The 51,755-nt window shown below is 66.5% G+C and carries 55 protein-coding genes and 1 tRNA gene (1 of these 56 cut by a window edge); 34 read left to right on the top strand and 22 right to left on the bottom strand.

The window, feature by feature from the left end:
• The 3 genes from NX778_RS20940 to NX778_RS20930 form a co-directional block, all read right to left on the bottom strand.
• Positions 1-204: hypothetical protein (locus NX778_RS20940; RefSeq protein ID WP_258813729.1), on the bottom strand; the 204-nt coding region annotated here is incomplete at its 3' end.
• Between the two features lie 195 nt (positions 205-399).
• A complete protein-coding gene (locus NX778_RS20935) occupies positions 400-1,020 on the bottom strand; it encodes a hypothetical protein (RefSeq protein WP_258813728.1) in 621 nt (206 codons plus the stop codon).
• Positions 1,021-1,040: 20 nt separating this feature from the next.
• Entirely contained in the window at positions 1,041-1,637 is a 597-nt protein-coding gene (locus NX778_RS20930) for a hypothetical protein (protein WP_258813727.1), read from the bottom strand.
• 202 nt (positions 1,638-1,839) lie between these two features.
• On the opposite strand from NX778_RS20930, the gene NX778_RS20925 reads away from it, so the two are divergent.
• The 5 genes from NX778_RS20925 to NX778_RS20905 all read left to right on the top strand — a co-directional run bounded on the left by NX778_RS20925 (position 1,840) and on the right by NX778_RS20905 (position 5,413).
• Positions 1,840-2,553, top strand: coding sequence for an HAD family hydrolase (locus NX778_RS20925; protein WP_258813726.1), 714 nt, complete (start codon positions 1,840-1,842; stop codon positions 2,551-2,553).
• 60 nt (positions 2,554-2,613) lie between these two features.
• On the top strand, positions 2,614-3,630 hold the full coding sequence (gene hrcA, locus NX778_RS20920; protein ID WP_258813725.1) for a heat-inducible transcriptional repressor HrcA: 1,017 nt from the start codon (positions 2,614-2,616) through the stop codon (positions 3,628-3,630).
• Positions 3,631-3,708: 78 nt separating this feature from the next.
• Positions 3,709-4,404 (top strand): RNA polymerase sigma factor, encoded by a 696-nt coding sequence (locus tag NX778_RS20915; RefSeq protein WP_258813724.1) that lies wholly within the window; start codon positions 3,709-3,711, stop codon positions 4,402-4,404.
• Between the two features lie 44 nt (positions 4,405-4,448).
• Positions 4,449-5,024 carry a ferritin-like domain-containing protein gene (locus NX778_RS20910; RefSeq protein WP_258813723.1) on the top strand — a complete coding sequence of 192 codons (576 nt, stop codon included), beginning with the start codon at positions 4,449-4,451 and terminating at the stop codon, positions 5,022-5,024.
• Positions 5,021-5,413, top strand: a complete 393-nt coding sequence (locus tag NX778_RS20905) for a c-type cytochrome (protein WP_370661358.1) — start codon at positions 5,021-5,023, stop codon at positions 5,411-5,413. The genes NX778_RS20910 and NX778_RS20905 overlap by 4 nt, the downstream gene beginning before the upstream one ends.
• A 93-nt stretch (positions 5,414-5,506) precedes the next feature.
• On the opposite strand, the gene fur is transcribed toward NX778_RS20905, so the two are convergent.
• A complete protein-coding gene (fur, locus tag NX778_RS20900) occupies positions 5,507-5,935 on the bottom strand; it encodes a ferric iron uptake transcriptional regulator (protein WP_258813721.1) in 429 nt (142 codons plus the stop codon).
• Between the two features lie 98 nt (positions 5,936-6,033).
• On the opposite strand from fur, the gene NX778_RS20895 reads away from it, so the two are divergent.
• From NX778_RS20895 to NX778_RS20885, 3 genes are read left to right on the top strand one after another with little or no spacing between them, the layout of a single operon-like run.
• Positions 6,034-6,612, top strand: coding sequence for an outer membrane protein assembly factor BamE (locus tag NX778_RS20895; protein WP_258813719.1), 579 nt, complete (start codon positions 6,034-6,036; stop codon positions 6,610-6,612).
• A gap of 12 nt (positions 6,613-6,624) precedes the next feature.
• Complete coding sequence (dapB, locus tag NX778_RS20890; RefSeq protein WP_258813718.1) at positions 6,625-7,431, top strand: 4-hydroxy-tetrahydrodipicolinate reductase; 807 nt, start codon at positions 6,625-6,627, stop codon at positions 7,429-7,431.
• Position 7,432: 1 nt separating this feature from the next.
• Positions 7,433-7,759 carry a barstar family protein gene (locus NX778_RS20885; RefSeq protein WP_258813717.1) on the top strand — a complete coding sequence of 109 codons (327 nt, stop codon included), beginning with the start codon at positions 7,433-7,435 and terminating at the stop codon, positions 7,757-7,759.
• Positions 7,760-7,763: 4 nt separating this feature from the next.
• Here NX778_RS20885 and NX778_RS20880 read toward each other — a convergent pair whose 3' ends face one another.
• Positions 7,764-8,378 (bottom strand): apolipoprotein A1/A4/E family protein, encoded by a 615-nt coding sequence (locus NX778_RS20880; protein ID WP_258813716.1) that lies wholly within the window; start codon positions 8,376-8,378, stop codon positions 7,764-7,766.
• 146 nt (positions 8,379-8,524) lie between these two features.
• Between NX778_RS20880 and leuS the strand changes: the two genes are divergently transcribed.
• The 12 genes from leuS (at position 8,525) to NX778_RS20820 (ending at position 26,166) form a co-directional block, all read left to right on the top strand.
• Positions 8,525-11,161: a leucine--tRNA ligase gene (leuS, locus tag NX778_RS20875; RefSeq protein WP_258813715.1), complete on the top strand. Its 2,637-nt coding sequence runs from the start codon at positions 8,525-8,527 to the stop codon at positions 11,159-11,161.
• Positions 11,162-11,164: 3 nt separating this feature from the next.
• Positions 11,165-11,707, top strand: coding sequence for an LPS-assembly lipoprotein LptE (locus NX778_RS20870; protein WP_258813714.1), 543 nt, complete (start codon positions 11,165-11,167; stop codon positions 11,705-11,707).
• A 9-nt stretch (positions 11,708-11,716) separates the two neighbouring features.
• A complete protein-coding gene (holA, locus tag NX778_RS20865; RefSeq protein WP_258813713.1) occupies positions 11,717-12,730 on the top strand; it encodes a DNA polymerase III subunit delta in 1,014 nt (337 codons plus the stop codon).
• Between the two features lie 77 nt (positions 12,731-12,807).
• Positions 12,808-14,073 carry a glutamate-5-semialdehyde dehydrogenase gene (locus NX778_RS20860; RefSeq protein WP_258813712.1) on the top strand — a complete coding sequence of 422 codons (1,266 nt, stop codon included), beginning with the start codon at positions 12,808-12,810 and terminating at the stop codon, positions 14,071-14,073.
• Positions 14,074-14,092: 19 nt separating this feature from the next.
• Entirely contained in the window at positions 14,093-14,503 is a 411-nt protein-coding gene (locus tag NX778_RS20855) for a CopD family protein (RefSeq protein ID WP_258813711.1), read from the top strand.
• A 160-nt stretch (positions 14,504-14,663) separates the two neighbouring features.
• The gene (locus NX778_RS20850; protein ID WP_441295322.1) at positions 14,664-15,863 is read left to right on the top strand and encodes a THUMP domain-containing class I SAM-dependent RNA methyltransferase; all 1,200 of its coding nucleotides are present in this window, start codon (positions 14,664-14,666) and stop codon (positions 15,861-15,863) included.
• Between the two features lie 3 nt (positions 15,864-15,866).
• Positions 15,867-17,147, top strand: a complete 1,281-nt coding sequence (locus NX778_RS20845; RefSeq protein ID WP_258813710.1) for a multidrug effflux MFS transporter — start codon at positions 15,867-15,869, stop codon at positions 17,145-17,147.
• Positions 17,148-17,290: 143 nt separating this feature from the next.
• Complete coding sequence (locus NX778_RS20840; protein ID WP_258813709.1) at positions 17,291-19,444, top strand: HDOD domain-containing protein; 2,154 nt, start codon at positions 17,291-17,293, stop codon at positions 19,442-19,444.
• An 8-nt stretch (positions 19,445-19,452) separates the two neighbouring features.
• The gene (locus NX778_RS20835; RefSeq protein WP_258813708.1) at positions 19,453-21,639 is read left to right on the top strand and encodes a putative bifunctional diguanylate cyclase/phosphodiesterase; all 2,187 of its coding nucleotides are present in this window, start codon (positions 19,453-19,455) and stop codon (positions 21,637-21,639) included.
• Between the two features lie 3 nt (positions 21,640-21,642).
• Positions 21,643-23,241, top strand: coding sequence for an SEL1-like repeat protein (locus NX778_RS20830; RefSeq protein WP_258813707.1), 1,599 nt, complete (start codon positions 21,643-21,645; stop codon positions 23,239-23,241).
• 88 nt (positions 23,242-23,329) lie between these two features.
• Positions 23,330-24,562, top strand: coding sequence for a putative DNA modification/repair radical SAM protein (locus NX778_RS20825; protein WP_258813706.1), 1,233 nt, complete (start codon positions 23,330-23,332; stop codon positions 24,560-24,562).
• Positions 24,559-26,166, top strand: a complete 1,608-nt coding sequence (locus tag NX778_RS20820; RefSeq protein WP_258813705.1) for a UdgX family uracil-DNA binding protein — start codon at positions 24,559-24,561, stop codon at positions 26,164-26,166. Before NX778_RS20825 ends, NX778_RS20820 begins: the two co-directional genes overlap by 4 nt.
• 10 nt (positions 26,167-26,176) lie before the next feature.
• Here the strand turns inward: NX778_RS20820 and NX778_RS20815 are convergent, their stop codons facing one another.
• Positions 26,177-26,938 carry a CPBP family intramembrane glutamic endopeptidase gene (locus tag NX778_RS20815; protein ID WP_258813704.1) on the bottom strand — a complete coding sequence of 254 codons (762 nt, stop codon included), beginning with the start codon at positions 26,936-26,938 and terminating at the stop codon, positions 26,177-26,179.
• A gap of 147 nt (positions 26,939-27,085) precedes the next feature.
• Between NX778_RS20815 and NX778_RS20810 the strand changes: the two genes are divergently transcribed.
• Positions 27,086-27,159 (top strand) — tRNA-Gly (locus NX778_RS20810).
• A gap of 17 nt (positions 27,160-27,176) precedes the next feature.
• The gene (locus tag NX778_RS20805) at positions 27,177-28,382 is read left to right on the top strand and encodes a DUF418 domain-containing protein (RefSeq protein ID WP_258813703.1); all 1,206 of its coding nucleotides are present in this window, start codon (positions 27,177-27,179) and stop codon (positions 28,380-28,382) included.
• An 8-nt stretch (positions 28,383-28,390) separates the two neighbouring features.
• On the opposite strand, the gene NX778_RS20800 is transcribed toward NX778_RS20805, so the two are convergent.
• Complete coding sequence (locus tag NX778_RS20800; protein WP_258813702.1) at positions 28,391-29,056, bottom strand: glutathione S-transferase family protein; 666 nt, start codon at positions 29,054-29,056, stop codon at positions 28,391-28,393.
• A gap of 217 nt (positions 29,057-29,273) precedes the next feature.
• Between NX778_RS20800 and NX778_RS20795 the strand changes: the two genes are divergently transcribed.
• Positions 29,274-29,792: a hypothetical protein gene (locus tag NX778_RS20795; protein WP_258813701.1), complete on the top strand. Its 519-nt coding sequence runs from the start codon at positions 29,274-29,276 to the stop codon at positions 29,790-29,792.
• A gap of 13 nt (positions 29,793-29,805) precedes the next feature.
• Here NX778_RS20795 and NX778_RS20790 read toward each other — a convergent pair whose 3' ends face one another.
• From NX778_RS20790 to NX778_RS20780, 3 genes are all read right to left on the bottom strand, one after another.
• Complete coding sequence (locus tag NX778_RS20790) at positions 29,806-30,504, bottom strand: glutathione binding-like protein (RefSeq protein ID WP_258813700.1); 699 nt, start codon at positions 30,502-30,504, stop codon at positions 29,806-29,808.
• A gap of 94 nt (positions 30,505-30,598) precedes the next feature.
• Entirely contained in the window at positions 30,599-31,717 is a 1,119-nt protein-coding gene (locus NX778_RS20785; protein ID WP_258813699.1) for a succinylglutamate desuccinylase/aspartoacylase family protein, read from the bottom strand.
• A gap of 114 nt (positions 31,718-31,831) precedes the next feature.
• Positions 31,832-32,299 (bottom strand): hemolysin XhlA family protein, encoded by a 468-nt coding sequence (locus NX778_RS20780; protein WP_258813698.1) that lies wholly within the window; start codon positions 32,297-32,299, stop codon positions 31,832-31,834.
• A 37-nt stretch (positions 32,300-32,336) separates the two neighbouring features.
• On the opposite strand from NX778_RS20780, the gene trmB reads away from it, so the two are divergent.
• The 3 genes from trmB (at position 32,337) to NX778_RS20765 (ending at position 35,150) form a co-directional block, all read left to right on the top strand.
• Positions 32,337-33,017 (top strand): tRNA (guanosine(46)-N7)-methyltransferase TrmB, encoded by a 681-nt coding sequence (trmB, locus tag NX778_RS20775; protein WP_258813742.1) that lies wholly within the window; start codon positions 32,337-32,339, stop codon positions 33,015-33,017.
• Positions 33,018-33,171: 154 nt separating this feature from the next.
• The gene (locus NX778_RS20770; protein ID WP_258813697.1) at positions 33,172-34,392 is read left to right on the top strand and encodes a sensor histidine kinase; all 1,221 of its coding nucleotides are present in this window, start codon (positions 33,172-33,174) and stop codon (positions 34,390-34,392) included.
• Positions 34,389-35,150, top strand: a complete 762-nt coding sequence (locus NX778_RS20765; RefSeq protein WP_258813696.1) for a LytR/AlgR family response regulator transcription factor — start codon at positions 34,389-34,391, stop codon at positions 35,148-35,150. Before NX778_RS20770 ends, NX778_RS20765 begins: the two co-directional genes overlap by 4 nt.
• A 4-nt stretch (positions 35,151-35,154) precedes the next feature.
• Here NX778_RS20765 and recQ read toward each other — a convergent pair whose 3' ends face one another.
• From recQ to NX778_RS20750, 3 genes are all read right to left on the bottom strand, one after another.
• Positions 35,155-36,969 carry a DNA helicase RecQ gene (gene recQ, locus NX778_RS20760; protein ID WP_258813695.1) on the bottom strand — a complete coding sequence of 605 codons (1,815 nt, stop codon included), beginning with the start codon at positions 36,967-36,969 and terminating at the stop codon, positions 35,155-35,157.
• A 15-nt stretch (positions 36,970-36,984) separates the two neighbouring features.
• Positions 36,985-37,818 (bottom strand): undecaprenyl-diphosphate phosphatase, encoded by an 834-nt coding sequence (locus NX778_RS20755; RefSeq protein WP_258813694.1) that lies wholly within the window; start codon positions 37,816-37,818, stop codon positions 36,985-36,987.
• A 157-nt stretch (positions 37,819-37,975) separates the two neighbouring features.
• Positions 37,976-38,260: a YkgJ family cysteine cluster protein gene (locus NX778_RS20750; RefSeq protein ID WP_258813693.1), complete on the bottom strand. Its 285-nt coding sequence runs from the start codon at positions 38,258-38,260 to the stop codon at positions 37,976-37,978.
• 126 nt (positions 38,261-38,386) lie between these two features.
• Between NX778_RS20750 and NX778_RS20745 the strand changes: the two genes are divergently transcribed.
• Entirely contained in the window at positions 38,387-38,587 is a 201-nt protein-coding gene (locus NX778_RS20745; protein WP_258813692.1) for a DUF3079 domain-containing protein, read from the top strand.
• Between the two features lies 1 nt (position 38,588).
• Here the strand turns inward: NX778_RS20745 and NX778_RS20740 are convergent, their stop codons facing one another.
• The 6 genes from NX778_RS20740 to NX778_RS20715 form a co-directional block, all read right to left on the bottom strand.
• On the bottom strand, positions 38,589-39,872 hold the full coding sequence (locus NX778_RS20740) for a glycoside hydrolase family 28 protein (protein ID WP_258813691.1): 1,284 nt from the start codon (positions 39,870-39,872) through the stop codon (positions 38,589-38,591).
• 247 nt (positions 39,873-40,119) lie between these two features.
• Positions 40,120-40,395: a helix-turn-helix domain-containing protein gene (locus tag NX778_RS20735; protein WP_258813690.1), complete on the bottom strand. Its 276-nt coding sequence runs from the start codon at positions 40,393-40,395 to the stop codon at positions 40,120-40,122.
• 18 nt (positions 40,396-40,413) lie between these two features.
• Positions 40,414-40,800 carry an Hpt domain-containing protein gene (locus NX778_RS20730; protein ID WP_258813689.1) on the bottom strand — a complete coding sequence of 129 codons (387 nt, stop codon included), beginning with the start codon at positions 40,798-40,800 and terminating at the stop codon, positions 40,414-40,416.
• Positions 40,797-41,204, bottom strand: coding sequence for a response regulator (locus tag NX778_RS20725; protein ID WP_258813688.1), 408 nt, complete (start codon positions 41,202-41,204; stop codon positions 40,797-40,799). Before NX778_RS20725 ends, NX778_RS20730 begins: the two co-directional genes overlap by 4 nt.
• Positions 41,201-42,871: a sensor histidine kinase gene (locus tag NX778_RS20720; protein WP_258813687.1), complete on the bottom strand. Its 1,671-nt coding sequence runs from the start codon at positions 42,869-42,871 to the stop codon at positions 41,201-41,203. Before NX778_RS20720 ends, NX778_RS20725 begins: the two co-directional genes overlap by 4 nt.
• 12 nt (positions 42,872-42,883) lie before the next feature.
• On the bottom strand, positions 42,884-43,483 hold the full coding sequence (locus NX778_RS20715) for a helix-turn-helix domain-containing protein (protein WP_258813686.1): 600 nt from the start codon (positions 43,481-43,483) through the stop codon (positions 42,884-42,886).
• A gap of 170 nt (positions 43,484-43,653) precedes the next feature.
• Here NX778_RS20715 and NX778_RS20710 point away from each other — a divergent pair, with 170 nt between their 5' ends.
• The 4 genes from NX778_RS20710 (at position 43,654) to NX778_RS20695 (ending at position 46,814) form a co-directional block, all read left to right on the top strand.
• On the top strand, positions 43,654-44,304 hold the full coding sequence (locus NX778_RS20710; RefSeq protein WP_258813685.1) for a TetR/AcrR family transcriptional regulator: 651 nt from the start codon (positions 43,654-43,656) through the stop codon (positions 44,302-44,304).
• Between the two features lie 160 nt (positions 44,305-44,464).
• Positions 44,465-45,118, top strand: coding sequence for a protein-L-isoaspartate O-methyltransferase family protein (locus NX778_RS20705; protein ID WP_258813684.1), 654 nt, complete (start codon positions 44,465-44,467; stop codon positions 45,116-45,118).
• Positions 45,119-45,130: 12 nt separating this feature from the next.
• Entirely contained in the window at positions 45,131-45,454 is a 324-nt protein-coding gene (locus tag NX778_RS20700; protein ID WP_258813683.1) for a rhodanese-like domain-containing protein, read from the top strand.
• 40 nt (positions 45,455-45,494) lie between these two features.
• Complete coding sequence (locus tag NX778_RS20695) at positions 45,495-46,814, top strand: TolC family outer membrane protein (protein ID WP_258813682.1); 1,320 nt, start codon at positions 45,495-45,497, stop codon at positions 46,812-46,814.
• A 175-nt stretch (positions 46,815-46,989) separates the two neighbouring features.
• Here the strand turns inward: NX778_RS20695 and gloA are convergent, their stop codons facing one another.
• Genes gloA through NX778_RS20680 form a run of 3 tightly spaced genes read right to left on the bottom strand, consistent with a single transcriptional unit; the run spans position 46,990 to position 49,051 of the window.
• Positions 46,990-47,403, bottom strand: a complete 414-nt coding sequence (gene gloA / locus NX778_RS20690; RefSeq protein ID WP_258813681.1) for a lactoylglutathione lyase — start codon at positions 47,401-47,403, stop codon at positions 46,990-46,992.
• Positions 47,404-47,450: 47 nt separating this feature from the next.
• Entirely contained in the window at positions 47,451-48,752 is a 1,302-nt protein-coding gene (locus NX778_RS20685) for a PQQ-dependent sugar dehydrogenase (RefSeq protein WP_258813680.1), read from the bottom strand.
• Positions 48,749-49,051 carry a hypothetical protein gene (locus tag NX778_RS20680; RefSeq protein WP_258813679.1) on the bottom strand — a complete coding sequence of 101 codons (303 nt, stop codon included), beginning with the start codon at positions 49,049-49,051 and terminating at the stop codon, positions 48,749-48,751. The genes NX778_RS20685 and NX778_RS20680 overlap by 4 nt, the downstream gene beginning before the upstream one ends.
• 136 nt (positions 49,052-49,187) lie before the next feature.
• On the opposite strand from NX778_RS20680, the gene NX778_RS20675 reads away from it, so the two are divergent.
• From NX778_RS20675 to recN, 3 genes are all read left to right on the top strand, one after another.
• Positions 49,188-50,195 (top strand): DUF3667 domain-containing protein, encoded by a 1,008-nt coding sequence (locus NX778_RS20675; protein ID WP_258813678.1) that lies wholly within the window; start codon positions 49,188-49,190, stop codon positions 50,193-50,195.
• Positions 50,196-50,320: 125 nt separating this feature from the next.
• Positions 50,321-51,217, top strand: coding sequence for an NAD kinase (locus tag NX778_RS20670; protein WP_258813677.1), 897 nt, complete (start codon positions 50,321-50,323; stop codon positions 51,215-51,217).
• A gap of 19 nt (positions 51,218-51,236) precedes the next feature.
• Positions 51,237-51,755: the 5' portion of a DNA repair protein RecN gene (recN, locus tag NX778_RS20665; RefSeq protein WP_258813676.1), read on the top strand. It continues 1,146 nt past the right edge of the window; only the first 519 of its 1,665 coding nucleotides appear in the window; it begins with the start codon at positions 51,237-51,239; its stop codon lies off the right edge, out of view.

The following is a 51,755-nucleotide window of genomic DNA, read 5'->3' as shown; positions in this document are numbered from 1 at the left end:
CTGCTCGAACTCGCGTGCTTTCATCGTGCGCTCCCAACGTAGCTTCTTGTACGTTGAGATCGTCACGGCAAGGCTGAGTTCAACACTTTTCGGTGACAGAGCCAAAAAAAAAGCCCACCAGACGGCGGGCTTGAAGTCCAATTCTTTTTGAGGAGAGTTGGAGGAGACAGGTGCAGTATGCTGGGTGCCAGCATCGGCGTCCAATTCCAATTCCGAATGCACCCTATCACCAAAGCGAATGCGGTCCCGGCAGGCGAAAAAAAAGCCCACCGTTGGGTGGGCTTGAAGTCCAATTCTTTTTGAGGAGAGTTGGAGGAGACAGATGCAGTATGCTGCGCTACAGCATCTCCGTCCAATTCCCATTCGGAATGCGCGCCATCACGCTCCCGAATACCTGGCTCAGCTCGCCGGGACGCAAGTGACCGCGATGCTGGTCACCGAGGCGTCGCCCATGGTGCCGGCGCCGTTGGCCACGCTGCAGAACAGGCCGGTCGGCTGGGTCAGCACGGTCACGCCGTAGGTGGTGCCGTACACCACCGTGGTCGGCATCGTGAACACGGTCGCGCCACTGGCGGCGGTGAAGGTGCCGCCGGTCGAGCCGTTGGTCAGCACCAGGCCGTCCGCGGTCAGGCCCGAGATGGTGCCGCCGATCAGGAAGGAGTTCATGGTGCACGACACCGGGATGTCGATCGAGGCCAGGCGGCCCGCCGTATCGTGCTGGTACCAGGTGCTGACGGTGCAGGTCTGGTGCGCCGGCTGGGTCGCAACGGTCACGTCATATTCGTCGCCATATTCCAGCTGCTTGGGGAAGCTGAAGGTGGCGGTGGCGTTCGGGTCGGTGGCGATGGTGGCCGCCGGCGCCACCGTGGTGGTCTGGCCGTTGGTGCTCAGCACCAGGCCGTTGTAGACCAGGCCGCTGACATAGCCGCCGACGGTGAAGGTGGCCTTGCCGCCGCCGCAGGCGGCCAGCGTCAGCGCCAGTGCCATCGCCAGCAGGGTGCGCATCGAAATAAACTTCATTACTCGTTCTCCAGGAAAGATCAGTTGGCGGTGGACACGCAGGTGATCGCCACGTTGCTGATGTTGGCGCTGCCCATGGTGCCGCTGCCGTTGGCGATCGAGCAGATGCGCCCGGCCGGCTGGGTCAGCACGGCGTAGCCATAGGGCTGGTCTTCGCCGACCGAGCCGAGCTTGAGGAGGGCGCCGCTGGCGGTATCGGCCGTGACCGGGACCTGGGTGGTGCCGTTGACCAGCACCAGCCCGGTGGCGCCGGCCAGGCCGGACACGGTGGCGTTGACGTCGTGGGTCTTCAGGACGCAGGAGACGATGACGTTGGTCACGTTGAAGGCCGAACGGCCGGACGGATTGGCCACGTCGCAGTGGTCGACGTTCGACGGCACGCTCTTGACGGTCACGTTGTACTGTTCGTCGATGCCGATCAGGTCGTTGAAGTAGAAGGTGCCCGACGCCGTGATCGACATGTCGTGCGCGCCATTGTTCTGCAGGACCAGCGTATCCTTGGTCACGCCGACGACGGTGCCGCCCAGCAGCAGTTGACCGCTGCTGCCGCCGCAGCCGGCCAGGCCCAGTGCGCAGGCGAGCGCGACGGCGCCAGTGCGCAGGTACAAGCTTTTCATAAGTTCTCCAAAAATCGGACAAGGGCCAGGCGCGATACCAGCCTGGGCCGGCGCCTGCGTAGACAAATAGCCGTCATTTTAGAGCATTTGGCAATCGGCTGAACCATTGACCTTTGTATCTCCATGTAACGGCCGGGCCGGCATTGCGTTTCGGGGCCGCCCTCGCTATGCTGGAATGGCCCACCTTTCCCATCCAGCAGCAATGAAAACCACCCGCCGGGCCTGGCCCAAGGCCATCCTGTTCGACCTGGACGACACCCTGTGGCCGATCGCGCCGGTGATCATCCAGGCCGAGGAAACCCTGCATGCCTGGCTGGCCACCCACGCGCCCCGCGTGGCCCAGCAGTTCACCATCGAGATGCTGCGCCAGGCGCGCCTGTCGCTGCTGGCGCGCAAGCCCGAGTTCAGGTACGACCTGGGCGCCCTGCGCCGCGCCGGCCTGGTCGAGGCCTTCGCCAAGGCCGGCGAGGATCCGGTCAAGGTCGAGCAGGCGATGACCGAGTTCTTTGCCGCGCGCAATGCCGTGATTCCCTTCGACGACGTGCTGCCCGGCCTGCTGCGGCTGAAGGGCAGGGTGCTGGTCGGCTCGATTTCGAATGGCAACGCCGACCTGCAGACGATCGGCCTGTCCAACCATTTCAAGGTGTCCATCGCCGCCCACCAGCTCGGCTGCGCCAAGCCGGATACGGCCATTTTCCACGCCGCCTGCGCGGAGCTGGGCGTGGCGCCGGAAGACGCCGTGTATGTCGGCGACGACGTGCTGCTCGACGTCCAGGGCGCCCAGCGCGCCGGCATGCGCGCGGTGTGGATGAACCGCACCGGCTCGACCGCCCACCTGGAGCACGAGGTGGTGCCGGACGCCATGGTCAGCAATTTCCACGAGCTGGTCGAGTGGCTGCAGCGCGAGCACGGCTGACTGCACAGTACGCGAGCGAACGTGCATAATAGGAGCGGATCCCCGTGCCGCCCAGCGAACATGCAACTCGATAACCGTGCCCAAACCCTGCTCAAAGCCCTGGTCGAGCGTTATATCGCCGACGGCCAGCCGGTCGGCTCGCGCGCGTTGTCCAGGATCTCCGGGCTCGACCTGTCGCCCGCCACCATCCGCAACATCATGGCCGACCTGGAGGAAATGGGCTACGTCGCCAGCCCCCACACCTCGGCCGGCCGGGTGCCGACCCCGCGCGGCTACCGCCTGTTCGTCGACACCCTGCTCACGGTCCAGCACCTCGACGAGCACAGCGTGGAAGCGCGCATGCGCCTGCCCGCGCACCAGCCGCAGAAGGTGATCGCCAACGCGGCCCAGATGCTGTCCTCGCTGTCGCAGTTCGCCGGCGTGGTGCAGAGCCCGCGGCGCGAATCGGCGTTCCAGCAGATCGAATTCCTGCGCCTGTCCGAAAAGCGCATCCTGCTGGTCATCGTCGACCCGCGCGGCGACGTCCAGAACCGCCTGCTGCTGACCGACGTCGACTACAGCCCCAGCCAGTTGACCGAATCGGCCAATTACCTCAACCACCATTTCGCCGGCCTGTCCTTCGACCAGGTGCGCTCCCGCCTCACCGGCGAGCTGCGCCAGCTGCGCGACGACATCGGGCGCCTGATGCAGGCCGCGGTCGAGGCCGGCAGCGAGGCGATGGCCGAGAGCGACGAGATGGTCATCGCCGGCGAGCGCAACCTGCTGTCGGTGGCCGACCTGTCCTCCAACATGAGCTCGCTGCGCCAGATGTTCGAGATGTTCGAGCAGAAGACCGGCCTGATGCAGCTGCTGGACGTGTCGAGCAAGGCCGGCGGGGTCCAGATCTTCATCGGCGGCGAATCGCACCTGGTGCCGCTGGACGAGATGAGCGTGGTCACCGCGCCCTACGAGGTCAACGGCCGCATCGTCGGCACCCTGGGCGTGATCGGCCCCACCCGCATGGCCTACGAGCGGGTGATCCCGATCGTCGACATCACCGCCAAGCTGCTGTCCAACGCGCTCAGCCACTCGCCCTGAAATAATTGTCGGACGTGGGAACGCCGCGCCCGCGGCCGCCATCTAATGCCGCACAACGACGAAAAAGGGGAGAGCGCCATGCAGCAGACTGCCGCTATACAGCCGGCACTGGCCATCGCCAGCGACGCCGAGCTGGCCCTGCGCGTGGGCGCCGGCGACCCGCACGCCTTCACCCTGCTGATGCGGCGCCACAACCGCCTGCTGTTCCGCGCCGCCCGCAGCATCCTGCGCGACGACGCCGAGGCCGAGGATGCGGTGCAGGATGCCTACCTGCAGGCCTACCGCGGCATCAAGCAGTTCCGTGGCGATGCGCGCCTGTCCACCTGGCTGACCCGGATCGTGGTCAACGAGGCCATCGCGCGCTCGCGCAAGCGCCACCGCGAGGCCGAGGTGACGCCGCTGTACGCCGACCCCGGCCTGCAGCCCACCGACGCGGAGGACCGTATGGATGACGACACCCCGGAATACGGCGCCATGCGCGCCGAAGCCCGCGTCCTGATCGAACGCTCGCTCGACGAGCTGCCGGATGCCTTCCGCACCGTGTTCATGCTGCGCGCCGTCGAGGAGCTGAGCGGCGAGGAAGTCGCCGCCGTGCTCGGCATCCCGGAAGCGACGGTGCGCTCGCGCTTCTTCCGCGCCCGCGCCCTGCTGAGGGCAAAGCTCGAAACCGAATTCGGCGTCGCCCTCGGCGATGCATTCTCATTCGATGGCCAGCGCTGCGACCGGATCGTGGCCGCGGTGCTGGCCCGGATCGGCCCGCCCGGTAGCGGCTGACCGTTCTTTCCACCCGCACCACCTTACAACTAACGGAGGTTCACATGTCTTTCCTGATCCAGTCGGGAGAGCCGGCCGTGCTACGCCCGCGCCGTCTCTTCCTGGGCCAATCCGGCCTGCTGCTGTCCGGCGCCGCGGTCGCGCTGCTGGCCGGGCGCGATGCGCTCGCCGCCAAGGAGGGCGCCGGCGGCAACGATGTCCGCATCCTCAACACCGCCCTGTCGGCCGAGCTGGAGGCGATCGCCGCCTACCAGCTGGGTGCCGACAGCGGCCTGCTGCAAAAGCCGGTGAAGGAGCTGGCGCTGACCTTCCAGGGCCAGCACCGCGAGCACGCCGACACCCTGGCCGGCGCCATCAAGAAGCTGGGCGGCACGCCCAACAAGGCCAAGGATAAATACGATTTCCCGACCGCGACCCTGAAATCCCAGGCCGATGTGCTGCGCTTCGCCGCCAAGCTGGAGCAGGGCGCCGTCAGCGCCTACCTGGGCGCGGTGCCGCTGTTCCAGAACCGCGACCTGTCGCACGCCGCCGCCAGCATCCTCGGCGACGAGGCGATGCACTGGGCCATCCTGCGCAATGCGCTGGGCGAGCCGCCGGTGCCGTCGGCCTTCGTGAGCTGAGCATGGGCGCCGCACGCTGGTGGCTGGCGGCGCTGGTACTGGCCGCGTCGCACGCCGCCGCGGCGCCCGGCCAGCGCCTGCAGAAACAGGGCGAGCAGGTGTACGAGCGCTGCCAGGCCTGCCACTCGCTGGAGACCGACCGCACCGGGCCGCGCCACTGCGGCCTGTTCGGCCGGCGCGCCGGCAGCGTGCCCGGGTTCGCCTATTCGGACGCGATGAAGCATGCCGACATCGTCTGGACCGCGCGCACGCTGGACCGCTTCCTGGCCAATCCGGCCAAGATGGTGCCGGGCACGACGATGACCTATGCCGGCGTGACCGATGCGGGCGAACGCAAGGCCTTGATCGCGTACCTGCAGCAGGCGGCGCGTTGCAAGCCGCAACATTAATCTCGAAAAGAAAAGAGAACGTCGTTCCCGCGCACGCGGGAACGACGGTAAAAAACTATCAGAGCTAAGCTAAGCGGCTGCCGGCACCAGGCATCAATGCCGATGCGGGCAGTTTTCCTTGGTGCAGTTGCCGTAGATGGCCAAGGCATGCTCGGCGATGCGGAAACCGCGCTCGACCGCGATGCGCTGCTGGCGCTTTTCGATCTCCTCGTCCACGAATTCCTCCACATGCCCGCAGTCCAGGCATACCAAATGGTCGTGGTGGGTGCCCGCGTTCAGCTCGTAGATTGCCTTGCCCGTCTCGAAGTGGTTGCGGTTGAGCAGCCCAGCCTGCTCGAACTGGGTCAGCACCCGGTACACGGTCGCCAGGCCCACGTCCATGTTCTCCGCCAGCAGGATCTTGTAGACATCTTCCGCCGTCAAATGCCGAACCTCGCTGTTCTGGAAAATCTCCAGGATCTTCAAGCGCGGCAGCGTGGCTTTCAGCCCGCTGGCCTTCAGGTCGGTTGGGTTATGACTCATGTTTTGACTCGTGAATGGGCAGAGTGCTTTATGATATAGCGTTTTGGAGCCCTTGCTCAAACGTTTTGAGGACCCGTATGCGCGTCAAGATTGCTGTAATGAACCGTTTCCGTGCCCGTGCGGCGCTCGCCGGCGCCCTGGCATGCGCGCTGGCGCTGTCCGGCTGCGCGTCGTGGCGCAGCCAGCCGGCCGTGACCACGCCAGCACCGGACACCGTGGCTGCCGATGCCAGCAAGTCGGCCGCGATCGCCAACGCCGGCGCGCAGACCACCAAGGCCACCAAGCTGCAGAAATTCCTGTGGATCTTTACGCCCTATCGTCCGGACATTCAGCAAGGTAACTTCGTGTCGCAGGAAATGCTCGACCAGCTCAAGGCCGGCATGACGCGCGACCAGGTCAAGTTCGTGCTCGGCACGCCGATGCTGTCCGATATCTTCCACGAGAACCGCTGGGACTACCCGTTCTACCTGGCGCGCGGCAATGGCGAGCTGACCACCAGCCGCGTCACCGTCTACTTCAAGGACAACAAGGTCGACCACTGGGACGGCGGCCACCTGCCGTCCGAGAAGGACTACATCAGCCGCATCGCCGGCACCGAGGCCGCACCGGTCCCGGACGAGCAGAAGTCGCTCGAGGACGTGCGTCGTCCGAAGGACAAGGACAAGGGCGGCGAATAAGGAGCGGATGCGATGACTTTGCGAATTGCGATTGCGGGCGCCAGCGGGCGCATGGGCCATATGCTGATCGAGGCGGTGCAGGCCGCGCCTGACCTGACCCTGGCGGGTGCGCTCGACCGCGTGGGCAGCCCCGCCATCGGCACCGACGCCGGCGCCTTTTCCGGCCAGCCGGCCGGCGTCGTCATCCAGTCCGACCTGGACAAGGGCCTGGCGGGCGTCGACGTGCTGATCGACTTCACCCGTCCGGAAGGCACGCTGCACCACCTGGAATACTGCGCCGCCCACGGCATCAAGATGGTGATCGGCACCACCGGCTTCGACGAGGCCGGCAAGGCCGCGATCCGCGCGGCCGCCGCCAGGACCGCCATCATGTTCGCGCCGAACATGAGCGTGGGCGTGAACGTGACCCTCAAGCTGCTGGAAATGGCGGCCAAGAACTTCGCCGAGGGCTACGACATCGAGATCATCGAGGCCCACCACCGCCACAAGGTGGACGCGCCGTCCGGCACCGCGCTGAAGATGGGCGAGGTGATCGCCGACGCGCTGGGCCGCGACCTGAAGGAATGCGCGGTGTATGGCCGCGAGGGCGTGACCGGGGCGCGCGATCCGTCCACCATCGGCTTCGCCACCATCCGCGGCGGCGATATCGTGGGCGACCACACCGTGCTGTTCGCCGGCATCGGCGAGCGCATCGAGATCAGCCACAAGTCCAGCAGCCGCGTCAGCTACGCGCAGGGCTCGCTGCGCGCCGCCCGCTACCTGGCGGACAAGCGCACCGGCCTGTACGACATGCAGGACGTGCTGGGCTTGAAGGACTGAGATGGCGACCGCGGAACTGAACGGCGCCGCCATCGTCGACGAGGCCAGCTTCCACGCCGAATGCAAGCGCGCATTCGGCTTTCCGGATTCCTACCAGGCGACGATGGATGCCTTCGTCGACTGCCTGAGCTATCTGCGCGACGAGGACGGCATGTCCACCTTCCGCCTCGGCGACGACGAGGTGCTGGAGATCGTCGTCAAGGATTCCGGCGCTCTGCGCGAGCGCGCGCCGGACATCCTCGAAGAAATGGCCTTCTGCATCATCGGCATCAACGAGCGTTACGAGGACTACGGCGAGAAGCCGGCGCTGGAGCTGGTGCTGGGCTGAGCGGCTACCGAAAATAGCCCTGGGCGAGGATGGCAATGGCCAGCGCAATGATGATCGCGTTGCTCAAACGCATCCGTTTGATTTCCGCCTCCAACTTCTCGAATCGTGTATCGATCCTCGCTTCCAACTTCTCGAATCGGGTATCGATCCACGCTTCTACCTTCTCGAATCGGGTATTGACCCTCGCTTCCAACTTCTCGAACCGGGTATTGACCCTCGCTTCCAACTTCTCGAACCGGACATTGACCCTCGCTTCCAACTTCTCGAACCGGGCATTGACCCTCGCTTCCAATTCTGCAAGCGCGGTTCTCAGTCGCGACTCTGCCTCGGCGATCTTGGTCCGTAGTCGCGCCTCTGCTTCGGCGATCATGGTCTGTAATCGTGCCTCTGCTTCGGCGATCTCGGCCCGTAGTCGCACCTCTACTCCAGCGATTTCGACACGCAATTGAACCTCGGACGCGGCGATGGCCGCGGTCACCGCTTCTTTCACTTTCTGCAACTGGGCGTAATTGTCCAAAACCTTGACCAGCGCGCCGGCATGCACCTCCGCTTGCTCGCTCGGAACGCCGGCTTCTTCAAGCTGGTGCACGTACTGCATTGGATTGAATGGGCTGTTCATAACCATTTGACAGCCGAATCCCATGACAGTTCATCTTCAGTCCGGCTTTTTCGCTTCGCTCGCTGCGTCCGCCGCCGCCACGCCGCACTGCAAGATGAACTTGTATAATGTCCCGTTCCACCCCTTTTTTTGCCCGCAGAAACGTCATGCAAGAGAAATATAGTCCCGCCGAGGTTGAACAGGCTGCCCAGGCCCACTGGAAATCGATCGATGCCTACAAGGCCGTTGAAAACGATCCGCGTTTCCCGAAAGGCAAGTATTACGCCTGCTCGATGCTGCCTTACCCGTCGGGCAAGCTGCACATGGGCCACGTGCGCAACTATACGATCAACGACGTGATGTACCGCTACCTGCGGATGAACGGCTACAACGTGCTGATGCCGATGGGCTGGGACGCCTTCGGCATGCCGGCCGAGAACGCCGCGATGGCGAACGGCGTGCCGCCGGCCGAGTGGACCTATTCCAACATCGCCCACATGCGCAAGCAGATGGAGTCGATGGGCCTGGCGATCGACTGGTCGCGCGAGATGACCGCCTGCAAGCCGGAATACTACAAGTGGAACCAGTGGATGTTCCTCAAGATGCTCGAGAAGGGCATCATCTACCAGAAGACCGGCACCGTGAACTGGGACCCGATCGACCAGACCGTGCTGGCCAACGAACAGGTGGTGGACGGCCGCGGCTGGCGCTCGGGCGCGCTGATCGAGAAGCGCGAGATCCCGATGTACTACGTGCGCATCACCGAGTACGCGGACGAGCTGCTGGACTACGTCGAGCACAAGCTGCCCGGCTGGCCGGAGCGCGTGCGCGTGATGCAGGCCAACTGGATCGGCAAGTCGACCGGCGTGCGCTTCGCCTTCCCGCACGTGATCATGGACGAGCAGGGTGAGCTGATCAACGAGGGCAAGCTGTACGTCTTCACCACCCGCGCCGACACCATCATGGGCGTGACCTTCTGCGCCGTGGCGCCGGAACACGCGCTGGCCCAGTACGCCGCGCGCAGCAATCCGGAACTGGCCGCCTTCATCGCCGAGTGCAAGAAGGGCAGCGTGATCGAAGCCGACATGGCGACGATGGAGAAGAAGGGCATGCCGACCGGCCTGACCGTCACCCATCCGATCTCGGGCGAGCAGGTCCCGGTCTGGGTCGGCAACTACGTGCTGATCACCTACGGCGACGGCGCCGTGATGGGCGTGCCGGGCCACGACGAGCGCGACTTCGCCTTCGCCAAGAAATACGAGCTGCCGATCAAGCAGGTGGTAGCAAGCGAGGGCGAGACTTTCTCGCTCGACGCCTGGCAGGAGTGGTACGGCGCCAAGGACAACATCAAGGTCATCAACTCGGGCAAGTACGACGGCCTCGATTACACCGGCGCCGTCAACGCGGTCGCGGGCGACGTCGCCGGCATGGGCCTGGGTGACAAGAAGGTCACCTTCCGCCTGCGCGACTGGGGCATCTCGCGCCAGCGCTACTGGGGCACGCCGATCCCGATGATCCACTGCGCCGATTGCGGTTCGGTCCCGGTGCCCGAGCAGGACCTGCCGGTGGTGCTGCCCGAGGACCTGGTCCCGGACGGCACCGGCAACCCGCTGGGCAAGGACGAGCGCTTCCTCAAGTGCGACTGCCCGAAGTGCGGCAAGCCGGCGCGCCGCGAGACCGACACGATGGATACCTTCATCGACTCGTCCTGGTACTACATGCGCTACACCTCGCCGGGCTCGAACGATGCGATGGTCGACAAGGCCCGCAACGACTACTGGATGCCGATGGACCAGTACATCGGCGGCATCGAGCACGCCGTCATGCACCTGCTGTACGCGCGCTTCTGGACCAAGGTGATGCGCGACTTCGGCCTGGTGAGCTTCGACGAGCCCTTCGTCAACCTGCTCACCCAGGGCATGGTGCTCAACGAGACCTACTACCGCGAAGACGCGTCGGGCAAGAAGACCTGGTACAACCCGGCCGACGTCGAGCTGTCGCTGGATGACAAGGGCCGTCCGGTGTCGGCGCTGCTGAAGGAAGACGGCCAGCCGGTGCAGATCGGCGGCACCGAGAAGATGTCGAAGTCGAAGAACAACGGCATCGACCCGCAGGCCCAGATCGAGCAGTACGGCGCCGACACCGCGCGCCTGTTCACCATGTTCGCCTCGCCGCCGGAGCAGACCCTGGAATGGTCGAACAGCGGCGTCGAAGGCGCCAGCCGCTTCCTGCGCCGCGTGTGGGCCTACGCCTATGCACAGCGCGAGCGCGTGGCGGCAAGCCTGGCCGCCGCGCCGCAGTCGAACTACAGCGACGCGCAGAAGGAAGTGCGGCGCGAAGTGCACAAGGTGCTGCAGCAGGCCGACTATGACCTCAAGCGCATCCAGTACAACACCGTCGTCTCGGCCTGCATGAAGATGCTCAACACGCTGGAGTCGGCCAAGCTCGAAACAGGCGCTGGCGGCGACGCGGTCGTGGCCGAAGGCCTGTCGATCTTCCTGCGCCTCCTGAACCCGGTCGCGCCGCACATCACGCACGCGCTGTGGAAGGACCTCGGCTACGCCGGCGACATCCTCGACGCGCCGTGGCCACAGGTCGACGCCGCTGCGCTGGAGCAGAGCGAGATCGAGCTGATGATCCAGGTGAACGGCAAGCTGCGCGGCTCGGTCAAGGTGCCCAAGGCCGCCGACAAGGCCACGATCGAAGCGGCCGCGCTGGCGTCCGAAGCGGTGCAGAAGTTCGTGGAAGGCACGCCGAAGAAAGTCATCGTCGTGCCCGGCAAACTCGTCAACATCGTGGTGTAAACCATGCGCGCAACCCGTCTGAATCTCATGCGCGCCTTCGCGGCGCTCGTCATCGTGACGCTGCTGGCGGGTTGCGGCTTCAAGCTGCGCGGCTCGAACGGCAGCTACCGCATGCCCTTCCACACCATCTTCCTCGGCGTGCCGGATACTTCCGCGCTCGGTACGGAACTGAAGCGCAACCTGCGCGCGGCCGACGACGTGGTGGTGCTGGACAAGGCCGAGGGCGCCGATGTGCAGCTGGTGGTGATCAGCGAAACGCGCGGCCGCCAGATCCTCTCGCTGAACAACCTGGGCCGGGTGCGCGAATACCTGCTCACCTACACCTTCAATTTCCGTGTGATGGATGCGAAAGGCGCCGAGCTGTTGCCGGCGACCGAGATCACCCTCAAGCGCAGCATGGAGTTCAACGAGCAGGAAGTGCTGGCCAAGGAAGCGGAAGCGAACCTGCTGTACCGCGACATGCAGAGCGACCTGGTGCAGCAGATCCTGCGCCGCCTGGCCGCGATGAAGGCGCCGGCGCCGCAGGCCTCGGTGCCGGCCAAATAAAGGAGCACGATGCAGCTGCGGCCTGAAGCGCTCGAACCCCATCTCGCGAAGGGACTGGCGCCGCTGTACGTGATCACCAGCGACGAGCACCTGCTGGCGCTGGAGGCCGCCGACCGCATTCGCAAAACGGCGCGCGCACAGGGCTACTCCGAGCGCGACGTGCTCACCGTGGAGCGTACCTTCAAGTGGGGCGAGCTGCTGGCCGCGAACCAGGCGCTGTCCCTGTTCGGCGACAAGAAGCTGATCGAACTGCGCATCCCGAGCGGCAAGCCGGGCAAGGACGGCAGCGCCGCGCTGCAGAACTACGTCAAGGACCTCAGTCCCGACAACCTGACCCTGATCACGCTGCCCAAGCTGGACTGGCAGACCGCCAAGTCCTCGTGGGTGGCGAGCCTGCAGCAGGCCGCGGTGTACATCGAGATCCCGAATGTGGAGCGCGCCCAGCTGCCGGGCTGGATCGGCATGCGGCTGCAGCAGCAGGGGCAGGGCGTGGACCGCCAGGGCCTGGACTTCATCGCCGACCGGGTCGAGGGCAACCTGCTGGCGGCGCACCAGGAAATCCAGAAGCTCGGGCTGTTGTACGAGCCGGGCAAGCTCAGTTTCGAGCAGGTGCACGACGCCGTGATGAACGTGGCGCGCTACGACGTGTTCAAGCTGTCGGAGGCGATGCTGGGCGGGGACGCCGCGCGCCTGACCCGCATGCTCGAGGGCCTGAAGGGCGAGGGCGAGGCGCTGCCGCTGGTATTGTGGGCCGTCGCCGAAGAAATCCGCACGCTGCTAAAATTGAAAGCCGGGATGGCGCAAGGGCGGCCGCTTCCCGTGCTGCTGAAGGAATACCGCATCTGGGGCCCGCGCGAGCGCATGATGGAACCGGCGCTGCGGCGCGTGTCCCTGCCCACGCTGGAACGCGCGCTGCAGGACGCGGCGCAGGTCGACAAGATGGTCAAGGGCCTGCGCAGCAAGCAGTTCGGCGGCGATGCGTGGGATGCGATGCTGCAGCTCGCGCTCAAAGTCGCCCGTTGAATTCGTCATCCCGGCGCAGGCCGGGATCCATGCTGAGTTTGCGGCCAAGCGGCTCGCAAGACTGAATAGAGTACACGATGGACATCACCCAACACATGCACCACCTCGGCCGCCAGGCGCGCACCGCCTCGCGCGCGATGGCGCGTGCCAGCACCGCCACCCGCAACCGCGCCCTGCACCTGATCGCCGACGCCATCGAGCGCGACGCCGAGGCGCTGAAGACCGCCAACCAGCAGGACCTCGACGCCGCGCTGGCCGCCGGCCTGTCCCCGGCGCTGCTCGACCGCCTGGCGCTGTCCGACAAGGCCATCGCGACCATGGTCGACGGCCTGCGCCAGATCGCCACGCTGCCCGACCCGATCGGCGAAATCAGCAATATGAAGGTGCGCCCGAGCGGCATCCAGGTCGGCCAGATGCGCGTGCCGCTGGGCGTCATCGGCATCATCTACGAAGCGCGTCCCAACGTGACGGTGGACGCGGCCGGCCTGTGCATCAAGAGCGGCAATGCCACCATCCTGCGCGGCGGCTCCGAAGCCATCCACTGCAACCGCGCGCTGGCCAAGCTGGTCGCCGAAGGCCTGGCCGGCGCCGGCCTGCCCGCGCACGGCGTGCAGGTGGTCGAGACCACCGACCGCGCCGCCGTCGGCGCCATGATCACCATGCCGGAATACGTCGACGTCATCGTCCCGCGCGGCGGCAAGGGCCTGATCGAGCGCCTGATGAAGGAGGCCACGGTCCCGATGATCAAGCACCTGGACGGCATCTGCCACGTCTACATCGACAGCAAGGCCGATATCGCCAAGGCCCTGCGCATCGCGATGAACGCCAAGACCCACCGCTACGGCACCTGCAACACGATGGAGACCCTGCTGGTCGCGCGCGACATCGCGCCCGTGGTGCTGCCGCAGCTGGCCGAGCTGTACGCGCAGAAGCAGGTCGAGCTGCGCGCCGATCCGGCGTCGCACGCCATCCTGCGCGGCTACCCGCACCTGGTCGAGGCGGTGGAGGAAGACTGGCGCACCGAATACCTCGCGCCGATCCTGTCGGTGAAGGTCGTCGCCGGCATCGACGAGGCCATGGACCACATCAACACCTATTCGTCCAAGCACACCGAAGCCATCGTCACCGAAGACTACAGCGAGGCGATGCGCTTCCTGCGCGAAGTGGATTCGGCCTCGGTGATGGTCAATGCGTCCACGCGCTTCGCCGACGGCTTCGAGTACGGGCTGGGCGCGGAGATCGGCATCTCCAACGACAAGCTGCACGCGCGCGGGCCGGTTGGCCTGGAAGGACTGACCTCACTGAAGTACGTGGTGTTCGGCCACGGCGAAGTACGCGAATAACAAAAGAAGAAAGCCACGCATGCTCTGGATAAAAGCCTTCCACATCGTCTTCATCGCCTCCTGGTTCGCCGGCCTGTTCTACCTGCCGCGCATCTTCGTCAACCTGGCGCAGGAAACCGACCACGCGGCGACCGAGCGGCTGCTGGGCATGGCGCGGCGGCTGTATCGCTTCACCACCATGCTGGCGGTGCCGGCGGTGCTGCTGGGCGTGTGGCTGTGGCTTGGCTACGGTTTCAAGGGCGGCTGGCTGCATGCCAAGCTGGCGCTGGTGATCCTGGTGATCGGCTACCATCACGCCTGCGGATCGCTGCTGAAGAAGTTCGAGAATGGGCAGAACCAGCGCAGCCACAAGTGGTTCCGCTACTTCAACGAAGTGCCGGTGCTGCTGCTGATCGCGATTGTCGTTCTCGTCGTAGTCAAGCCTTTCTAAGCGCTGCAAGTAATACCGTCGTCCCGGCGCAGGCCGGGACCCATGCTGGGCGTGCCGGTAAGTCAACGGTAGCTCGGTAGCATACGTTCCATGGGTCCCGGCCTGCGCCGGGACGACGTGGGAACGCATTTGAATTCCACAACGGACAAAGGGACCACCGATGACCTCTTATTTTTGCCCATGCCCGCGCGGCATGGAAGCCGCACTGGCCGAGGAACTGGCCGAAATCACCCAGCAATCCACCACGCTCAAGGTGCACAACCAGGTGCCCGGCGGCGTGCACTGCTCCGGTTCGCTGCATGACGCCTACCGCATCAACCTCCACTCGCGCATCGCCTCTCGCGTGCTGATGCGTATCGGGATGTCGAGCTACGCCAACGAGAACGACATCTACGACCTCGTGCTCGACCAGCGCTGGGAACAGTGGTTCGGCTGGGAGCAGACCATCCGGGTCGACCTCACCGCCGTCAAGTCGCCGCTGAAGAGCCTCGAATTCACCACGCTGAAGATCAAGGACGCCGTGTGCGACCGCTTCCGCGACCAGTTCGGCAAGCGCCCCTCGGTCAACACCCGCACGCCCGACATGCGCATCTTCGGCTTCCTCGACCAGCGCAACTTCACCATCTACCTCGACACCTCGGGCGAAGCGCTGTTCAAGCGCGGCTGGCGCGAGGAGACTGGCGACGCGCCGCTGCGCGAGAACCTGGCCGCGGGCCTGCTGCGCGTGGCCGGCTGGAAGCCCGGCGTGCCGCTGTTCGACCCGATGTGCGGCTCCGGCACCATCCTGGTCGAAGCCGCGCAGATGGTGCAGGGCATTCCGCCCGGCGCGCGCCGTCGCTTCGCCTTCGAAAAATTCCGCGGCTTCGACCACGACGCCTGGCAGGCCATCAAGGCCGAGGTCAAGCCGAATCCGCTGCCGGCCGAGCCGACCATCTTCGGCTCCGACATCTCGGGCGACATGGTCGCGATGACGCGCCAGAACCTGCGCCGCGCCGGCATCCTGTTCGAGGTGCCGCTCAAGCAGATCGAGGCGCAGCAGGTGCAGCCGCCGACCGAGCAGCCTGGCCTCCTGGTCACCAACCCGCCCTACGGCGAGCGGATCGGCGTGCGCGGCGACTCCACCATGCCGCAGGACGAAATGGCGAACCAGTTCTATTCCAGCTTCGGCACCACGCTCAAGCAGCGCTTCGCCGGCTGGACCGCCTTCCTGTTCACGGCCGACCTGTCCCTGCCCAAGCTCCTGCGCCTGAAGGAAGCGCGCAAGACCCCGTTCTTCAACGGCGCGCTCGAATGCCGCCTGTTCCGCTTCGACATGGTGGCGGGTTTCAACCGTCGCGAGGAAGCTCTTCCCAAATCCTGATTTATGCTTCCAACCGAACCGCCCAACCTGCCGAAAGACCCGGTCACCCCGATCCCGCTGCCGACCCCGCACAAGGTCACCATGCTGACCGCCGGCGGTCTGGCCGCGCTGCTGGCCAGCCTGTCGATGCTGGGACCGTTCTCGATCGACGCCTACCTGCCGGCCTTCCCGCGCATCGAGGCGACCCTGCACGCCACGCCGCTCGAGGTGCAGCAGACCATCACCGCCTACATGCTGGCCTTTGCCGGCATGGTGCTGTGGCACGGCGCGCTGTCCGACGCCTTCGGCCGCCGCAATGTCATCCTGACCGCGCTGGTGGTGTTCGCGATCGGCACCTTCGGCTGCGCCGCCGCGCATTCGGTCAGCTACCTGTGGGTGTTCCGGATCATGCAGGGCGTGTCGGCCGGCGCCGGCGTGGTGGTGGGGCGCGCCATCATCCGCGACCTGTATGCCGATGCGGCGGCGGTGCGGCTGCTGTCGATGGTGACCATGATCTTCTCGATCGCGCCCGCCATCGCCCCGGTGCTGGGCGGCTGGATCGTCACCCTGTTCGACTGGCGCGCGATCTTCCTCGCGCTGTTCGCCTACACCGTGGTGCTGTGGTGGGTCTGCTGGCAGCACCTGCCGGAGACCATTCCGGTCGAACGGCGCCAGCCCTTCAACCCGCGCTTCCTCGCGCACAGCTACGGCGCCATCTTCAGCTCCTTCCTGTTCCACATGAAGGCGGCGGTGGTCGCGCTCAACTTCGGCGGCCTGTTCCTGTTTATCGCGGCCGCGCCGGTGCTGATGCCGGTGCACCTGCACCTGGGCCCGTCGCAGTTCGCCTGGCTGTTCATCCCCTCGGTGTCGGGCATCTTCCTGGGCGCGCTGGTGGCCAACCGCATGGCTGGCAAGATGACGTACGCGCGCCAGATCGGCATCGGCTTCGCGCTGATGCTGGCCGCGGTCAGCTTCAACGTCGGCTACCACCTGCTGTACCCGCCGGCGCTGCCGTGGACCGTGCTGCCGATGTTCTTCTTCACCTTCGGCAGCTCGATCATCGCGCCGGGCGCCACCCTGCTCGCGCTCGACCTGTTCCCGCACATCCGCGGCACCGTGGCCTCCTGCCAGTCCTTCGTGTCGACCCTGATGGGCGCGATCGTGGCCGGGGTGATCTCGCCGGCGCTGTCGCACTCGGTGCTGGCGCTGGCGCTGGGCCAGGCCGCTTTCGCGCTGGCGGCGCTGGCGTGCTGGCTGGTGTCGCGCTGGTACCGGGTCCGGCTGGCCCAGCGCGGCGTGGTGTAAACCACACAACGTGGCGCACGCGAGACTAAAGTTGTGTAGAGAGTTATAGCAGGTGTATATATGCTAAGATAAAGTATTTCAAAGGGGAAACAGACGATGCAACACTCGTCCAGACCCCGCACCCAAGGCTGCCGGCACGAGACATGCACCAACCCGAACAGGACATCCGCAATCGCTTGCTGGTCGCGCGTCTGCCGGCCATGCCGCAGATCCTGATCAAGCTGATCGGGCATCTGCAGGCCGACGACCTGGGCATGCCGGAGCTGGCGGCCCTGATCGCGCAGGATGCAGGCATGACCGGCAAGGTGTTGGCGGTGGCCAACAGCTCGGCCTACCACCGCGGCATCCGCAGCGCCAACCTCGAGCAGTCGCTGGTCTCGCTCGGCACCGACATGATCAAGACGCTGGTGATCAGCGAGTCGGTATTCCAGACCTTTAACAACTTCCCCCATTCCGGCAGCACCGACCTGCGCGCGTTCTGGAAGAATTCGCTGACGGCGGCGGTGCTCGCGCGCGAGCTGGCGCGCCGCACCGGCTATGCCCAGCTCGAGGAAGCCTACCTGGCCGGCCTGCTGCACAACGTCGGCCGCCTCGCGCTGCTGGCCACCGCGCCGCGCGAATACGCCTACAACTTCACCGCGCGTGACGACGAGGACCTGTGCGCGGTGGAGCAGCGCACCTTGGAGATCACCCACGCCGAAGCCGGCGCCTGGCTGATCGAGCGCTGGCAGCTGGATTCCTTCCTGGCCGACTCGGTGCTGTACCACCACGAACCGTCGGCGCGGCTGGAAGCTGCCCATCCCCTGATCCGCATCGTGCGCGCGGCGCACCTGGTGGCGGCGCATGGCGACAATCCCGAGGCGATCCTGGAAGCGGCGGCCCTGTGCGGGCTGGAGCGCGCCGACCTCGACGAACTGCGCCTGAATACCGAGCGCCAGGTCGGCAAGTCGGCCGACCACCTCGGCATCGACCTGGCCGGCGCCGACGACATCCCGAGTCCGCCGGCCCAGGCGGCGCCGCCGCTCGACCCGGTGGCGCAGCGCCTGTCCGAAGAGATGCGCAACCTGGTGCTGGTGTCCGAGATCGGCCAGGCCTTCGCGCGCCAGCAGGGCGAGTCCGGCCTGCTCGAATCGATGGTGCGCTCGGCGCGCATGCTGTTCGACTTCGAGAATGCGCTGGTGCTGCTGGAGAATCCCACCGGCCAGGCGCTGGTCGGCGCGCCGTCCGGCGGCGCCCAGCGGGTGTCCGAATTCTCGATCCCGCTGGCCACCGGCGGGGTGGTGGCGCACAGCGCGCTGGCGCGCCAGACCGCCTTCGTGCGGCGCGACGACCAGGCGCTCGGCCTGGCCGAAGAGCAGCTGCTGCGCATGCTGGGCAGCGAGAGCATGGTGTGCGTGCCGCTGGTGGCGGGCGCGCGCTGCCTCGGGGTGCTGGTCGGCGGCCTGCCGGCCTGGCAGGTGAACGCCATCCGCAAGCGCGAGCACTTCCTGAAGTCGTTCGGCGGCCAGGCCGCCAGCGCGCTGGAAAACGCGCTGTCCGAGCGCGGCCACGCGCGGCGCCAGCTGGCCCAGGTGGCCGAGGAATACCGCGAAGCCTCGCGCCGCGTGGTGCACGAGGTGAACAACCCGCTGTCGATCATCAAGAACTACCTGTCGGTGCTGGACGAGAAGCTGGCGCGCCAGGAGCCGGTGAGCGGCGAGATGTCGATCCTGAACGAGGAGATCGACCGCGTCGGCCAGCTGATCAACAGCCTGCCCGACCTCAAGCCGACCGGCGCCGGCGCCGAATCCGTGGCGGTGGCGCGCCTCGCCAGCGACGTGGTGCGCCTGTTCCGCACCACCGGCTTCCTGCCGCCCAACGTCGACGTCACGCTGGCGGTGCAGGACGACGCCCGCATCGAAGGCGATGCCGACATGCTCAAGCAGGTGCTGGTCAACCTGGTCAAGAACGCGATCGAGGCGCTGGCCGGCAACGGCGGCCGGATCGACATCACCAGCCGCGGCCTGGTCAACCGCGACCGCAAGCTGTACGTCGAACTGGCCGTGGCCGACAGCGGCCCCGGCCTGCCGCGCGAAGTGCTGGCCAACCTGTTCGCGGCCGTGAAGAGCACCAAGGACGGCGACCACCACGGCCTGGGCCTGTCGATCGTGCACAGCCTGGTCAAGAAACTGCAGGGCCATATCGCCTGCCGCAGCGGCAGCACCGGCACCGCCTTTGAAATCCTGCTGCCCGCCGCGAGTGCCGGCAGCACCGGCGCAACGCCTGCCTTGCCGGCGCGCGTGCTCGGCTCCGCATAAGAATGAACATGGACCAGAATCCCGCCAGCGCCGCCCCGTTCGACGCCGATATGCAGCCACGCCTGCTGCTGGTCGACGACGAGCCCCGCCTGCTGGCGTCGCTGTACGAACTGCTCAAGGACCGCGGCTTCCAGCTGGTCACCGCCAGCTGCGGCGCCGACGCCGTGGCGCACCTGTCGCGCATGCACTTCGACCTGGTGCTGCTCGACCTGCGCCTGCCCGACATCGGCGGCCACGAGATCATGGACTTCATCAATGCCAAGGGCATCGATGCGGACGTGATCGTGATGAGCGGCGAAGTCGGCATCGACGCCGCCATCGGCGCACTCAAGCGCGGCGCCTACGACTACCTGCGCAAGCCCTATAGCCGCGAAGAGCTGCTCAAGACCGTGGCCAACGCGCTGGCCCAGCGCCGCCTGAAGGTGGAGAACGCGCGCATCGCGCAGCAGCTGGAGAATTCCGAGAAGCTGTACCGCTACCTGGTCGACAGCTCGCCCGACATCATCTACACCCTCAACCACGAGGGCCGCTTCACCTTCGTCAATGACCGTGCCACCCAGCTCCTGGGCTACACGCGCGAAGAGCTGATCGGACGCCACTACTCGATGGTGGTGCACGATGAAGACCAGGAGCGCGCGCGCTATGTGTTCAACGAGCGCCGCACCGACGACCGCGCCTCGCGCAACGTCGAGCTGCGCCTGAAGTGCAACACCGGCAACGGCCACGAGCGCACCTTCAACAACACCGTGATGACGATCGCGCTCAACTCGATCGGCATGCACGTGCCCGAGCAGGACGTGAAGAAGCTGGAGTTCTTCGGCACCTACGGCGTGGCGCGCGACATCACCGACCGCAAGCGCGCCGAAGAGCTGATCTCCTACCAGGCCTACCACGACATCCTGACCGACCTGCCGAACCGGATCCTGTTCAAGGACCGCCTCGGCCTGGCCCTGATCCAGGCCAAGCGCAAGGGCAGCGAGCTGGCCGTGATGTTCATCGACCTCGACCGCTTCAAGCTGGTCAACGACACGCTCGGCCACGTCAAGGGCGACGAGCTGCTGCAGCAGGCCGCGCTGCGCCTGAAGGAATGCCTGCGCCGCGGCGACACGCTGGCGCGCCAGGGCGGCGACGAATTCACCATCGTGCTGCCCGAGCTGCGCGACCGCCGGGACGCCTGCATGGTGGCCGACAAATTCCTCGAATGCCTGCACCAGCCCTTCGACCTCGATGGCCACCAGGTGCACATCTCGGCCTCGATCGGCATCGCGATCTATCCGGGCGACGGCGAGACCATCGACGAGCTGCTGCGCCACGCCGACATCGCGATGTACCAGGTCAAGGCGGTCGGCAAGAACGGCCACAGCTTCTACCACGCCTCGATGCAGGACGTGTCGACCCAGAAGATCGAGCTGGAACGCAGCCTGCGCCAGGCCCTCGACCACGACGAGCTGGAGATGTACTACCAGCCGCAGGTCGACGTGGTCACCGGCCGCATCATCGGCGTCGAAGGCCTGATGCGCTGGAACCACCCGCAGCGCGGCGTGCTGACCCCAAGTTCCTTCCTGCCGTTCGCCGAGGAGAACGGGCTGATGCTGCCGATCTCGGACTGGATGATCGGCGCGCTGTGCCGCGACATGATCCAGTGGGATGCGGCCACCAGCCAGCCGGTCAAGCTGTCGCTCAACCTGTCGCCGCAATACCTCGACCGCGGCGACTTCTTCGAGAAGATGCGCAGCGCGCTGGCGCGCCACGGCATCGCGCCGGGCCGGATCGAAGTCGAGATCACCGAGAACATCTGCATCCGCAATCCGCAGCACGCGATCGACCAGCTGCACAAGCTGTGCCAGCTCGGGGTCTCGGTCGCGATCGACGACTTCGGCACCGGCTACTCGTCGCTGTCCTACCTGCACCGCTTCCCGATCCATGCGATCAAGATCGACCAGTCCTTCGTCAAGGAGATCCATGACGAGATGAGCCACTATCCGGTGATCCTGGCGATCATCTCGATCGCGCGCGGGCTGGGCATGAACCTGATCGCGGAAGGGGTCGAGACCGAGCCGCAGGCGCGCTACCTGCAGGCCAACGGCTGCACCACGATGCAGGGCTACCTGTACTACCGGCCGATCCCGCTGGCCGAATTCATCGCCGCGCTGCGCGCGCAGGTCGGCGGCGCCGTGGTCGCGATCCAGGCCTGAGCCATGGTCGCAGCGGTCAGCCTCCATCCGCACCACCCGTCGGCCCGCCCGAGCGCCGAGTTCCTGCGCATGCGCGCGCTGGCCGAGGGCGGCAACGCCAACGCCCAGCACACGCTCGGCTTCATGTACGTGAACGGGCAGGGCGTCGAGCAGGACTTCGAGCGCGCGGTGTCGTGGTACCGCCAGGCGGCGGCGTCCGGCCTGCCGCAGGCCCAGTACAACCTGGGCATGATGTACCAGAAGGGCCAGGGCGTGGCCCAGGACTGCCAGCAGGCCCTGTACTGGTACGGCTGCGCGGCCGGCCAGGGCTATGCGGCGGCCCAGTACAACCTGGGCTGGATGTACGCCAAGGGCCTGGGCGTGGCGGCCGACGCGGCGCAGGCGCTGCAATGGTTCGACCTGGCCGCCGCCCAGGGCGACGCCAACGCCCAGCACAACCTGGGCATGATGTACGAAGGCGGCAAGGGCGTGGCGCAGGACCTGGCGCAGGCCGTGCACTGGTACCGCCGCGCCGCCGAGCAGGGCCACGCGCGGGCCCAGTTCAGCCTCGCCCTGCGCTGCGACAGCGGGCAGGGCGCGGCGCGCGATGCGCAGGCCGCGGTCGGCTGGTTCCGCAAGGCCGCCGAGCAGGGTTATGCGCCGGCCCAGTTCAACCTCGCGCTCCGTTACGACAAGGGCGTCGACGTCGAGCAGGACAGCGCGCAGGCGGTGCGCTGGTACGAGCGCGCGGCCGAGCAAGGCCACGCCAGCTCGCAGTTCAACCTGGCCCTGATCCACGACAGCGGCCACGGCGTGCCGCGCGACGAGGCCCTGGCGCTGGCCTGGTTCCGCAAGGCGGCCGAACAGGGCCACGCCGGCGCCCAGGACGCGCTCGGCCTGCGCTACGAAAATGGCCAGGGCGTGGCCCAGGATTACGCGCAGGCGCTGCACTGGTATCGCCAGGCCGCGGCCCAGCACCTGCCGGGCGCACAGTACCACCTGGCGCAGCTGGTCGAGGCCGGGCACGGCATGCCGGCCGATCCGGCCGGGGCGATCGCGTGGTACGCGAAGGCGGCCGAGCAGGGCTACCTGCGCGCCCAGTTCGACCTCGGCCTGCGCTACGAACACGGGACGGGCGTGGCGCAGGATGCGGCGCTTGCGCTGCACTGGTACCGCCGCGCCGCCGCCCAGGAATACGCGCCGGCCCAGTACATGGTCGGCGTGCTGCTCGACCGCATCGACGACGGCCGCGCCGATCCGGCTGAAGCAGTCGCCTGGTACCGCAAGGCCGCCGACCAGGGCCACGCGCTGGCCCAGTTCGCGCTGGGGCTGCGCTACGACTGCGGCGGCGCCGGCATCGAACGCGACTACCGGCAGGCCCACCACTGGTACCTGTGCGCGGCGCGCCAGGGCCATGGCCGCGCCCAGTTCAACGTCGGCGTGATGTATGCGTCCGGCCAGGGCGCGCCGCGCGACCTGGTGCGCGCCTATGCCTGGCTGCAGAACGCCAGCCAGGGCGGCGAAGCGGGCGCCGCCGGCTACCTGCGGCGCGTCGAAGCGCGCATGGAGCCGGCGCTGCTGGAGCAGGTGCGCCAGCACGTGGCCGGGCTGCCGCAAGCCTGACCGTCCCCTGTTGCGCGCGCGCCGCAGCCGTGCGCCGGGGCCGCCACCGCCGGTATATACTGTACGCATATACAGTATTTACCGCATCATGAACCTCACCGACAAGCTCGAAATCCTCGCGGACGCGGCCAAGTACGATGCTTCCTGCGCCAGCAGCGGCGCGCCGCGGCGCGATTCGGCCGGCGCGGTCGGCGGCATCGGCGCCACCAATGGCATGGGCATCTGCCACAGCTATACGCCGGACGGGCGCTGCGTGTCGCTGCTCAAGATCCTGCTGACCAATTTCTGCATCTACGACTGCCAGTACTGCGTCAACCGGCGCAGCTCCAATGTGCCGCGCGCCCGCTTTTCGGTGGACGAAGTGGTCCGCCTCACGCATGAGTTTTACCTGCGCAATTACATCGACGGCCTGTTCCTCAGTTCCGGCATCATCCGCTCGGCCGACTACACCATGGAACAGCTGGTCGCGGTGGCGCGCCGCCTGCGCGAGGTGCACCAGTTCCGCGGCTACATCCACCTCAAGACCATCCCGGACGCCGACCCCGCCTTGATCGAGCAGGCCGGGCGCTACGCGGACCGGCTGTCGGTCAATATCGAGCTGCCGACGCAGGACAGCGTGGCCCGCCTCGCGCCGGAAAAAAGCGTGCGCACCATCAAGCTGGCGATGGGCGCGATCCGCCGCCGGCGCGACGAGGCCGAGGCCGAGCCGAAGGCGCCCGCCTTCGCGCCGTCCGGCCAGAGCACGCAGATGATCGTCGGCGCCGATGCCAGCGACGACCACACCATCCTCGGCACCGCGCAAACGCTGTACGGCAGCTACAAGCTCAAGCGCGTGTACTACTCGGCCTTCAGCCCGATCCCGCACAGTCCCGGCAGCGTGCCGTCGGCGCCGCCGCCGCTGCTGCGCGAGCACCGGCTGTACCAGGCGGACTTCCTGCTGCGCGGCTACGGCTTCAGCGCCGGCGAGCTGATGCCGCAGCCCGGCAACCTGGCGCTCGACGTCGATCCCAAGCTGGCGTGGGCGCTGGTCAACCGCGCCCAGTTCCCGCTCGACCTGAACCGGGCCGACGCCGCGCTGCTGCCGCGCGTGCCCGGCATCGGCATCAGGAATGCCAGGCGGCTGGTGGAGCTGCGCCGCCTGCGCCGCATCCGCTGGGAAGATCTGTCGCGCCTGCGATGCGGACTGAGGAAGCTGGCGCCCTTCGTCATCACCGCCGACTACCGGCCGCCGCAGGCCGAGGCGCCGTCCGAGCTGCTGCGCCGCCACCTGGCCGATGCGCCGCGCCAGCTGGACCTGTGGCCGGAGCTGCAGGCCGCATGAACGCGCCCGCGCCCGGCGGCGCCGCGCAGCCGCCGCCGGTCCACACCTTCGCCGCCTGGCGCGAAGCGGCGCGCGAACTGCTGCGCCAGGGCGTGCCGCCGGAAGCGGTGCACTGGGCCGCGCCGGCGGCCGACCTGTTCTCGGGTGCGCCAGCGGCGCCGGCGTCACCGCATGATGCGGGCATGCCAGCGCCCGCCGCGCCACAGCCGCAGTTGGCGCGGCAGCCGCAGCAGCCGCAACAGGCGCAGCAGGCACAGTCGGCGCTGCAGCAGTCGGAGGCCCAGCTGGCGCCGCCGCCGTCGCATTCGCCGCAGCCGCCAGCGCAGCCGCGCCAGCCGCCCGCGTTTTCGCTGCAGTTGCCGCGCTCGCTGATGGACCTGCTGCAGGCCGCGGCCTGCTTCAATGCGCCGGACCGCTGGGCCTTCCTGTACCGGGTCGTGTGGCGCTGGGCGCAGGGCGACCATGCGGTGCAATCAGCGGCCGATCCGGACGGCGCCCGGCTGCACGCGATGGTCAAGGCCGTCCACCGCGAGGAACACGATATGCACGCCTACATCCGCTTCCGCGAACGCCCGGCCGAACTCGGCCCACCGCGCTTCGTCGCCTGGTTCGAACCGCGCCACGCCGTGCTGCCGCAGGTGGCGCAGCACTTCGTCAGCCGCATGGGCAAGGTCAGCTGGATGATCGCCACGCCCGACGCCTCCGTGCTGTGGGACGGCGCCACCTTGCACAACTGCGGCCCGCTGGTCGACAGCGCCGCCGACCTGGTCGACACCGGCGAGGCCCTGTGGCTGACCTATTACCGCAGCATCTTCAATCCCGCGCGCGTCAACGCGCCGCTGCTGTACAGCCACATCCCGGCCCGCTTCTGGAAAGGCCTGCCGGAAGGCGCGCTGGTGCCGCAGCTGCTCAGCCAGGCCGCGCTCGGCGCGCGCCGCACCGGCCAGGCCCAGGCGGTGGCGCGCAAGCCCGGGGCCACCATCCCGATCGCCCCCGAGGACGCGCAGCCGGAGCGCCAGCAACCCTCGACGCTGGAAGACTGCCGCCGCTGCGAGCTGTGGCAGCACGCGACCCAGGCCGTCGGCGGCGAAGGGCCGCGGCGCGCGAAGATCATGCTCGTGGGCGAGCAGCCTGGCGACCAGGAAGACCTGGCCGGCCATCCCTTCGTCGGCCCGGCCGGCAACCTGCTCGACAAGGTGTGCGAGGCGGCCGGCGTCGACCGCCGCACGCTGTACGTCACCAACGCCGTCAAGCATTTCAAGTGGGAGCCGCGCGGCAAGCGCCGCCTGCACAAGACGCCGGCCCAGCGCGAGATCGAGGCCTGCGAATACTGGCTGGAGAAGGAACTGGCCCAGGTCAGGCCGCAGGTGATCGTCGCGCTCGGCACCACGGCGCTCAAGGCGGTGCTCGGCACCAGCCACGTCACGCTCAAGGAGCATATGGGCCACGCCCTGCGCCACGAGGGGCGCTGGGTGGTGACGGTCTACCACCCGTCCTACGTGCTGCGGGTGCCGGACGATACCGCCAGGAAGGCGGCGTTCGCGGCGATGGTCGAGGGCATGAAGATGGCCAAGGGCCTGCTGGACCAGCCGGGCGAAGGCTGACGCGCCGGGCTTACTCCGTTGCGACGGCCGCCAGCGGTACCGGCGCGCCGCTGCGCAGGCGCGAAGCAATCCAGCCCAGCAGCAGGGCCATCACGACGAAGCGCGCCACGATGCCGACCGCGCCCGCTTCCGGACCGTAGCTGCCGCCGGTCAGCCATGCGGGGCCGAGGTCGCGCACCGTTTGCAGGCCGCCGGCCGCCATGCCGCTGACCGGAAAACCGACCAGCGGACCCTGCACGAAGTTCCACGCGAAATGCAGCCCGACGGGCAGCCACAGGCTGCGCGCCAGCACGAAGGCCGTGCCATAGATCACGCCGCCCAGGGTATTGCCCAGCACGGACAGGGCGCTGGCGCCAGGATTGCTCAGGTGGATCAGGCCAAAGGCCAGCGCCGACAGCCCGACCGCCAGCGCCGCGCGGCCGCGCAGCAGCATCAGCAGGCCGGCCAGCAACAGGCTGCGCATCATCAACTCTTCCTTGAAGGTGAAAGCGAGTTTGAGCGCGGCCAGGCCCAGCAGGCTGGACAAGGATGCGGGCGCGGCCGGTGCCGTCGCGATGGCGCCCAGGCCCAGTTCGGCGACGAAGACACCAGCGATGGCAAGCCCCGTGATCGCCATGCCCGCGAGCAGGTCACGCCAGGCGGTCGGGCTCCAGCGCAAGCCCAGCAAGTCGAGCACCGAAGCGCCGGCGCGCCGCGTCCTGACGATCGCCGTGATACCCAATACCAACGCGGCCACGACCATGGCCAGCTCGACTGCAATCTGCGCACTCATCTGTTGCCTCCGTATTGACACTGGCCGCACTGTAGAGGCGCATGTGCTTTTTTGTCAACCGTCGGGTGCGACGCCGAGTGGCTCAAGCGTGCTCCGCCAAACATTTGTCAGCTGAGCATAAAGGCGCGTAGAATGCCGGAGTCCCACGCGGGTGTAGCTCAATGGTAGAGCAGAAGCTTCCCAAGCTTACGACGAGGGTTCGATTCCCTTCACCCGCTCCAATGAACGAAGGCGCACGATGTCGCTTGATTCAGTGGTACCTGATCACCGCGCCGCAGCGGCGCCCCTCCCAGCGACAATTTCCCCAGCCCGTGACAGCGAACGCTACGACGCGCTCGATATTCTCCGCGCCCTGGCCTTGTTCGGTGTCCTGACCGTCAACCTCGTCACTGAGTTCAGGGTCTCGCTCTTCGCCCAATTCCTGCCGCAGCCGGCCGAGCCCTCGCCGATCGATCGTGCCGTCGCCTGGTTCGTGCACTACGGACTTGAGCTGAAAGCGTTCGCGGTATTTTCCTTCCTGTTCGGGATTGGGCTGGCGATGCAGTTCGAGCGCCTCGCCGGCACGGGCAGGGCGACGGTCTTGCTGACGCGACGGCTGCTCGTCCTGCTGCTGTTCGGCCTGGTCCACCTGCTGCTGGTCTGGAACGGCGACATCCTCACCGAATACGCCCTGGCAGGGCTGCTCGTGCTGCCCTTCCTGCGCGCCTCCAGCCGGTCGTTGGCGATCCTGGCCGCCGCGATGTTTGGCCTGTACCTGATACTGCCGGTCTTCCCTTCCGTTTTCCCCGATGCCGGCTGGATTGCGCGACACGTCGAGCAAGCGAATCGCGTCTATCCGAACGGAAGCTGGCTGCAGGTGATGCGCTTCAGCCTGGAAGAAATTCCTTCCCTGCTGCCCTTGCATCTCTATATTTTTCCCCGCACCTTGGGACTATTCGTTCTGGGCATCTTGGCCTGGCGCAGCGGCATCGTGGCCAATCCGGCGGAGCACAAGACGCCGATTGCGGCCACCGGATGGACGCTGGCTGCAATCGGCGTCACGATGACCCTTGCCGAGGCCTTGGCGCTGCTTCCAGCAACAGGCCCGGTTCGCTTGCTGTCGAACCTCGCTCCCGTCTGTCTGGCTTTGGCCTTTGCCGCAGCGGTGTTATACCTGAGCGAATTCACCGGAGCGCGGAACTGGCTGCGTCATTTCACGGCACTCGGGCGGATGGCCTTTACCAACTATATTGCCCAGTCCCTGATCTTCAGCCTCGTCTTCTTCGGCTTTGGGCTCGGGCTGTATGGAAGCTTGCGGCCGGCACCGGTATTTGCTCTCGGCATCGGACTGTATTGCGTGCAGGTGCAGATGAGCAAATGGTGGCTGCGGTATTACCGGTTCGGGCCGATTGAATGGTGCTGGCGGGCGCTGATGTACGGCAGCGCGCCGCCGATGAAACGCTGAACATCGAATCAGCTCGCCGAACTGGCCTCGAACACCGCCAGCTGCGCCGCGAACGCGCGCTGGTACGCCGGCCGCGCTTCGCCGCGCGCCACATACGCCGCCAGGTTCGCGTGTTCTTCCACCAGCCCCGAGCCGGGCATGCGCCGCAGCACCGTCACCATCATCAGGTCGCCGGCGCTGAATGCGCCGTCCAGCCATTCGGCATCGCCCAGGTGCTGCGACAACTGGCCCAGGCGCGCACGGATGCGGTGCTCGATCATCGGCAGGCGCTGCTTGGTCCACGCTTCATTGCCTTCGTTGAGAATGGCGACCTGGCGCTCGATGATGATGGGCTCGATCGTGCTCACGGCCGCGAACATCCACGTGATGGCGCGGGCGCGCGTATCCGCAGCCGCCGGCAGCAAGCCCGGATGGCGCTCGGCGATGTGGAGAATGATCGAGCCCGATTCGAACAGGACCAGCTCGCCCTCCTCGTAGGTCGGGATCTGGCCGAAGGGGTTGCGTGACAGATGCTCCGGCTGCTTCATCGCCGCGAACGACACCAGCCGGACGTCGTAGGGCTGTCCCACTTCCTCCAGCGCCCAGCGGACCCGCATGTCGCGGGCCAGCCCGCGGCCGCGGTCAGGGGAGGTTTCGAATGCGGTGATGGTGGGCTTGGACGAGTGCTGGGTCATTGCTTTCTCCTGTCATCTGTTGGAACTGCCGTCACTGCATGGACGAATACCGCGTCCCGCATTCGACAGCCAGGCCAAGATTTTTTGCAGCGTGAAGCGCGCTTGATGTAAGTATGCATGCCGGGCGCTCGCGCACTGGCTTGTAGACATCGGCGCCCTTGCCCCGGTAGACTGAATGGCTATTGTGAACCAGCAATTGCCACACCGCCCTCCGAGAATGCCCCGCATCGTCAAGTTCGCGTCGCTCTTCTGTCTGCTCGCGCTGGCCGCCTGCGCGTCGAAGACCACGTCGCGCATGGGGACGGCTGCCAGTTCGCCTCTGAACGACCTGAACATCATCCGCACCGAAATCCCCGACATCCTGCTCGAGGCGCAGAAGCATCCTTACCAGCTGCCACCCAAGCACGACTGCTGGTCGCTGGCGCTGGAAGTCGGTCGCCTGGACGAGGTGCTGGGCCCGGACCTCGACGCGCAGGCGGTGGCCGCCAATGCGCCTTCGTTGGTCGACAAGGGCTCCGATCTCGCGGAGGACCAGGCGGTCGGCGCGGTGCAGCGCACCGCCGAAGGCCTGGTGCCGTTTCGCAGCTGGGTTCGCAAGCTGACCGGCGCGGAGCGCCATTCGAAGGACGTCGCCGCGGCGATCTCGGCCGGCACCGCACGGCGTGCTTTCCTGAAGGGGATGGCGACCTCGCAACGCTGCGGTTTGCCGGGAACGGCGCCGGCCCGCCGGCCCTGAGCGCCCGCGCGCCTCAGCCCGGAATCTTCAGCCCGCGTTCCACCGCCGGGCGCTGCAGGAACGCGTCGAGCGCGCGCTTCACGTTCGGGTAGCCGTCGAAGCCGACCAGCTCGCGCGCCTCATAGAAGCCGATCAGGTTGCGCACCCAGGGGAAGGTCGCGATATCGGCGATCGAATAGTCCTCGCCCGCGATCCAGGCCTGGTCCGCCAGCACCTTGTCCATCACCGCCAGCAGGCGCTTCGATTCGGCGACGTAGCGCTCGCGCGGACGCTTGTCTTCGTAGTCCTTGCCGGCGAACTTGTTGAAGAAGCCGACCTGGCCGAACATCGGGCCGACGCCGCCCATCTGGAACATCAGCCACTGGATCGCCTGGTAGCGCGCGGCGGGATCGGCCGGCAGCAACTGGCCGGTCTTGTCGGCCAGGTAGATCAGGATTGCGCCCGACTCGAACAGCGCCAGTGGCTTGCCGCCCGGACCGTTGGGGTCGAGGATGGCGGGGATCTTGTTGTTCGGATTGAGCGACAGGAATTCCGGGCTCATTTGGTCATTGGTATCGAAACCGACGCGGTGCGGCTCGTAGGGCAGGCCGGTTTCCTCCAGCATGATCGAGACCTTCACGCCATTCGGCGTCGGCAGCGAATACAGTTGCAGGCGGTCGGGGTGCTGGGCAGGCCACTTCTTGGTGATCGGATAGGCGCTGAGATCGGTCATGGTGTATCGCGGAATGGATAGGGCGTTCCACGATACCAAAGATTCAATGCCCTTGCCGGTGACGCCCCCGTTTGACAAGGCAAGTCCCGAGGCGCTACTGGCCTAGCAGGTCGCCGCTGCGGAAGGCGGCGCTGCCGGCGATTTTGCAGACGTGCATGCCGCGCAGCAGGTGGCGATGCGCGGTGCGGGCGAACAGCACGCCGTCGCGCGTGGCGCGCAAGGTCGATACCGTGCCGCTGACCGGATTGACGAGGTCGGCCAAGGCATCGCCGGCGCGCACCGTGTCGCCCAGTCCCTTCAGGAACACCAGCACCCCCGAGTGCGGCGCGGCCAGCGGCTCCACGCCTTCCAGCGGTGTCGGCGCACATTTCGCCGCGGGCAGCCGATCTTCAGGAATGTCCAGCACGCCCTGGCGCCCGAGATATTGCAGCACGGCGTGGGCATCCTTGCCAGCCAGCTCGTAGTTGACGTCGTTCTCGCCGCGTAGTTCCACCGTCACCGCGGCGCAGGCCGGCGGAATCGGCACCTCAGGGCCGAAGTGGGCAGCCAGGTCCCACCACAGGCGGCTGCAGGCTTCGTCGAACGGTTCGCCGCCGGACTCCAGCGAGACCAGCAATGCACGGGCACCGAGCAGCGCGGCCAGCGGCAGTACGGTGTCGGCCAGCGGCGAGCCGCAATACAGGTGCATCACCGCTTCGTTATCGCAGTGCAGGTCGAGCACGATGTCGGCATCGATCGCCATCGACAGCAGCGTCTTCTTCAGCACGCTCGCATTGTCCTGCGGCGCCCAGTCCGCCACGGCGTGCCGTGCGTGTTCGCGGATCAGCGCCACATTGGCCCGCGCATCCTCGCCCAGCCGGCCGGCCAGCGTCGCCTTCAGTTCCTCGGCCACATGCTTGTAGGCGCGGTTGAAGTTGACGCCGGTCGACAGGTCGAAGCGGCCGAACGGCGCGCCCTGGATCGTCTGCGCCAGCCCGAGCGGATTGGCGGCCGGCACCAGGATGATCTCGCCCTTGACCAGGCCGCGCTCGTCGAGCCGGTCCAGCTCGCGCCGCAGGAAGGTTGCGACCAGCATCGCCGGCACCTCGTCCGCATGGAGCGAAGCCTGGATGTAGACCTTCTTGCCGCTGCCGGGCCTACCGTAGTGGAAGCTGGTCAGGACGAAGCTGGCCGGACTGTCTTCAACGGAAATGGCGTGTTTGTTCGATTGCATGGTGCGCGGACAAGATGCTGAGAAAGCATTGATCATCAACCAAGTTGCTCACCCTCGGCAATACGTTTCCTTTCAAAAAGTTAATCGCTCTAAAATTTATAGCGATGGCTGTTGTCATGGCGGCTTTGCTGGCATCGCCATCTGCCCGGCCGGTGGCAGTTGAATGATGATCGGGGCCGGCATTGACGCAGCGGCTGGCTTCGGGACAGCATTATTAAGTACGAAGGTCATCACGGTGACAGCGGCAATGGCAGCGCCCAGCATGGTGCCAACGACCCATTTGACGACCGAATTGATGGCATGTTCCAGATCTTCCCGGGTGGCCATCTGGTCGAGCCGGGTTTCGATTCTTGCCAATCGAACGTCAACTTGACCAAAGCGCTTGTCGACGTCGTTGAAGCGCTTGTCGACGTCGTTGAAGCGCCTGTCGATCTCGTTGAAGCGTTCGTCAATTCGCTCAAAGCGGCGTTCGTTATCGTCCATAATCTGCTTGGACTCCCCGGGCAGCAGCCCGGTTCCAAGCCCGTCCATGATCCAGCGTAAGCTATAATCGCGCCCGTTCCTATCTTTTCGTTTCCCCATGTCCTCCGATACCCCGAACAACGGCCCGGCCCGCCAGATGCTGTACGACCCGGAAGAGCGCCGCATCCGCAGCTTCGTCACCCGCGCCGGCCGCCTGTCCACGGCCCAGGCCCGCGCGTTCGACGAGTACGGCCCGAAGTTCCTGGTCGCCTACCGCAAGGCGCCGCTCGACTACGCGCAGGCCTTCGGCCGCACGGCGCCGGTGGTGCTGGAGATCGGTTTCGGCATGGGCGATACCACCGCCTACATCGCCCGGGCGATGCCGGACCAGGATTTCATCGGCGTCGAGGTGCACACCCCGGGCGTGGGCAGCCTGCTGAAACAGATCGGCGAGCAGGGCATCGGCAACCTGCGCCTGATCCAGCACGATGCGGTCGAAGTGCTGCGCGACATGATCCCGGACGGCTCGCTGGCCGGCGTCCACATCTTCTTCCCGGATCCGTGGCACAAGGCGCGCCACAACAAGCGCCGCCTGATCCAGCCGCCTTTCGTCAAGGCCCTGTGCGAGAAACTCGCGCCGGGCGGCTACATTCATTGCGCCACCGACTGGGAAGACTACGCGGTCCAGATGCTGGAAGTGCTGGGCGCCGAGCCGGCCCTGCGCAACACGGCCGAAACCTATGCCGAGAAGCCGTCCTACCGCCCGCTGACCAAGTTCGAGAACCGCGGCATCAAGCTGGGTCACGGCGTCTGGGACCTGGTGTTCGTGAAGAAGTAAGCCCGCCGCAAGGCCGGGGCCGCTGAGCCGGAACGCAAGTCCGTCGTCGTTCGTGCCTCCGGATTCGTCGCTCGTCCCATCGCGCTGGCCGGCGCGGCCATGGCTGCCTAGACTCTGATCATTGCTATATATTAACGATCACAGAGAGGGCATCATGTGGCGCAAGTTCGTGGACTGTTACCGGCAATGGATCAATGTGGACGAGCAGATCGCCGTGCTCGAGCGGCCGGAGCTCGCGTCCGGCGCGGAATACGGCAAGCGCGGCCTGATCTATCAAAAGCTCGCCAAGCGTTCGCCCTTGGAGCGCCAGCAGCTGCGCGACTTCTCGCTGGCGATGCGGGGCTGGCGCAGCAGGGTGTGGACGTACTCACTGCTTGCGCTGTTCACGCTATGCGGCGTAGTACTGCACCTGCAAGTGCCGGACATCGGCTGGACCGCCGCGATCGTCGGCGCCAACGGATGCGGGATCGCAGTGACCTTCGCCCTCATCAGCGCGTGGTTCAACTACCGCCAGCTCTCACGGAAGAAAATGAGGCTGATGCTGGCCGTGCCGCTTGGCGCCGTGTTCGGCGCTGCCACCCTGACCGGCCTGTCGATGCTGGAAGGCCAGCCGCTGGCGCATGCGATGGAGCGGTCCTCGCATTTCCTGGGCGGCGTCGTGGTCGGAGCGCTGGCCCTGATGACCCCCGTGCTCCTCATCAGCTTTCTGCGCAACCGCCAATACGAGGCCCTGAACCTGCAGCTGCAGCGCGAAGCCGAGCAGGCCAGGCTGGCGCGGGAGCTGACCGAGTCCCAGCTGCGCCTGCTGCGCGCCCAGATCGAGCCACACTTCCTGTTCAATACCCTCGGCGCGGTCCAGCAGCTGGCCCAGCACGGCGCGCCGCGCGCCGCCGAGCTGACCGCGAACCTGATCGACTTCCTGCGTTCCAGCATGCGCGACATGCGCAGCGAACAGGTCCAGATGGCGGCCGAGTTTGCCCTGATCGAGTCCTATCTCAAGGTGATGCAGGTGCGCCTGGGCGAACGCTTGCGCTATTCCCTGCAACTGCCGCGGGCCCTCGAAGAAGTACCGTTGCCCAGCATGATCCTGCTGACCCTGGTCGAGAACGCCGTCAAGCACGGCATCGAGCCTGCCCTGCGCGGCGGCGAGATCACGGTCTTGGCCGAGGCGGATGGCGGCGTGTTGCGGATCCGGGTTCGTGACTCCGGCTTCGGCTTGAGCAACTTGGCCGAAAACGCGAGCGGCACCGGCCTCGACAACGTGCGCCATCGCCTGCGCCTGGTCTATGGCGAGACGGCCGGGCTGGCGCTGCACGACGGTGCGCCCGGCCTGGTCGCGGAGATCACCATTCCTCATCCACAGGAATCAACATGAGCATGAGCCCGGGTCCCACGGTCCTGATCGCCGAAGACGAGCCCCTGATGCGCGAGCGCCTGCTCGAACTGCTGGCGCAAGCATGGCCCGAGGCCGAGGTCGTGCTGGTGGCGGAAAACGGCAACGATGCCTGGGACGGCTTCCTGGAGCACGAGCCGCAGGTGGCCTTCCTCGACATCCGCATGCCCGGCCTGTCCGGCCTGGAAGTGGCCGAGCGCATTGGCCAGCAGGCGCACGTGGTCTTCGTCACCGCTTATGACCAGTACGCGGTCGATGCCTTCGACGCCGGCGCCGTCGATTACCTGCTCAAGCCGGTGCAGCCGGAGCGGCTCGAACGGGCGGTGGCGCGTGTGCGCGGCAAGCTCGGCGCGCATCCGTCGGACCTGGGCGACTTGCTGCACCAGCTGAAGGCCAAGCTGCCGGGCACCCGGCACGAGCGGCTCAAATGGCTCAAGGCCAGTGTCGGCCGCCAGATCCGCGTGATCGATGTGGCAGACGTCCTGTTTTTCCAGTCCGACGCCAAATACACGCGGGTCGTGCTGCGCGACTACGAAGCACTGGTGCGGATTCCCCTCAAGGATTTGCTGAGCGGACTCGACGCCGACCGCTTCTGGCAGATCCACCGCGGCACGGTGGTCAACGCGAGTGTGATCGCGGCGGCCGAACGCGTCGATGCCGAGCGCATGCAGGTGCTGGTGCGGGGATCGGATGAAAAATTGCCGGTAAGCCGAAGCTTCGCCCACCTGTTCCGCGAATGAAGGATCAGGCCAGCTCGCCGATCAGCGCGACGATCTCGTCGCCATAGGACGCCAGCTTCTTCTCGCCGACGCCGGACACGCCGCGCAGCTCGTCCAGCGAGCCCGGCTTGACCTTGGCGATCTCGCGCAGGGTCGCGTCCTGGAACACCACGTAAGCCGGCACGCCATGCGCGCGCGCCGTTTCGACGCGCCACCAGCGCAGCTTGTCGAAGATGGCCTGCTCGGCCCCCGACAGCTCCAGCTCGGCATAGCCCTTGGGCGCGGCCTGGCGCTTCTGCTTGACCGGCTTCTGGTACTGGCGCAACTGCACTTTCTTCTCGCCCTTGAGCACGGCCCTCGCCGCCTCGGTCAGCTTGAGCGAGCTGTATTGCTCGTGGTCGACCGTCACCAGCCCCAGCGCGATGGCTTGGCGCACGATCGCACGCCACTCCTGCTCGCTGCGGTCGCTGCCGACGCCGAACACGGACAGCTTGTCGTGGTGCCACTGCCCGATGCGCTCGCTGTCGGCGCCGCGCAGCACGTCGATCACGTGGCCGGCGGCGAAGCGCTGGTCGACCCGGTAGATGGCCGACAGCAGCTTCTGCACCGGCACCGTGCCGTCAAAGGAGACCGGCGGCATCAGGCAGGTGTCGCAGTTGCCGCACGGCCCGGCCGCCTCGCCGAAGTAGTCGAGCAGGCGCATGCGGCGGCAGGACAGGGTCTCGCACAGGCCCAGCATCGCGTCCAGCTTGGACGACAGCACGCGCTTGAAACTGTCGTCCGCTTCCGATTCGTCGATCATGCGCCGCTGCAGCACCACGTCCTGCAGGCCGTAGGCCATCCACGCCGAGGCCGGCAAGCCGTCGCGGCCGCCGCGCCCGGTCTCCTGGTAATAGCCCTCGATACTTTTGGGCAGGTCGAGGTGGCAGACGAAGCGCACGTCCGGCTTGTCGATGCCCATGCCGAAGGCGATGGTCGCCACCATCACGATATTGTCTTCACGCAGGAAGCGCGACTGGTTGGACGCGCGCAGCGTGTACTCCATGCCGGCGTGGTAGGCCAGCGCCTTGATGCCGTGCTCGGCCAGGAACTCCGCGGTCTCCTCGACCTTCTTGCGCGACAGGCAATAGACGATGCCGGAATCGCCCGCGTGCTCGGTGGTGATGAAGTCCAGCAGCTGCTTGCGGCCATTGGTCTTCTCGACGATCTGGTAGCGGATATTCGGCCGGTCGAACGAGGACACGAACTGGCGCGCGTCCTCCAGCTGCAGGCGCTGCGCGATCTCGGCGCGCGTGAGCTGGTCGGCGGTGGCGGTCAGCGCGATGCGCGGCACCTGCGGGAAGCGCTCGTGCAGGATCGACAGGCGGATGTATTCGGGGCGGAAGTCGTGGCCCCATTGCGATACACAGTGCGCTTCGTCGATCGCGAACAGCGAGATCGGCGAATCATCGAAGAGGTCGAGGCAGCGCTGCGTCATCAAGCGTTCCGGCGCGACGTACACGACGTCGATATCGCCGGTGCGCACCTGGCGCTCGATGCGCAGGGTTTCCTCGAAAGTCTGGGTGGAATTGAGGAAGGCGGCGCGCACGCCGACTTCGGCCAGCGCATCGACCTGGTCCTGCATCAGCGCGATCAGCGGCGACACCACCACCGCCACGCCGTCGCGCAGCAGGGCCGGGATCTGGTAGCACAGCGACTTGCCGCCGCCGGTGGGCATGAGCACCAGCGCGTCGCCGCCGGACGCCACGTGCTCGATGATGTCGGCCTGCTGCCCGCGGAACGCCGGGTAGCCGAACACCGTCTGCAGCACATGGAGCGCGCGCGCGCCGATATCACTCATCTTGACAGCCCCGGCTTATTCCGCCCAGATCACCCAGCCGAAATGGGCCGTGGTGAGGATGACGATGCCGAACACGATACGGTACCAGGCGAACGCGGTAAAGTCGTGCGAACTGATGTAGCGCAGCAGCCAGCGCACGCACAGGAAGGCCGACACGAAAGCGGCGATGCCGCCCACCGCGAACAGCGGCACGTCGGCCGCCGACAGCGCGGCGCGTTCCTTGTACACGGAATAGACGGTGGCGCCGAGCAGGGTCGGGATCGCGAGGAAGAAGGAGAATTCGGTGGCCGCCTTGCGCGACAGGCCGAACAGCATGCCGCCGATGATGGTCGCGCCCGAACGGCTGGTGCCCGGGATCAGCGCGAAGGCCTGGGCGCAGCCGATCTTGAGTGCGTCGAGCACGCTCATGTCGTCCACGTTCTCGACCCGGTGCGAGCCCGGCAGGACGCGGTGGCGGCGTTCGGCCCACAGGATCACCAGGGCGCCGATGATGAAAGCAGCCGCGACCGGCACCGGCGCGAACAGCTTGGCCTTGATCCACTTGCTGAACAACACGCCCAGCACGGCGGCCGGCAGGAAGGCGACCACGATATTCAGCGCGAACTTCTGCTGGCGGCGGTCGGACGCCAGCCCGGCCAGCGCGGCGCCGATGCGCACCCGGAATTCCCAGATCACGGCGAGGATCGCGCCGGCCTGGATCGCGATGTCGAACACTTTGGCCGTCTCGCCGGTAAAGTTGATCAGGCTGCCGGCCAGGATCAGGTGGCCGGTCGACGAAATCGGCAGGAACTCGGTGAAGCCCTCGACCAGGCCCATGATGATCGCCTTGAGCGCAAGAATGATGTCCATGTGATGTGGGAACGTGGAAAGGAAGTTAAGTGTGGTTGAGCAACGGAACCGCGGGGTCGAAGCTTACCACGAGCACAGTGCCGTCCGGTAAGCCGTCTGCAACAGTGGACAAAAATGGAATGAATCCGTCATTCCCGCGAACGCGGGAATCCCATTTCTACGACAGCGGCCGCTGCGGAGCCGTGGACTTTTCCAACGCAAGCAGGAACATCATCGCCTGCTCGCGCGAGGTCCCGCACATCTCGGCCGAAGCTTGCAGGCCGGCGCACACGGCCGGGCGGTCCGGGTGGCCGAAGATGCGGCAGCGCTCGTCGTCGTCGAGCTGGACGCAGCGCACCCCGGCCGGTTTCCCGCCCGGCATACCGGGAATCGGCGAACTGATCGAGGGCGCCGTGCAGCAGGCGCCGCAGCCGGCCCGGCAGGCCAAAGGTTGCTCAGGCATTTTCTTGAAACAGATTATGGATGACGCCGAAGCTGGCGCGTAGCATGGTTCGGACAGCCCGTCATGATAGCGGCCCCGGCGCCGCGCGTCGCGCCTTTTCGGCGCTGGGCCGCGTAGAGGTGTCAAATGGCCAAGAAATTTCCCATCTATCCAGCCAAGCCCGAGAAAATCTGCTGGGGCTGCGATAAATATTGCCCGGTCGATGAGATGGCGTGCGGTAACGGCTCCGACCGGACCCAGCATCCGTCGGAACTGTTTGGCAAGGACTGGATGTCCTTCGGGCTGGATGCGGCGGAACAGGAAGAAAGCGCTGCCCCGCCGCCCTGAATCAGACTGACTGGGGCTTGCCGTTCACGACGACGTTTTCCATTCTTACATTCGTCGCGCCGGACACGTTCAGCTTGTCCTGGGCCAGCTGCACGTCGATGTCCTTCAGCAGGATGTCGCTGATCGTGGTCTGGCCGGGATTCGGCTGGATGATGCCGAAGGCGCCGAACTTGCCCTTGATGCCTTCCAGGCTGATGTTGCGCACCACGGATTTCGGCGGCTCCGCGCCCTTCAGGTCCTTGTACTGGTTCCACGGCTTCATCTGCAGGATCGTGCCCTTGGACGAGTCCAGCGTCAGGTTGCGGAAGTGGATGTCCTCGTAGTGCTGCGGCGTGTCCGGGCGCAGCTTGATCACGGCGACGTTACTGACCCCGGTTCCTGTGCAGTTCTCGACGATGACGTCGCGCACCAGCGTCGCCTCGCTGCCCAGCGTGAAGAAGCCATTGCCGCGCCGGAAGGTGCAGTTGCGCACGCGGATGCGCTCGACCGGCGGGCTGTCCTTGTCTTCCATCGCGTGCGGCCCCTTCGAGCCCTTGGCCGCGATGCAGTCGTCGGTCACCGAGAACCAGCAGCCATCGACCAGCACGTCCTGGCAGCTGTCCAGGTCGATGCCGTCGGTGCTGGGCGCCTGTTTATAGTCGTCCGGCACTTCGAAGCGCGCCTTGCGCACCACCACGTCCTGGCAGCGGTACAGGTGCAGGTTCCAGAACTGCGAATCCTTGAAGGTGACGCCTTCGACCAGCACGTTGCGCGAGCGCTCGATGATGGCCAGGCGGGCGCGCGGGATGCCGATGTTCTTGAAGCCCGCCTTGTCCGTCGCTTCGGCGCGCAGCTTCCAGAACAGGTCCCACACCGGTTTGCCGGCGCCGTCGAACGTGCCTTCGCCGGTGATCTTCAGGCCGTCGCAGCCGGCGGCGTTGATCAGGCCGGGGTTGAAGCTGTCCTCGAAATGGCCCTCGATGCGGGTGCGCTGGACCGGGAAATTCTTCAGGTCGGTCGAGCATTTCAGCACGGCGCCCTTGTCCAGGTGGAGATTGACCTTCGGCTTCAGGAACAGCGCGCCGCTGATAAAGACGCCCGCCGGGATGAGGACCGTGCCGCCGCCTTGCTGGGCGACGTGGTCGATGGCGGACTGGATCGCGCGCGTGTTCAGCGTCGCATTGTCGGCGACGGCGCCGAAATCGGTGATCGGGGTGCGCGCCGCGGCTGCGCGCGCCGTGCTCGCCAGCAGCGGGACGGCGAGCATCGACAGGGTAAAACGGCGGCGGGTGATGTGGCCAGGCATGGGGTTTCGCCTCATTTTGGTTGAGTTACCAAATGCTAAGGCATCCAGGCCCCGGCCGAACGAGCCCGGCGGGTCAATTTCTTGATTGATTGGCCCCCAGCCGGCCCATGCCCTGTCCACCACTGGTAAAACCGTCATCCCGGCGCAGGCCGGGATCCATGCTGAGTGTCCGGCGTCGCAAGCGCTCTTTGGGTCCCGGCCTCCGCCGGGACGACGTGCGAACGCTAACGGTGCCGGCAGACAGCCGTCATTGCTCCGCCATCATCCGGCGCAGCTCCGAAATCGGCAGCTGGAACACCTCGTGGATGCGGATCATCAGCCCGGCGCTGACGCTGATGCGGCCGGTGCGGATCTTGCTGATCATCGGCGGCGGCACCTGCAGCACGCGGCACAGCTGGGCGTCGCTGCGCAGCTGCTTCATCTCGCGCAGGCGGTCGATCCAGCCCGGCGGATTGCTCGGCGAGAAAGTGTATTCGACCGGGACTTCGCGGGTCGACAGGCGCTGGTTGTAGTTCGCGTTCATGTCTCGCTCCTTTAAATCTCAAACGATGTCAGGTGTTACAAGGCCGGGGATCCTGGTCGTCGCGGCGTAGCAGCCGAGGGCTTCGGCCAGTACCGCGAGGATCAGTTCATGCAATTCGTCAAAGCCGGCGGCGGCCTCCGGCGTGCCGCCGCGGGCCGCGCGCTCCAGCTGCTCCAGCCGGGCGCCGCAGTCGAAGGCGCCGACCAGCGACATGCAGCTTTTCAGGCTGTGCGCATGCTGGGCCACGTCGGCGCCGCGTGCTTGCTCGACGGCGTCGCGCAGCTGGCGCGCCATGTCGGGCACGATGCGCACGAACATCGCCAGCAGCTCGGCGAAGCCGGCCTCGTCGTCGCCGGCCGCGTTCATCAGCACGGCCGGATCGATCAGGTGGTAATGCAGGCTCATGCGGCGCTCCCCGGTCGGTTCGACAGCGGTCCCAGCCACGGGCGCAGGGCGCGCTCCAGCGTGGCCAGCTGGGTCGGCTTGGCCACGTGATCGTCCATGCCGGCCTCGAAGCAGCGCACCCGGTCCTCGTCCATCACCCCGGCCGACAGCGCGATCACCGGGGTGTGCCAGCCGCTGTGGCGCTCGCGCTCGCGGATGCCGCGCGCCAGCTGGTAGCCATCCATCACCGGCATCTGGCAATCGGTCAGCACCAGCCGGCAGCGGTGCTCGGCGAGCCAGGCCAGCGCCTGCTGGCCGTCGCCGACCACCACCACCTCGGACAGGCCGAGGCGGGCCAGCTGGCGCACCAGCAGGGTCTGGTTCATCTGGTTGTCTTCGACCACCAGGATCGGGGTGTTACTCATGCGTGGTCCTCCTCGCTGCCCAGCGGCAGGGTGAAGCTGAAGGTGGTGCCGGCGCCGGGCGTGGACTGCAGCGTGACTTCGCCGCGCATCAGTTCGACCAGCTCGCGCACCAGCGACAGGCCCAGCCCGGTGCCGTCGGTGTGGTGGCCGCTGGGCGTGTCGATCTGGAAGAATTTTTCGAACACCATGGCCTGGGTATGGGCCGGGATGCCGGGGCCGGTGTCGCTGACCGCGAAGCGCACGCCGCGCGGGTGCGCCGCCAGCGAGACCCGTACCCAACCCTGTTCGGTGAACTTGATGGCGTTGTGCAGCAGGTTGTTCAGCACCTGCATCAGCTTGACGCGGTCGCACACGATGCGTTCCGGGGTGCCGGCGGCGATGTCGGCGTCCAGCGCCAGGCCCTTGGCGCGCGCGCTGCTGCCGTGGGCGCCGACCACCTGGCCGAGCACGCCGCGCAGGCTGACGCTGTCGAAGGTCAGGCGTTCCTTGCCGGATTCGATCTTGTTCAGCTGCAGGATCTGGTTGACCAGGGCCAGCAGGTGGACGCCGCTGTCGTGGATGATCTGGGCGAACTCGCGCGGCTCGCCCGGCGGCAGGTCGTCACGCAGCAGTTCGGCGTAACCGAGGATGCCGTTGAGCGGGGTGCGCAGCTCGTGCGACATGTTGGACAGGAACTGGGTCTTGGCCGCGCTCGCCGACAGGGCCTGGGCGCGGCTCTTCACCAGGTGGCGGATCAGCACCAGCAGCAGCACCGTGAAGCCGGCGATCGCGGCCGTCACCAGCGCCGCCTGCTGGATCATCTTGTCCTTGATCGGCTCGTAGGCGTCCAGCACGTCGGCGGTGTCGATCCCGACCACCACGTGCAGCGGGTAGTTGGCGATGCGGCGGTAGGCGAAGATGCGCTCGCGGCCGTCGAACACGCTGTTGTGCCGGATCGTGCCGTGGTCGGTCTTGACCGCCATCTTGAACACCGGCGTCTCCGATACATCCAGCCCGATCTCGTTGCGCACGCCGGAGCGGCGCGCGCGCACGATGCCGTCGTCGCCGATCAGGGTGATGGTGCTGTGCGGCCCGATGCGCGCCGATTCATACAGGCGCGTGAAATAGAAGGGGTCCATCGACACCACCACCGCGCCGCCGAAGCTGTTGCCGGGGCCGTCGATGCGGCGCGCCAGCTGGATCGCCCATTTCTGCGTCATCCGGCCCAGCAGCGGCTTGCTGATGTACAAGCCGGCGCTGGGATTGTCGCGCACCACCTGGAAATACTCGCGGTCGGCCAGGCTGGTCGGCGCGAACGGCTGGCTCGACAGCACCACATTGCCGGCGGCATCGACCACCGTGTACAGGTTGATGACGTCGTCCAGCACCAGCCCGCGCGACACCATGCGCGCCAGGTCCAGCTGGGCGCCATGTTCGACAAAGCCGCCGCGCACGAAGCGCACCGCCTGGTCGGCAGCCTGGATGGTGCGCACCGAATGCTCGTCCAGCAGGCGCGCCAGGCTGGCCGCATCCGCGGTGGCGCCGCGCAGCAGGTTGGCGCGGCCTTCCTCGATGCGGTTGAGCGTCGCCTTCCACAAGCCCCCCACCAGCGCGGCCGCGAAGCCGCACAGCAGCCATGGGGCGGCCGAGGCGCGCAGGCGCTGGGACAGGGAGGGGCGGGCGGTCATGATGGCGGTCGCTCAGGCAAGGGCGGCGCGCTGCTTGCGCATGCAGCAGGCCGTGACGAAACCGCGCAGCTCGTCGTAGCGCACGGGCTTGGGGAAGAAGGCGACGCCGGGCGGCACGCCGCCGCGCGCGTCCAGGTCCTCGCGCGCCATGCCGGAGATGATCGCGATGTTGACCTCGCGCAGGTTGCGCCGGTTCAGCACCGTCTCCATCACTTCGTAGCCGTCGATGCCCTTCATGGCGATGTCGAGGAACAGGATGTCGGGCGGGCGCACGCCGATCTCGATCAGCGCTTCGTAGCCGCTGGCACACAGGGTGGCGTCGATCGGCAGCTCCCATTTCTTGAACTGGGCCGCGAACACGGCGCGCTGCATTTCCTCGTCTTCGACCACCAGCAGCGCGGCGCGCGCCGGCGTGGCGAGGTCGGTGCGCGGCGTGCCGCTGGTCGCTTTGTAGGCCAGCAGGGAGGCGCGCGGGATGCGGCGGTGCCCGCCGGGGGTCTTCCAGGCCGCGATTTCGCCGCCCTCCACCAGCTTCTGGACCGAGGTCACGGAGATGCCGAGGATGGCCGCCGCTTCCTGGGTGGTGCACACATCGGGTTGCTCTTTCAGCATTGGGTGTAGGTGAATGATCAACAGTAATGCACCGATTTTCCTGTCATAAATTGTTTCTGTCAATAAAATATTAAATTCGTTGGATTTGAGAAAATCGGTAGGCGTGCCGCGGTTGACTGGCCCCACGGCGCCGCCCTATATTAAGTGCTGGACATCGTTCATTAGCAAAAATGCAATGCACTGAGAACAAACCGCGCTGGGAGCGCCGCAAGGAAGCGCGGCCGCACGAGCTGCTGGCCGCCGCCCTCGACCTGTTCGTGGAGCGCGGCTTCGCCTCGACCCGGCTGGAGGACGTGGCGCGCCGGGCCGGGGTGTCCAAGGGCACGCTGTACCTGTATTTCGAAAACAAGGAAGAGCTGTTCAAGGCGGTGGTGCGCAACAGCATCGTGCCGGTGCTGGGCGACGCCGAGGACTCGATTGCCGGATTCGATGGCCACAGCGCCGAGCTGATGCGCAGCGTGATGAAATCGTGGTGGGCCCGCATCGGCGACACCAAGGCCTCCGGCATCGTCAAGCTCGTCATGGCCGAGGCCGGCAACTTCCCCGAGCTGGCCCAGTTCTACCAGGATGAAGTGGTGACCCGCGGCACCCGGCTGATCCGCAGCCTGCTGGAGCGCGGCATCGAACGCGCCGAGTTCCGCCCGGTCGACGTGGTGCAGGCCACCCAGGTGATGGTGGCGCCGATGCTGACCCTGATCACCTGGAAGCATTCGGTCGCGCCCTGCGACCGCGGCGAGCTCAATCCGGCCGCCTTCCTCGACACCTTCCTCGACATGGCCCTGTACGGCCTGCTGCCGGCCGCCGGCGCCGCGCGTCCCTGAAGCCCGGCCGCGCCAGCGCGCGAAACCGGGCGTTCATCCCCCCGAAACTGCAACCTGTCGCAATTTCCTGATTTTCAAGGACGCTCATCGCTAAGATGTGCGTCCTGAGGCCGTTCAACGATAAAATATCGGATTATTTCTTTTTCCGCCGAGTATTAACATGAATATCGAACAAGCCCGCTTCAACATGATCGAACAGCAGATCCGCCCATGGAACGTGCTGGACCAGGACGTGCTCGACCTGCTGCATGTGGTCAAGCGCGAGCAGTTCGTGCCCGCGGCGTATGCGAACCTGGCCTTCGCCGATGTCGAGATCCCGCTGCCGGGCGGCGAGGCGATGCTGGCGCCGAAGATCGAAGCGCGCATCCTGCAGGAAATCCAGCTCAAGAAGCATGAGGACGTGCTGCTGGTGGGCGCGGGCGCCGGCTACCTGGCCGCGCTGCTGGCCTACAAGGGCCGCCACGTCACCGCGGTCGAGCTGTCGCCGGAACTGAAGGAACTGGCCTCGAAGAATTTGGCAACAGCGGGCGTCACCAACGTGACGGTCGAGCAGGGCAGCGCCGCCGAAGGCTGGCCGGCGCACGCGCCGTACGACGTGATCGTCATTACCGGCTCGCTGGAATCGCTGCCGGAAGCCTTCCTCAAGCAGCTGAAGGTGGGGGGCCGCATCGCCGCCATCATCGGCCAGGCGCCGGTCATGTCGTGCAACATCGTCACCCGCGTGTCCGAGACGGCGTTCGACACGGTCCCGGTGTTCGAGACCAACGTCAAGCCGCTGGCCGGCGCGCCGGTGGCCTCGCACTTCCACTTCTGAGGACGGGCGCCGATGCAGCACATTACCGCCCCCGACTTGGCCGCCTGGCTGGCCGACCCGGCGCGTCCCCGCCCGCTGCTGCTGGACGTGCGCGAAAACTGGGAGTACGAGACCTGCCACATCGAGGGCTCGACCCAGATGCCGATGCAGCTGGTGCCGATCCGCGTCGGCGAGCTGGAGGACGACGCGCCGATCGTCTGCATCTGCCATCACGGTGCGCGCAGCATGCAGGTGGCGGCTTTCCTTGAACGCAACGGCTTTGGCAACATCACGAATTTGACGGGCGGGATACACGCCTGGGCCATGCAGGTCGATCCTTCGATGGCGAAGTACTGACCTGTTTCCATAACTTTGATGACTCCGACGGAGAAGAGCAATGCAGAAACCCCTTATCGCCGTGCTGCTGGCCAGCGCCTTCCTGACGCTGGACGCGCACGCGGTTGACCTGGTCCAGGTGTACCAGCAGGCGCTGGCCAACGACGCGACTTTCGCCAGCGCGCGTGCGGCAGTGGCGGCTGGGCGGGAAAAGACCACGCAGGGGCGTGCTGGATTGCTGCCGACCGTCGCCGCCACCGGCTTCAACACCAAGGACGACCGCGACAGCGCGTTCTACAACGTGGCGCCGGGCGGCACCAACCTGCGCACCAACCAGTACCAGATCTCGCTGACCCAGCCGCTGTTCCGCTGGGACCGCCTCGAATCCTACGAGCAGGGCAAGCTGGCCACCGCCATCGCCGAAGCCCAGTTCGCCCAGGCCCGCGAAGACCTGGTGACCCGCGTGGCGCAGGCCTACTTCGACGTGCTGGGCGCGCAGGACACGCTGGAATCGACCCGCGCCCAGAAGGCCGCCGTGGCCGAGCAGCTGGCCTCGGCCAAGCGCAACTTCGAGGTCGGCACCCAGACCATCACCGACACCCACGAAGCGCAGGCCGCGTACGACCTGACGGTGGCGCAGGAACTGGCCGCCATCAATGACCTGGACAACAAGCGCAACGCGCTGCAGGCGATCATCGGCACGGTGCCGGGCGACCTGGCCAAGCTGAAGCCGGGCGTGACCATCAACGCGCCGCAACCGCTGGCCATCGAAAACTGGATCAGCTCGGCTGAAAACGAGAACCCGCTGGTGCAGGTGCAGCAGCTGACGCTGGAAAGCGCCAAGCACGAGATCCGCCGCCAGCGCGCCGGCCACCTGCCGACGCTCGACCTGGTGGCGAACTCGACCCACCAGCGCGTCAACGGCCAGCTGCAAGGCATCTCGGGCAAGAGCTCGGACAATGCGGTGGGGGTGCAGTGGAGCGTGCCGATCTTCAGCGGCTTCGCCGTGAACTCGCGCGTGCGCGAATCGATCGCGCTGGAAGACAAGGCCCGCAACGACCTCGAAGCGACCCGGCGCAGTGCCGCGCTGCAGGCGCGCCAGGCCTACCTGGGCGTGAACAGCGGGCTGGCGCAGGTGAAGGCGCTGGAAGCGGCGGAAGTGTCGAGCCAGTCGGCGCTGGATTCGAACAAGCTGGGTTACCAGGTCGGCGTGCGCATCAACATCGACGTGCTGAACGCGCAGAAGCAGTTGTACTCGACCCAGACCGACCTGGCCAAGGCGCGCTACAACACCATCATGAACGGCCTGCGCCTGAAGGCCGCGGCCGGCACGCTGAGCGAGCAGGATTTGGCGGCGGTGAATGGCTTGCTGCAGAACTGAGCTTTAGCGAGGCATGAGCAAACGGCGCCAGGTTGGCGCCGTTTTTTTTCGCACTTTTACCACCGTCGTCCCCGCCCAGGCGGGGACCCATGGAACGCTCGCGTCGTCGAACAGCACGCGCCGCAGGCCCGCGTACTCAGCATGGGTCCGGCCTTCGCGGGGACGACGGTGTTTTTTAACTCTTTAGGCCGCCGCCACCGTCGCCATCCTTCCGCTGGATCAGCTCCACCTTGTACCCATCCGGATCGGTGACGAACGCGATCACGGTGCTGCCGCCCTTGACCGGCCCCGGCTCGCGCGTGATGTTGCCGCCCTTGGCGCGCACCTGCTCGCACACGGCGTAGATGTCCTCGGCCGACAGCGCGATGTGGCCGTAGGCGGTGCCCATCTCATAGCTGTCGACGCCGTAGTTATAGGTCAGCTCCAGCTCCGCGTGGTCGGGGTTGTTGCCGTAGCCGACAAAGGCCAGCGTGTACTTGTACTCCGGATTGTCGCTGGTGCGCAGCAGCTTCATGCCGAGCACCTTGGTGTAGAAATCGATCGAGCGCTGCAGGTCGCCGACCCGCAGCATGGTGTGCAGAATGCGCATTGTGGTCCTTTGCTTGAAACGACAAGCCGCGATTGTAGTCGTTCAGCCTACTTCTTGCCCGCAGGCGTGATGCGCCACACGCAGTTGCCGACATCGTCCGCCACCACGATCGCGCCTTCCTTGTCAACCGCCACCCCGACCGGCCGTCCGTAGGCATGCCCGTCCTTGCTGATGAAGCCGGTCAGCACGTCTTGCGGCGGACCGCTCGGCTTGCCGTCGGCGAAGGGCACGAAGATGACCTTGTAGCCCGCAAACGGCTTGCGGTTCCACGAGCCGTGCTGCCCGATCAAGGCGCCATCCTTAAACTGCGGCATCAGGCCGGCATCATAGAAGACCAGGCCCAGCGAGGCCGTGTGCGCGCCCAGCCCGTAGTCCGGCACGATGGCCTTGGCCACCAGGTCCGGCCGCTGCGGCTTGACGCGGGTGTCGACGTGCTGGCCCCAGTAGCTGTACGGCCAGCCGTAAAAGCCGCCTTCCTTCACCGAGGTCAGGTAGTCCGGCGGCGTGTCGTTGCCAAGCTCGTCGCGCTCGTTGACGCTGGTCCATAGCACATGGGTCTGCGGGTTGATGGCCAGCCCGTTCGGATTGCGCAGGCCGCCCGCAAAGACGCGGCCCTTGCCGCTGGCGATGTCGAATTCCCAGATCGCGGCGCGCTGGAACTCGATCTCCATGCCATTGTCGGCCGCATTGCTGTTCGACCCGACCGAGACGTACAGCTGCTTGCCGTCGGCACTGGCCACCACATTCTTGGTCCAGTGGTGGTTGATGCCGGCCGGCAGGGCCAGCACCTCCTTGCCCTGCGCCGTGATGCGGGTCGCCCCCGTCTTGTACGGGAAACTCAACAGCGCGTCGGCATCGGCGACGTACAGGGTATCGCCGGCGAGCACCATGCCATACGGCGAATTGAGCCCTTCCAGCAGCACCGACTTCATCTCGGCGCTGCCGTCCGCCTTCAAGCCACGCAAGAGTGTGATGCGGTTGGCCGACGGCGTGTCGGAGCCGGCTTCTTTTTGCTCGTGCTTCTGGACCATGTTACGGACCGATTTCTTTTCCACTGCGCTTGCTGGACGGTCCGTTTCGGCAACGAGCACGTCACCGTTGGGCAGCACGTAGACGTTGCGGGGATGGGCGAGGCCATTGGCGTAGAGGCTGACGGCCAGGCCGGCGGCCGGCACCGGGTGCGTGTTCTTCGGCCAGGCCTCGGCGGGGGCGATGTGCAGCGTCGGGATCAACGATTTCTGCGGCGGCGGGAAGCTGGGATTCGGCCCATAGCCGGGCGGCATGTTTTGCGCGAGCGCGGCAGCGCCGACGCCGAGCAGGGCAGCGGCCAGGGCCGCGCCTGCCATCATTGGCGGCCTCCCTTCGATCCTGCATGGTCGCGCATGTCGCGCGCGCGCTCCGGCAGCGGCTTGGCCTGGCCGCTGGCGTCCGGCGCCGGCTGGACGGCTTCCTCGACGCCGCCGGCATTGCGCAGGTCGGTGTCGACCAGGCCCTGGGCCAGGTCTTCCTGCGCCTGGCGGATCACGCCGCGCGGCTTCTGGTCCTGCGCGTCGGGCGACTCGTCGCGCTCGTGCGGCTGGCGCTTGACCTGGTCATTGGTGATGGGGCTCCTGGTGTCGACAAATCGGTCTTTGGTTTCGGTAACCATGCCTTCTCCTTGTTTTCGCGATGCTTTGTCTTGATCCTAACGCCGCATCAAGGTGGCAAGTCGCGCAATTGGATGATGCAATTTTGTAAGTAAGTCGATAACATTGTGTTCCAGAACAATTACGACACTGCCAGCCGTGAAGACTGACGTCATCGCCCACGCCCCTTCGCCCGACTGCCTCAACTGCGGAACCGCCGTGCATGGCCACTTCTGCTCGCATTGCGGGCAGGAGACCGCCAACCACATGCCCAGCGCGGGCGAGTTCCTGCACGAATTCGTCGGCCACTACGTCGCGCTCGAAAACAAGCTGCTCAAGACGCTCACACTGCTGCTGTTCCGGCCCGGCCGCCTGACCCGCGACTACCTGGACGGCAAGCGCGCCCGCTACGTGCTGCCGCTGCGGCTGTACCTCACCCTGTCGCTGATCTTCTTCGCCGTGTTCAAGTGGGAAGCCCACGGCTTTGCCGACCACATGGCCGAGCCGAACCAGCCGGTGCAGCAGCAAGCGGTGCAGCAAAAGGACCTCGACCAGGTCAAGGCCGACCTGCATGAAGCCGGCAAGCAGGCCGGCGGCGCCGTGGCCGCGGCCGGCGAGAAGGCCCTCGACAAGATCAAGCGCAAGGCCGAGGAAAAGAAAGAGAAGCATGAGGGCAGCGTGAGCTTCGTCGAGGTCGATGGCCAGGAGCTCAACTGGATCGGCCGGCATTTCGGTCCCGGCATCCAGGCCAAGGCCAAGCACTTCAGCGAGCTGCCGTCGGACCAGCAATGGCGCGAACTGACGGCCTCCGCTTCCGCCTACGCGCCGTATGCGATCTTCGCGATGATGCCGATGTTCGCGCTGTACCTGAAGCTGCTCTACCTCGGCTCCGGCCGCAGGTACGGCGAACACCTGCTGTTCGCGCTGCACACCAATGCCTTCGCCTTCCTGGTCCTGATCCTGATGATGCTGGTGCCGACCTGGATCCCCTACGCGCACGCCGCGATGTGGCTGTGGCTGGTGTTCTACCTGCCGACCGCGATGCGCAAGGTCTACGGCGGCTCGCGCATTGCCACCTTGGTGCGCTGGATGGTGGCGATGCTGCTGCACCTGATCGGGATGTTCTCGGCGATCGTCAGCGCGTTCATGATGGCCGTGGTGCACTGACTTGCCCGCGCCAGCCCGGCCCAATATACTGTGTGTTTGTACAGTTGTTGGCCGGGCCGCAGGTAGCCCGCGCCGGGTTTATCGGTTAATCTGCCGCGTGTGCCATCCAACATCGACCGCAAGCCATGACGTCTAATTCGCAAAAAACCATCGCGCTGGTCGTGCGGCAGAACACCGCCGGCATCGAAGAGCAGGTCGCGGGCATCGTCGCCTTCCTGCAGGACGCCGGCTACCGCGTGGTGTTCGAGGCCGAGACGGCCAGGCATGTGCAGGCCGGCGGCGTGGCGTCCATGAGCGCGCAGGAGATCGGCGAGCACGCCTCCTACGCGGTGGTGATGGGCGGCGACGGCACCATGCTCGGCATCGCGCGCCAGCTGGCCAAGTACGAGGTGCCGCTGATCGGCATCAACCAGGGCCGCCTGGGCTTCATCACCGACATCCCGATCGAGCGCATGCTGCCCGCGCTCGGCGAAATCCTCGCAGGGAACGCTACCGCCGAACAGCGCACCCTGCTCGAAGGCCGCGTGATGCGCGATGGCGCCATGATCTTCTGCGGCATGGCGGTCAACGACGTGGTGGTCGCGCGCGGCACCGGCGCCGGCATGGCCGAACTGAAGGTCACGGTCGACGGCCAGTTCATGTACAACCAGCGTTCGGATGGCCTGATCATCACCACGCCGACCGGCTCTACTGCCTACGCGCTATCGGCCGGCGGCCCGCTGCTGCACCCGAGCGTGCGCGGCATCGCGCTGGTGCCGATCGCGCCGCACGCGCTGTCCAACCGGCCGATCGTGATTCCCGACCAGAGCGAGATCGTGATCGAGATCGTCAATGGCCGCGACATCAGCGTCAACTTCGACATGCAAACCTTCGCCAGCCTGCAGCACGGCGACGAAATCGCCATCTCGCGCTCGCCGCACAGCATCACCTTCCTGCATCCGAAGGAATGGAGCTACTACGGCACCCTGCGCGAGAAGCTGCACTGGAACGAGTACCCGTCCAGCGACGGCAAGCTGAAATAACCAAGGATTCCCACGCACCATGCTGCGCACCCTGACCATCCGCGACTTCGTCATCGTCGATGCCATCGAGCTTGAATTCTTTAGCGGCTTCTCCGTCTTCACCGGCGAAACCGGCGCCGGCAAATCCATCCTGATCGACGCCCTGCAGCTGGCGCTGGGCGGCCGCGGCGAAGCGAGCATGGTGCGCGAGGGCGCGCCCAAGGCCGACATCACGGCCGACTTCGCGCTCACGCCCGAGGCGGCCGAATGGCTGGCCCACAACGAGTTCGCGGTGGAGGAGGGCGGCGCGCTGCTGCGCCGCGTGATCGATAACGCCGGCCGCTCCAAGGCCTTCATCAACGGCGTCGCCGCCACCGCCGCGCAGCTGCGCGAGCTGGGCGAGATGCTGGTCGATATCCACGGCCAGCATGCGCACCAGTCGCTGCTCAAGCTCGAGGCGCAGCGCGCGCTGCTGGACAACCAGATCGCGGTGCGCGAGCCGTCGGCGCGCGCCGACATGCAGGCCGTGTCCGCGGCCTACAAGACCTGGCGCGCCCTG

Origin of the sequence: Massilia terrae (genome assembly GCF_024753145.1) — a bacterium.
Taxonomy (GTDB): Bacteria; Pseudomonadota; Gammaproteobacteria; order Burkholderiales; family Burkholderiaceae_D; genus Telluria; species Telluria terrae.
The sequence above is the reverse complement of the archived record's forward strand: the minus strand, read 5'-3'. Positions and strand labels throughout refer to the sequence as shown.

What these genes read in the sequence shown, in the direction of transcription:
- NX778_RS20755 (WP_258813694.1), bottom strand. Translation starts at nt 37,818, where the DNA reads ATGGACATCATTCTTGCGCTCAAGGCGATCATCATGGGCCTGGTCGAG.
- NX778_RS20670 (WP_258813677.1), top strand. Translation starts at nt 50,321, where the DNA reads ATGACGTCTAATTCGCAAAAAACCATCGCGCTGGTCGTGCGGCAGAAC.
- NX778_RS20735 (WP_258813690.1), bottom strand. Translation starts at nt 40,395, where the DNA reads ATGAACGCGAACTACAACCAGCGCCTGTCGACCCGCGAAGTCCCGGTC.
- NX778_RS20860 (WP_258813712.1), top strand. Translation starts at nt 12,808, where the DNA reads ATGGACATCACCCAACACATGCACCACCTCGGCCGCCAGGCGCGCACC.
- NX778_RS20855 (WP_258813711.1), top strand. Translation starts at nt 14,093, where the DNA reads ATGCTCTGGATAAAAGCCTTCCACATCGTCTTCATCGCCTCCTGGTTC.
- NX778_RS20800 (WP_258813702.1), bottom strand. Translation starts at nt 29,056, where the DNA reads ATGACCCAGCACTCGTCCAAGCCCACCATCACCGCATTCGAAACCTCC.
- hrcA (WP_258813725.1), top strand. Translation starts at nt 2,614, where the DNA reads ATGCAACTCGATAACCGTGCCCAAACCCTGCTCAAAGCCCTGGTCGAG.
- NX778_RS20680 (WP_258813679.1), bottom strand. Translation starts at nt 49,051, where the DNA reads ATGGTTACCGAAACCAAAGACCGATTTGTCGACACCAGGAGCCCCATC.
- NX778_RS20685 (WP_258813680.1), bottom strand. Translation starts at nt 48,752, where the DNA reads ATGATGGCAGGCGCGGCCCTGGCCGCTGCCCTGCTCGGCGTCGGCGCT.
- NX778_RS20895 (WP_258813719.1), top strand. Translation starts at nt 6,034, where the DNA reads ATGAACCGTTTCCGTGCCCGTGCGGCGCTCGCCGGCGCCCTGGCATGC.
- NX778_RS20715 (WP_258813686.1), bottom strand. Translation starts at nt 43,483, where the DNA reads ATGCTGAAAGAGCAACCCGATGTGTGCACCACCCAGGAAGCGGCGGCC.
- NX778_RS20820 (WP_258813705.1), top strand. Translation starts at nt 24,559, where the DNA reads ATGAACGCGCCCGCGCCCGGCGGCGCCGCGCAGCCGCCGCCGGTCCAC.
- leuS (WP_258813715.1), top strand. Translation starts at nt 8,525, where the DNA reads ATGCAAGAGAAATATAGTCCCGCCGAGGTTGAACAGGCTGCCCAGGCC.
- NX778_RS20915 (WP_258813724.1), top strand. Translation starts at nt 3,709, where the DNA reads ATGCAGCAGACTGCCGCTATACAGCCGGCACTGGCCATCGCCAGCGAC.
- NX778_RS20910 (WP_258813723.1), top strand. Translation starts at nt 4,449, where the DNA reads ATGTCTTTCCTGATCCAGTCGGGAGAGCCGGCCGTGCTACGCCCGCGC.
- trmB (WP_258813742.1), top strand. Translation starts at nt 32,337, where the DNA reads ATGCTGTACGACCCGGAAGAGCGCCGCATCCGCAGCTTCGTCACCCGC.
- NX778_RS20805 (WP_258813703.1), top strand. Translation starts at nt 27,177, where the DNA reads ATGTCGCTTGATTCAGTGGTACCTGATCACCGCGCCGCAGCGGCGCCC.
- NX778_RS20935 (WP_258813728.1), bottom strand. Translation starts at nt 1,020, where the DNA reads ATGAAGTTTATTTCGATGCGCACCCTGCTGGCGATGGCACTGGCGCTG.
- NX778_RS20790 (WP_258813700.1), bottom strand. Translation starts at nt 30,504, where the DNA reads ATGACCGATCTCAGCGCCTATCCGATCACCAAGAAGTGGCCTGCCCAG.
- NX778_RS20870 (WP_258813714.1), top strand. Translation starts at nt 11,165, where the DNA reads ATGCGCGCAACCCGTCTGAATCTCATGCGCGCCTTCGCGGCGCTCGTC.
- NX778_RS20850 (WP_441295322.1), top strand. Translation starts at nt 14,664, where the DNA reads ATGACCTCTTATTTTTGCCCATGCCCGCGCGGCATGGAAGCCGCACTG.
- holA (WP_258813713.1), top strand. Translation starts at nt 11,717, where the DNA reads ATGCAGCTGCGGCCTGAAGCGCTCGAACCCCATCTCGCGAAGGGACTG.
- NX778_RS20885 (WP_258813717.1), top strand. Translation starts at nt 7,433, where the DNA reads ATGGCGACCGCGGAACTGAACGGCGCCGCCATCGTCGACGAGGCCAGC.
- NX778_RS20740 (WP_258813691.1), bottom strand. Translation starts at nt 39,872, where the DNA reads ATGCCTGGCCACATCACCCGCCGCCGTTTTACCCTGTCGATGCTCGCC.
- NX778_RS20780 (WP_258813698.1), bottom strand. Translation starts at nt 32,299, where the DNA reads ATGGGGAAACGAAAAGATAGGAACGGGCGCGATTATAGCTTACGCTGG.
- NX778_RS20815 (WP_258813704.1), bottom strand. Translation starts at nt 26,938, where the DNA reads ATGAGTGCGCAGATTGCAGTCGAGCTGGCCATGGTCGTGGCCGCGTTG.
- gloA (WP_258813681.1), bottom strand. Translation starts at nt 47,403, where the DNA reads ATGCGCATTCTGCACACCATGCTGCGGGTCGGCGACCTGCAGCGCTCG.
- NX778_RS20705 (WP_258813684.1), top strand. Translation starts at nt 44,465, where the DNA reads ATGAATATCGAACAAGCCCGCTTCAACATGATCGAACAGCAGATCCGC.
- NX778_RS20880 (WP_258813716.1), bottom strand. Translation starts at nt 8,378, where the DNA reads ATGAACAGCCCATTCAATCCAATGCAGTACGTGCACCAGCTTGAAGAA.
- NX778_RS20825 (WP_258813706.1), top strand. Translation starts at nt 23,330, where the DNA reads ATGAACCTCACCGACAAGCTCGAAATCCTCGCGGACGCGGCCAAGTAC.
- NX778_RS20695 (WP_258813682.1), top strand. Translation starts at nt 45,495, where the DNA reads ATGCAGAAACCCCTTATCGCCGTGCTGCTGGCCAGCGCCTTCCTGACG.
- NX778_RS20770 (WP_258813697.1), top strand. Translation starts at nt 33,172, where the DNA reads ATGTGGCGCAAGTTCGTGGACTGTTACCGGCAATGGATCAATGTGGAC.
- NX778_RS20765 (WP_258813696.1), top strand. Translation starts at nt 34,389, where the DNA reads ATGAGCATGAGCCCGGGTCCCACGGTCCTGATCGCCGAAGACGAGCCC.
- recQ (WP_258813695.1), bottom strand. Translation starts at nt 36,969, where the DNA reads ATGAGTGATATCGGCGCGCGCGCGCTCCATGTGCTGCAGACGGTGTTC.
- NX778_RS20845 (WP_258813710.1), top strand. Translation starts at nt 15,867, where the DNA reads ATGCTTCCAACCGAACCGCCCAACCTGCCGAAAGACCCGGTCACCCCG.
- dapB (WP_258813718.1), top strand. Translation starts at nt 6,625, where the DNA reads ATGACTTTGCGAATTGCGATTGCGGGCGCCAGCGGGCGCATGGGCCAT.
- NX778_RS20750 (WP_258813693.1), bottom strand. Translation starts at nt 38,260, where the DNA reads ATGCCTGAGCAACCTTTGGCCTGCCGGGCCGGCTGCGGCGCCTGCTGC.
- NX778_RS20710 (WP_258813685.1), top strand. Translation starts at nt 43,654, where the DNA reads ATGCAATGCACTGAGAACAAACCGCGCTGGGAGCGCCGCAAGGAAGCG.
- NX778_RS20925 (WP_258813726.1), top strand. Translation starts at nt 1,840, where the DNA reads ATGAAAACCACCCGCCGGGCCTGGCCCAAGGCCATCCTGTTCGACCTG.
- NX778_RS20745 (WP_258813692.1), top strand. Translation starts at nt 38,387, where the DNA reads ATGGCCAAGAAATTTCCCATCTATCCAGCCAAGCCCGAGAAAATCTGC.
- NX778_RS20840 (WP_258813709.1), top strand. Translation starts at nt 17,291, where the DNA reads ATGCACCAACCCGAACAGGACATCCGCAATCGCTTGCTGGTCGCGCGT.
- NX778_RS20830 (WP_258813707.1), top strand. Translation starts at nt 21,643, where the DNA reads ATGGTCGCAGCGGTCAGCCTCCATCCGCACCACCCGTCGGCCCGCCCG.
- NX778_RS20700 (WP_258813683.1), top strand. Translation starts at nt 45,131, where the DNA reads ATGCAGCACATTACCGCCCCCGACTTGGCCGCCTGGCTGGCCGACCCG.
- NX778_RS20835 (WP_258813708.1), top strand. Translation starts at nt 19,453, where the DNA reads ATGGACCAGAATCCCGCCAGCGCCGCCCCGTTCGACGCCGATATGCAG.
- NX778_RS20730 (WP_258813689.1), bottom strand. Translation starts at nt 40,800, where the DNA reads ATGAGCCTGCATTACCACCTGATCGATCCGGCCGTGCTGATGAACGCG.
- NX778_RS20795 (WP_258813701.1), top strand. Translation starts at nt 29,274, where the DNA reads ATGCCCCGCATCGTCAAGTTCGCGTCGCTCTTCTGTCTGCTCGCGCTG.
- NX778_RS20785 (WP_258813699.1), bottom strand. Translation starts at nt 31,717, where the DNA reads ATGCAATCGAACAAACACGCCATTTCCGTTGAAGACAGTCCGGCCAGC.
- fur (WP_258813721.1), bottom strand. Translation starts at nt 5,935, where the DNA reads ATGAGTCATAACCCAACCGACCTGAAGGCCAGCGGGCTGAAAGCCACG.
- NX778_RS20930 (WP_258813727.1), bottom strand. Translation starts at nt 1,637, where the DNA reads ATGAAAAGCTTGTACCTGCGCACTGGCGCCGTCGCGCTCGCCTGCGCA.
- NX778_RS20725 (WP_258813688.1), bottom strand. Translation starts at nt 41,204, where the DNA reads ATGAGTAACACCCCGATCCTGGTGGTCGAAGACAACCAGATGAACCAG.
- NX778_RS20720 (WP_258813687.1), bottom strand. Translation starts at nt 42,871, where the DNA reads ATGACCGCCCGCCCCTCCCTGTCCCAGCGCCTGCGCGCCTCGGCCGCC.